The organism is Gemmatimonadaceae bacterium (genome assembly GCA_016720905.1).
In the GTDB taxonomy this organism is placed as follows: Bacteria; Gemmatimonadota; Gemmatimonadetes; order Gemmatimonadales; family Gemmatimonadaceae; genus Gemmatimonas.
In genome coordinates, this window is sequence record JADKJT010000014.1 from 115,344 (window position 1) to 173,014 (window position 57,671).

45 protein-coding genes and 8 pseudogenes (2 of these 53 cut by a window edge) are annotated in these 57,671 nt (G+C 61.5%); 22 read left to right on the forward strand and 31 right to left on the reverse strand.

The annotated features are described in order from the left end of the window. The 7 genes from IPP90_12960 to IPP90_12990 all read right to left on the reverse strand — a co-directional run. On the reverse strand, positions 1-267 hold the beginning of the coding sequence (locus tag IPP90_12960) for an ABC transporter ATP-binding protein (protein MBL0171617.1). 1,245 nt of this gene lie to the left of the window's left edge; 267 of the gene's 1,512 nt are visible here — the first part of the coding sequence; its start codon is at positions 265-267; the stop codon falls past the left edge of the window. Positions 268-297: 30 nt separating this feature from the next. Further along, entirely contained in the window at positions 298-1,107 is an 810-nt protein-coding gene (locus tag IPP90_12965) for a Nif3-like dinuclear metal center hexameric protein (GenBank protein ID MBL0171618.1), read from the reverse strand. Next, on the reverse strand, positions 1,104-2,099 hold the full coding sequence (locus IPP90_12970; GenBank protein MBL0171619.1) for a BMP family protein: 996 nt from the start codon (positions 2,097-2,099) through the stop codon (positions 1,104-1,106). Before IPP90_12970 ends, IPP90_12965 begins: the two co-directional genes overlap by 4 nt. A gap of 86 nt (positions 2,100-2,185) precedes the next feature. Further along, positions 2,186-3,148 carry a ParB/RepB/Spo0J family partition protein gene (locus IPP90_12975; GenBank protein MBL0171620.1) on the reverse strand — a complete coding sequence of 321 codons (963 nt, stop codon included), beginning with the start codon at positions 3,146-3,148 and terminating at the stop codon, positions 2,186-2,188. Beyond that, positions 3,135-3,980 carry a ParA family protein gene (locus IPP90_12980; protein ID MBL0171621.1) on the reverse strand — a complete coding sequence of 282 codons (846 nt, stop codon included), beginning with the start codon at positions 3,978-3,980 and terminating at the stop codon, positions 3,135-3,137. Before IPP90_12980 ends, IPP90_12975 begins: the two co-directional genes overlap by 14 nt. 365 nt (positions 3,981-4,345) lie before the next feature. Continuing rightward, positions 4,346-5,230 carry an SIMPL domain-containing protein gene (locus IPP90_12985; GenBank protein MBL0171622.1) on the reverse strand — a complete coding sequence of 295 codons (885 nt, stop codon included), beginning with the start codon at positions 5,228-5,230 and terminating at the stop codon, positions 4,346-4,348. Between the two features lie 459 nt (positions 5,231-5,689). Continuing rightward, positions 5,690-6,325 (reverse strand): hypothetical protein, encoded by a 636-nt coding sequence (locus IPP90_12990; GenBank protein MBL0171623.1) that lies wholly within the window; start codon positions 6,323-6,325, stop codon positions 5,690-5,692. Between the two features lie 409 nt (positions 6,326-6,734). Here IPP90_12990 and IPP90_12995 point away from each other — a divergent pair, with 409 nt between their 5' ends. Further along, entirely contained in the window at positions 6,735-7,202 is a 468-nt protein-coding gene (locus IPP90_12995; protein MBL0171624.1) for a DegT/DnrJ/EryC1/StrS family aminotransferase, read from the forward strand. A 9-nt stretch (positions 7,203-7,211) separates the two neighbouring features. On the opposite strand, the pseudogene IPP90_13000 reads toward IPP90_12995, so the two are convergent. After that, positions 7,212-8,275: pseudogene (locus IPP90_13000) on the reverse strand (IS3 family transposase). Between the two features lie 830 nt (positions 8,276-9,105). On the opposite strand from IPP90_13000, the gene IPP90_13005 reads away from it, so the two are divergent. The 10 genes and pseudogenes from IPP90_13005 (at position 9,106) to IPP90_13050 (ending at position 17,646) form a co-directional block, all read left to right on the forward strand. Further along, positions 9,106-10,059, forward strand: coding sequence for a hypothetical protein (locus IPP90_13005; protein ID MBL0171625.1), 954 nt, complete (start codon positions 9,106-9,108; stop codon positions 10,057-10,059). A gap of 547 nt (positions 10,060-10,606) precedes the next feature. Continuing rightward, a pseudogene (locus tag IPP90_13010) lies at positions 10,607-10,999 on the forward strand (transposase zinc-binding domain-containing protein). A gap of 119 nt (positions 11,000-11,118) precedes the next feature. Beyond that, on the forward strand, positions 11,119-11,580 hold the full coding sequence (locus IPP90_13015) for a transposase (GenBank protein MBL0171626.1): 462 nt from the start codon (positions 11,119-11,121) through the stop codon (positions 11,578-11,580). Positions 11,581-11,586: 6 nt separating this feature from the next. After that, positions 11,587-11,961, forward strand: coding sequence for a hypothetical protein (locus tag IPP90_13020; protein MBL0171627.1), 375 nt, complete (start codon positions 11,587-11,589; stop codon positions 11,959-11,961). Positions 11,962-12,490: 529 nt separating this feature from the next. Beyond that, a pseudogene (locus tag IPP90_13025) lies at positions 12,491-13,665 on the forward strand (aminotransferase class I/II-fold pyridoxal phosphate-dependent enzyme). Between the two features lie 114 nt (positions 13,666-13,779). Next, positions 13,780-14,688, forward strand: a complete 909-nt coding sequence (locus IPP90_13030; GenBank protein ID MBL0171628.1) for a glycosyltransferase — start codon at positions 13,780-13,782, stop codon at positions 14,686-14,688. Between the two features lie 12 nt (positions 14,689-14,700). Beyond that, positions 14,701-15,759, forward strand: a complete 1,059-nt coding sequence (locus IPP90_13035) for a hypothetical protein (GenBank protein MBL0171629.1) — start codon at positions 14,701-14,703, stop codon at positions 15,757-15,759. A 106-nt stretch (positions 15,760-15,865) separates the two neighbouring features. Continuing rightward, complete coding sequence (locus IPP90_13040) at positions 15,866-16,327, forward strand: class I SAM-dependent methyltransferase (GenBank protein ID MBL0171630.1); 462 nt, start codon at positions 15,866-15,868, stop codon at positions 16,325-16,327. Further along, entirely contained in the window at positions 16,317-16,586 is a 270-nt protein-coding gene (locus IPP90_13045; GenBank protein MBL0171631.1) for a hypothetical protein, read from the forward strand. The genes IPP90_13040 and IPP90_13045 overlap by 11 nt, the downstream gene beginning before the upstream one ends. 262 nt (positions 16,587-16,848) lie before the next feature. Next, positions 16,849-17,646 carry a hypothetical protein gene (locus tag IPP90_13050; GenBank protein MBL0171632.1) on the forward strand — a complete coding sequence of 266 codons (798 nt, stop codon included), beginning with the start codon at positions 16,849-16,851 and terminating at the stop codon, positions 17,644-17,646. A gap of 9 nt (positions 17,647-17,655) precedes the next feature. Here IPP90_13050 and IPP90_13055 read toward each other — a convergent pair whose 3' ends face one another. Beyond that, positions 17,656-18,033: a transposase family protein gene (locus IPP90_13055; protein ID MBL0171633.1), complete on the reverse strand. Its 378-nt coding sequence runs from the start codon at positions 18,031-18,033 to the stop codon at positions 17,656-17,658. 311 nt (positions 18,034-18,344) lie between these two features. On the opposite strand from IPP90_13055, the pseudogene IPP90_13060 reads away from it, so the two are divergent. Both IPP90_13060 and IPP90_13065 read left to right on the forward strand, forming a co-directional pair. Further along, positions 18,345-19,921, forward strand: a pseudogene (locus IPP90_13060) (IS21 family transposase). A 127-nt stretch (positions 19,922-20,048) separates the two neighbouring features. Further along, positions 20,049-20,684 carry an ATP-binding protein gene (locus IPP90_13065; GenBank protein ID MBL0171634.1) on the forward strand — a complete coding sequence of 212 codons (636 nt, stop codon included), beginning with the start codon at positions 20,049-20,051 and terminating at the stop codon, positions 20,682-20,684. 398 nt (positions 20,685-21,082) lie between these two features. Here the strand turns inward: IPP90_13065 and IPP90_13070 are convergent, their stop codons facing one another. Beyond that, a complete protein-coding gene (locus tag IPP90_13070) occupies positions 21,083-21,850 on the reverse strand; it encodes an ATP-binding protein (GenBank protein ID MBL0171635.1) in 768 nt (255 codons plus the stop codon). After that, positions 21,847-23,298: an IS21 family transposase gene (locus IPP90_13075; protein ID MBL0171636.1), complete on the reverse strand. Its 1,452-nt coding sequence runs from the start codon at positions 23,296-23,298 to the stop codon at positions 21,847-21,849. The genes IPP90_13070 and IPP90_13075 overlap by 4 nt, the downstream gene beginning before the upstream one ends. 345 nt (positions 23,299-23,643) lie before the next feature. Here IPP90_13075 and IPP90_13080 point away from each other — a divergent pair, with 345 nt between their 5' ends. The 3 genes and pseudogenes from IPP90_13080 (at position 23,644) to IPP90_13090 (ending at position 26,681) form a co-directional block, all read left to right on the forward strand. Beyond that, entirely contained in the window at positions 23,644-24,507 is an 864-nt protein-coding gene (locus IPP90_13080) for a DegT/DnrJ/EryC1/StrS aminotransferase family protein (GenBank protein ID MBL0171637.1), read from the forward strand. Then, positions 24,504-25,655 carry a hypothetical protein gene (locus tag IPP90_13085; protein ID MBL0171638.1) on the forward strand — a complete coding sequence of 384 codons (1,152 nt, stop codon included), beginning with the start codon at positions 24,504-24,506 and terminating at the stop codon, positions 25,653-25,655. The genes IPP90_13080 and IPP90_13085 overlap by 4 nt, the downstream gene beginning before the upstream one ends. A gap of 366 nt (positions 25,656-26,021) precedes the next feature. Continuing rightward, positions 26,022-26,681 (forward strand): annotated as a pseudogene (locus tag IPP90_13090) (WbqC family protein). A gap of 1,206 nt (positions 26,682-27,887) precedes the next feature. On the opposite strand, the gene IPP90_13095 reads toward IPP90_13090, so the two are convergent. The 11 genes and pseudogenes from IPP90_13095 to IPP90_13145 form a co-directional block, all read right to left on the reverse strand. Then, positions 27,888-29,051 (reverse strand): hypothetical protein, encoded by a 1,164-nt coding sequence (locus IPP90_13095; GenBank protein MBL0171639.1) that lies wholly within the window; start codon positions 29,049-29,051, stop codon positions 27,888-27,890. Between the two features lie 188 nt (positions 29,052-29,239). Then, positions 29,240-30,280: a glycosyltransferase family 39 protein gene (locus IPP90_13100; protein MBL0171640.1), complete on the reverse strand. Its 1,041-nt coding sequence runs from the start codon at positions 30,278-30,280 to the stop codon at positions 29,240-29,242. Positions 30,281-30,864: 584 nt separating this feature from the next. Then, positions 30,865-31,770 (reverse strand): annotated as a pseudogene (locus tag IPP90_13105) (AMP-binding protein). A 1-nt stretch (position 31,771) separates the two neighbouring features. Continuing rightward, complete coding sequence (locus tag IPP90_13110) at positions 31,772-32,140, reverse strand: AMP-binding protein (GenBank protein ID MBL0171641.1); 369 nt, start codon at positions 32,138-32,140, stop codon at positions 31,772-31,774. Then, positions 32,137-32,391 (reverse strand): acyl carrier protein, encoded by a 255-nt coding sequence (locus tag IPP90_13115; protein ID MBL0171642.1) that lies wholly within the window; start codon positions 32,389-32,391, stop codon positions 32,137-32,139. The genes IPP90_13110 and IPP90_13115 overlap by 4 nt, the downstream gene beginning before the upstream one ends. Before the next feature lie 55 nt (positions 32,392-32,446). After that, positions 32,447-32,980 (reverse strand): hypothetical protein, encoded by a 534-nt coding sequence (locus IPP90_13120; GenBank protein ID MBL0171643.1) that lies wholly within the window; start codon positions 32,978-32,980, stop codon positions 32,447-32,449. 44 nt (positions 32,981-33,024) lie between these two features. Beyond that, entirely contained in the window at positions 33,025-34,977 is a 1,953-nt protein-coding gene (locus IPP90_13125; GenBank protein MBL0171644.1) for a hypothetical protein, read from the reverse strand. Positions 34,978-35,013: 36 nt separating this feature from the next. Continuing rightward, a pseudogene (locus IPP90_13130) lies at positions 35,014-36,166 on the reverse strand (acyl-CoA dehydrogenase family protein). 672 nt (positions 36,167-36,838) lie between these two features. Then, positions 36,839-37,900, reverse strand: coding sequence for a carbohydrate binding domain-containing protein (locus IPP90_13135; protein MBL0171645.1), 1,062 nt, complete (start codon positions 37,898-37,900; stop codon positions 36,839-36,841). Between the two features lie 25 nt (positions 37,901-37,925). Further along, positions 37,926-38,549: a glycosyltransferase family 4 protein gene (locus IPP90_13140; GenBank protein MBL0171646.1), complete on the reverse strand. Its 624-nt coding sequence runs from the start codon at positions 38,547-38,549 to the stop codon at positions 37,926-37,928. Continuing rightward, the gene (locus IPP90_13145) at positions 38,522-40,117 is read right to left on the reverse strand and encodes a glycosyltransferase (protein ID MBL0171647.1); all 1,596 of its coding nucleotides are present in this window, start codon (positions 40,115-40,117) and stop codon (positions 38,522-38,524) included. Before IPP90_13145 ends, IPP90_13140 begins: the two co-directional genes overlap by 28 nt. A 760-nt stretch (positions 40,118-40,877) precedes the next feature. Between IPP90_13145 and IPP90_13150 the strand changes: the two genes are divergently transcribed. The 5 genes from IPP90_13150 to IPP90_13170 all read left to right on the forward strand — a co-directional run bounded on the left by IPP90_13150 (position 40,878) and on the right by IPP90_13170 (position 46,626). Further along, the gene (locus tag IPP90_13150) at positions 40,878-42,311 is read left to right on the forward strand and encodes a glycosyltransferase (protein MBL0171648.1); all 1,434 of its coding nucleotides are present in this window, start codon (positions 40,878-40,880) and stop codon (positions 42,309-42,311) included. Beyond that, the gene (locus IPP90_13155) at positions 42,308-42,748 is read left to right on the forward strand and encodes a glycosyltransferase family 2 protein (protein MBL0171649.1); all 441 of its coding nucleotides are present in this window, start codon (positions 42,308-42,310) and stop codon (positions 42,746-42,748) included. The genes IPP90_13150 and IPP90_13155 overlap by 4 nt, the downstream gene beginning before the upstream one ends. An 85-nt stretch (positions 42,749-42,833) precedes the next feature. Further along, entirely contained in the window at positions 42,834-43,658 is an 825-nt protein-coding gene (locus tag IPP90_13160; protein MBL0171650.1) for a hypothetical protein, read from the forward strand. Between the two features lie 98 nt (positions 43,659-43,756). Next, complete coding sequence (locus IPP90_13165) at positions 43,757-44,809, forward strand: glycosyltransferase (protein MBL0171651.1); 1,053 nt, start codon at positions 43,757-43,759, stop codon at positions 44,807-44,809. 281 nt (positions 44,810-45,090) lie between these two features. Next, positions 45,091-46,626 carry a glycosyltransferase family 39 protein gene (locus IPP90_13170; GenBank protein ID MBL0171652.1) on the forward strand — a complete coding sequence of 512 codons (1,536 nt, stop codon included), beginning with the start codon at positions 45,091-45,093 and terminating at the stop codon, positions 46,624-46,626. An 861-nt stretch (positions 46,627-47,487) separates the two neighbouring features. Here IPP90_13170 and IPP90_13175 read toward each other — a convergent pair. The 3 genes from IPP90_13175 to IPP90_13185 form a co-directional block, all read right to left on the reverse strand. Beyond that, positions 47,488-48,204, reverse strand: a complete 717-nt coding sequence (locus IPP90_13175) for a glycosyltransferase (GenBank protein MBL0171653.1) — start codon at positions 48,202-48,204, stop codon at positions 47,488-47,490. Between the two features lie 300 nt (positions 48,205-48,504). Continuing rightward, complete coding sequence (locus IPP90_13180) at positions 48,505-49,140, reverse strand: ABC transporter ATP-binding protein (protein ID MBL0171654.1); 636 nt, start codon at positions 49,138-49,140, stop codon at positions 48,505-48,507. A 157-nt stretch (positions 49,141-49,297) separates the two neighbouring features. Next, complete coding sequence (locus tag IPP90_13185; protein MBL0171655.1) at positions 49,298-49,891, reverse strand: ABC transporter permease; 594 nt, start codon at positions 49,889-49,891, stop codon at positions 49,298-49,300. A gap of 408 nt (positions 49,892-50,299) precedes the next feature. On the opposite strand from IPP90_13185, the gene IPP90_13190 reads away from it, so the two are divergent. Further along, on the forward strand, positions 50,300-51,196 hold the full coding sequence (locus tag IPP90_13190) for a glycosyltransferase (protein ID MBL0171656.1): 897 nt from the start codon (positions 50,300-50,302) through the stop codon (positions 51,194-51,196). A gap of 57 nt (positions 51,197-51,253) precedes the next feature. On the opposite strand, the gene IPP90_13195 is transcribed toward IPP90_13190, so the two are convergent. The 6 genes and pseudogenes from IPP90_13195 to IPP90_13220 all read right to left on the reverse strand — a co-directional run. Continuing rightward, positions 51,254-52,678, reverse strand: coding sequence for a carbohydrate binding domain-containing protein (locus tag IPP90_13195; protein ID MBL0171657.1), 1,425 nt, complete (start codon positions 52,676-52,678; stop codon positions 51,254-51,256). Between the two features lie 511 nt (positions 52,679-53,189). Next, a complete protein-coding gene (locus IPP90_13200; GenBank protein MBL0171658.1) occupies positions 53,190-53,789 on the reverse strand; it encodes an ATP-binding protein in 600 nt (199 codons plus the stop codon). Positions 53,790-54,092: 303 nt separating this feature from the next. Beyond that, positions 54,093-54,835: pseudogene (locus IPP90_13205) on the reverse strand (methyltransferase domain-containing protein). Further along, the gene (locus IPP90_13210) at positions 54,795-55,811 is read right to left on the reverse strand and encodes a glycosyltransferase (GenBank protein ID MBL0171659.1); all 1,017 of its coding nucleotides are present in this window, start codon (positions 55,809-55,811) and stop codon (positions 54,795-54,797) included. The pseudogene IPP90_13205 and the gene IPP90_13210 overlap by 41 nt, the downstream one beginning before the upstream one ends. Beyond that, positions 55,795-57,414, reverse strand: coding sequence for a glycosyltransferase family 39 protein (locus tag IPP90_13215; protein MBL0171660.1), 1,620 nt, complete (start codon positions 57,412-57,414; stop codon positions 55,795-55,797). The genes IPP90_13210 and IPP90_13215 overlap by 17 nt, the downstream gene beginning before the upstream one ends. 30 nt (positions 57,415-57,444) lie before the next feature. Continuing rightward, positions 57,445-57,671, reverse strand: the 3' end of a protein-coding gene (locus IPP90_13220) for a UbiA prenyltransferase family protein (protein MBL0171661.1). The gene runs 757 nt beyond the window's last position; the window shows 227 of its 984 coding nt (coding positions 758-984); its start codon lies off the right edge, out of view; its stop codon occupies positions 57,445-57,447.

Sequence of the window (57,671 nt, forward strand, 5' to 3'; positions counted from 1 at the left end):
GGAGAATGCGGCTGCCGGTGATGTGATGTGGCGCGGTGTCCCGCGCACGCGCACCGTGCCCACATCGGGCGCCAGCAGTCCGAAGGCCACGCGCATCAATGTCGTCTTGCCGGCGCCATTTTCGCCAAGCAAGGCGTGCACCGTACCGGCGCGCACGGCAAACGTCGCATTGTCCAGAGCCACCACATCGCCGAAGCGGCGCGTGATCCCTTCCAGCGAGAGCAGTGACGCTCCCGGAATTGACGCCGCCGGATGCTCGGTCCTCACCTCGCGGTGCGCCTCAGTCGCCTTGGCGCATCACGAACCGGTGGGCAGGTGCAGAAAACTCCACGGCAATCCGAACCGTGTCTCCAGCCACGCGCCGAGGGCCTGCACACCCAGCGTTTCGGTGGCGTAATGTCCGGCGTAAATGATGAGGAGATCATTTTCCTGCGCATCGACCGTGGTGTGGTGCGGTCCTTCGCCGACAATCAGCGTGTCGATGCCGCGCTCGTGCGCTTCGCGCAGCGTATCGGTTGATGCGCCGCCGCCGGTGACGATCGCCCAGTGACGCGTGCGTCGACCGTCCACCGGAATCGACGTGCGGACCGTGCCGCCGTAGCGTGCGCTGAATGCCTGCACGCGATCAACCAGCGTGCCGGACAGTTCGTCGCACTCCCCTGCGACGGCAATGTTGATGGTCTTGTACCGTCCGAAGCCACTGGACGGTGTCAGCCCCAGCGCGGCGGCCAGGCGCACGTTGTTGCCCAGTGTGGGGTGCGCGTCCAGCGGCAGGTGGGTGCTGTACACCGCAATGTTGTTGTTCAGCAGGGCGCGGTACTTGTGATAGCGCGTGCCGACAAGCGGCTGCACGCCGTTCCAGAACAGGCCATGGTGCACAATCAACAAGTCGGCCTTGAGGATGGACGCTTCGGCGATTGCGGCCATGGATGCATCGACCGCGACGGCCACCCGCGAGACGTGCCCGTCGTTGGCGATCTGCAGCCCGTTCATGGCGCCGGAAAACTCCGGGATGTCCGCTGTGCGCAGTTCGGCATCCAGCGCGGTAACGATGTCGTGAAGTGATGCGGTGACGACGACCTGATCAGACGCGTGGGTGGGTGTCACGGTTTGATGGGTTTCGCGGTATCGGCGCCCTGCAGCACGTCGTCGAGCGCGTGAAAGGTTCCGGCCTTGAGCAGCGCACCAACCGAATCCGATTTCGCGATGGCCGTGGCCGGAATGCGCGAGACGAGCGGCGGATTGAGAATGAGACGGATCACGTCATCCTTCACGCCAAGATTGATGACTCGGCCCTTGAAGGTGCCGGACTGTACTTCACGGCCAATTTGCAGAAACGCCTTTGGCAGATCGATCACCACGCTCCCCAGAATCACATCGGGGGCGACCGCGTTCTGATTGGCATTGGCACCGAACGCCAACACGTGCTTTTCGCGCACGGCCTGAAAGACGCCAAGCCCCGCCGCGTCGGCGTTTTGAAAGATGATGTCAGCCCCGCGCGCGATCTGCGCCAGCGCCTGTTCCTTCCCGGCGCTGACATCATCCCAGTTGCCGATGTAGGACGTGATGACTTTCACTTTCGGGTTGATGGACTGCGCACCCCGCGCGAAGGCGGTGAAGCTGGCTTTCACCGGTGGAAGCTCGGTGCCACCAATGAGACCGATCGTGTTGGTCTTGGTCGTCGCACCCGCGATCATGCCGGCCTGATACGACGCCTCTTCAAACGCGAAGCTGATGCCGGCAACGTTGGGGGCGGTTACGCGGCCCGATGTCACGACATAGATGGTCTTCGGATACGACGGTGCGACCCGAACGGCGGCGTCCTGAAATTCGAAGCCGTGACCGAACACAATCGTGTACCCCTGCGCGCCGTACTGCCGGAAGTTCTCCTCGAATTCGGCGGGCGTCTTTGTCTGGATATGCGAGATCTCTGCTCCCAGCGAGTCGCGCATGGCGACCAGTCCGTCGTACGCACCGCCGTTCCAGGCCTGATCGGAGATGGGGCCCGGCGTGAGGAGGGCGACACGCAATTTTCTGGACGGACGTGGTCGAATCGCCGACCGCGGCAGAACCAGTCTTGTCTCCCCCACACGCGACAATCAGGACGAGGGCAGAATACAGGGCGTGAACACGGAAAAGACCTTTAGTGCGTCTATAGATGCTCATTGATGCTCCTTTAGTGTCGCTATGAATCGATCTTGACGCCAAGAACCTCAAGCACCCTCTCGAGGTCGTCGTTGGAGAAGAACGCAATCCTGACTTCTCCGCGGTCTTTCGCTGACAAGTGAATATTCACGCCTGTCTGGAGCTTTTTGCGGAGGAGCTCTTCGATTCGCCGCACTTCCGCACTTGAGGCGCCAACGGGCGCCGTCGGGCTCGGCCCGGCTTTTCGTCCAGATGTCGCTGGCTTTGGGCGACCTGCTTGTACTCGGCGTTCGACTTCCCGAACCGAGAATCCCTGGGCGACGATTTCCCGAGCGAGGTCGATGATCGCGCGCTCGGTCACCAAGGGTAGCAGTGCGCGAGCGTGCCCGGCGGACAGTTGTTTTTCCTGCAGCAGGCGCCGAACTGCGGCCGGCAGCTGACGCAGTCGGAGCGCGTTTGCCACGGTCGAGCGGTCCTTGCCCACGACATCGGCCACCTCCTGCTGCGACAGCTGAAATTCATCCATCAGGCGATGGTAGCCGTCAGCTTCCTCAATCGGATCGAGGTCGGCGCGCTGGAGGTTTTCGACCATGGCCAGCGTAAGCAGCGTGCGATCGTCTGTCTCTCGGACGATGGCCGGGATTTCCGTCCAGCCAAGTCTGGTGGCGGCACGAAAGCGGCGCTCGCCGGCAATCAGCTCGTAGCCATTGCCACCAGGTGCCGGTCGCACCGTGATCGGTTGCAGCAGGCCGTTCGTACGAAGACTCGACTCGAGGTCGGCGAGATCCTCAGGACGGAATTCCTGACGCGGCTGAAACGGGTTGGCGCGGATCTGAGAAATCGCCAGGGACTGCAGGGCGCTTTTCGGCGTTTCTTCGGTGGAACCTTTTGTGTCTTGGTCGCGTCCGGCGGATGTGGAGGACGCGTCTCGAGAGGGCTCCCGGCGAGCAAGTAACGCGTCGAGGCCGCGGCCGAGTCGGCGTGGCGGTTCAGGAGGGTTCATGCGACGTTACCGAAGAGTCTGTTACAGGAGTCGCCGCCAATCCGGACGACGCTTCGGTGCCAATAGCCCGATCGCGCTCCAGAAGTTCTCGTGCCACGGCCATGTAGGCCTGAGCCCCGACCGACGCGACATCGTACACCACGATCGGCTTGCCGAAACTTGGCGCTTCGGCCAGTCGGATGTTGCGCGGAATGACCGTCTTGAACACGCGATCGCCAAAATGCTCGCGGGCATCGGCGGCGACTTGTCGGGAGAGATTCAAGCGCGCATCGAACATGGTGAGCAGCACGCTGTCGACATGCAGCTGTGGGTTGAGCGATTCCTGGACGCGCTGCACGGTGGCCATGAGCTGCGAAATGCCTTCGAGGGCGAAGTATTCGCACTGCAACGGAATGAGGACCGCGTCGGCCGCCACCAGCATGTTGAGCGTGATCAACGTGAGCGACGGGGGACAATCAATGAGGATGTAGTCGTAGCGGTCTCGTACCGGAGCCAGGACTCGGCGCATTCGCATCACGCGTTCGGGATCGTCCACGAGCTCCACTTCTGCGCCGGCCAGATCTGGTGTGGCGGGCATGATGTCGAGGTGCCGGAACTGCACGCCACGCACGAGGGCGTCGTCGAAGTTGGCGTCGCCGATAAGGACATCATACGTGGTCGCTGCAAAACCATCCCGTGCGAGGCCGCAGCCGCTGGTGGCGTTGCCCTGCGGATCGGCATCGATGAGGAGGACACGCTCTTCAGCGACAGCGAGTGACGCCGCGAGATTCACGGCGGTGGTGGTTTTTCCGACTCCACCTTTCTGATTGGCAATAGCGAGAATGCGTCCCACGGGCGGTGGCGATTCGGTGAGAGACAACGGCGACGCGACGGACTCAGGGAGGCGAAGTATACGGGTCGCGTCGCGCCCTCACCATGGCGGGGAGGCCGCATCTGCTGTTTCACGTGGAACAGTGTTGGAAATCCACATTCGTGAGGGTCCCGAATGGCGGAAACGCCGTGTTCGATGGTCGGATCACGGCGTTGCACGTGGAACGGGGCGGGGGCGATTGGGCGGCTGCAAACAGCGAACAACAGATTTTAGACGGGAGACGGGAGAGGTCAGACGACCGAGAGGTTGGATCCAGCCCTGCCGGCCCGATCGGTCTGACTTCTCCAGTCTTCAGTCTGCAGTCTCCCGTCTGTAGTTCCGCCGACTTAAGGCTTGAACCTCCACCTCGTGCTCACCGCGACGCTCACCGTGGCGGTGCCCTCGCTGATCGGTGTCGGCGTCGCGCCGCCAGCGTCCATCTTGGCCATCGACATCATGGGCCTCGGCTCCGGGCGCTCGTACTCGTTCACGTTGATCTCCAGCAGCTCGCTCAGGGTCCCGCCAGCTGCCTTGGCGGCCACCTCGGCCTGACGGCGCGCCGACTGTACCGCCTGAGCCAGGGCAGCATCGCGCGCGCTGGACGGGTCCTTGACCATGAAATCGAGCCCCGCCACCCGGTTGGCGCCATTGGCGAGGGCGGCATCGATGATCGGACCGGCCTGCTCCAGCTTGTCGCTGACCACCTGGACGATGTTGCTGACCTGATAGCCGTCGATCACGACCCGCCGATCCTTGTCGTCGTATCGCTGGACCGGCGACACGCTGAAGTTGAGCGTGGTGATCTGTGCGGCGGGAATGCCGAGGGCTTTGATGGCTGCCAGGATCGCCGTCTGCTTCCTGTTGTTTTCAGCGGACGCTGCGGCAGCGGTCTTGGCCTGGGTCTCGACCCCGACCTGGACACGGGCGCGATCGGGGGCAATCTGGATTTCGCCGCGGGCGGAGACGGAGATTTGGGGGGTTGGCGTGGGGGGCGCCGTCTGGGCACCAGCGTATCGGGCTGAGGTGACCAACAGTACTGCGCCGGCAGTCATGACGGCGCCAATCCTGCTTAGACGGGCGCCCACGGCACAAAATTGGTTCGACAGCGAACGAATCATGAGACTCCTGAGTGTGATGGCTCTATGATTAACGTGCATCGCCTGCTGAATCGCACAACACTGCCATCCGGCGCTGCCCTCAATGACACTTCGGCGCCTCAGAAGTTCGGCCATGCAGTAGCCGGGGCGTTGCGGTGTCAAGAAGAGGAGGGACGAAACGGTTACGCTGGACAGAAACTAACACCATTGGCGTACCATTCTTCGAACAGTATGGCGACATTAGCCGCAACCCTCTCTCAATCTCTCAACCGAGAGAATTGCAGACTAGTGCTGCGCTCAGTATCCGTTAAGGAAAGGCGACTCTTCCGTCTGCGTTCTCGCAAACCGAGCTTCGGGATCTATCTCGCACTCCGCAGGCAGTCTCTCAAGCCAGAAGATCACCCGTACATTGTCGTACCGAAGAAGCTTCGCGATGCCTAGCAGTGATCGTCGCTGGAGGCTTCTGATCGATAAAAGCCGAAGTGAAAGAGCTCCACTTTGTGCCATCTCCTGTGCGCCCACGGTCCGTGAGGCGCCAGACATTACCGGGATCTGCCGATAGGTACTCGATGGGCGAGTACGGCCACTCGCGAACTAGAGAAATCTCTGCTTCAGCTGCTCGTAGAGACAGGATTCAGGGAAACGCTGATCGAGATCGACATTGTTGTGTCGCCACATCTGGTGAAAGAGATGAACAGCAAACACTTCGCTTCCAAACGGTGCGGGTGGCACAACGTCGACAAACGACGCCCAATCGTAGTGGGCAACAGGCGAGAAAAACGTGTGAGGACGCAGCTGCGTATGCAGGCCTAGCGCATCCACCCCCTGCTGGAGCAAGCGTGGACCAACATCGCCCCAGGCGAGCGTCTCCACATTGGCCTTGTGACACACGCTCCAGGCCCATTTGACCAAGGCGCTGCCAATCGGCTGCTTGATCACAGCGGAAGACACGATCAATCTGTCGAGCATTGGATCCACTCGTTCGGTCCCAAGGACACACTCGTCCGGGAATTCGAAATGACGCAGGCACACGACGTCGGTATCGACCCACCATCCGCCCCGATCGTGGAGCAGTCGATATCGGAAGAAATTCGAGAAACCCGAAACGCTCCCCTGTCCGAAGCCTGATCGAATGTGAAAATACTTGCCTTGGGCAGGATTTCGTTTCCATCCCGCACTACGGTCCCGCGCGGAATCCCCTCTACCGGTGCGTATGTATAGAGATGGAATTCATGGCCACACCTCAGGAATGATGAGATGGAGAGCTGTTCCATCGCCGTGAGGCGATCACCCACCAGAGACTCTGAACAACGTAATTCGACATGCGAAGGGCTCCCAACTCAAGCGCAAGCTCCGGATCAGTTGATCCATCCTTGTCTGGTGACGTGTACCGCAACAGGCGCAAGTGGCCACGGGCAGCATCATCGCGCAAGGAAGCGAACCAAGGACAAGATGCCCTCACGAGGGCCATTCGAAAGATCGGCCGCTGTGCGGCACTCATGGTGTCGACTAATCCGTCAATAGCGCGCAGTCGGGAGCACCCTGTGTACGTCAGATTCCGAGAGGGCGTCGGTCGGCAGGACCTATGCCGTGCAAATACGCTCACGGAGAACGGCCGGAAAACGGGCACGATGACGATATGAGTGACGAGAACCCTGCCTGCCCCAACAGCGAGCCCGGGTTTGCATCGGCGCTCCACGTCGGCAGTCCTAACATTGGGGACCGGGTTGAGTTCATGCGTCGTGTAGCGGGTGTGCTGGATCGACGCTGGCTGACCAACGACGGAATGCTCGTGGCCGAGCTCGAGTCGCGCCTCGCGCACTTTCTCGGCGTCCGTCACTGTATTCCTACCGGAAGCGGCACGGTGGCTTTGGAGCTTGCCATTCGTGGCCTAGATCTGACCGGCGAAGTGATCATGCCATCTTTTACGTTCGTCGCAGCGGCGCACGCCCTGCAGTGGCAGAATATCACACCGGTCTTCTGCGACATTGAACCCGTGCACCACTTGATCGATCCCAGCTGCATCGAGAAGCTGATCACGCCGCGTACGACGGGAAGCCTCGCGGTACATCTGTGGGCGAGCCATGCAATGTCGATGCGTTCGTAAGCTTCCCCGTCAAGCACACCGTTTGAAGTGAGACTCGTCGGGGCTGGTGGATCTCGGCAGGAAGGTCAGGGGCGGTAGCTCGTCGAGGCTATCATGCGACCGCTCCGTGTTGTACCGCACGCGCCACGCCTCACTGAGCTCACGGACCTCGGCGAGCGTCGTGAACACCCAGGCGCTGAGGATCTCGTTCCGGTAACGGCGATTGAATCGTTCGATGTAGGCGTTTTGATTCGGTTTGCCCGGTTGAATGAACAGCAGTTCGATGCCGTGCTGCGCGCACCACGTCCGCAGCAGCTCGGCCACGAACTCGGGACCGTTGTCACCGCGGAGACGTCGCGGTGCCCCATGCATCGCCACCAACTGATCCAGCACGGCGACGACGCGCTCACTCGGCAGCGCGATGTCGACCTCGATCGCCAAGGCTGCGCGATTGCCCTCATCCAAGACGTTGAAAATGCGATAGCGCCGCGCGTTGTCGAGCGTGTCGCCCATGAAGTCCATCGCCCACGTGAAGTTCAAGTGCGGGACCGCGGCCAGCGGCACGCGGACCCTGGCGGGCACGCGCTTCTTCGTGCGACGCACCTGATTGCGCCGCAGGGCGCAATACACGCGATACACGCGCTGGTGATTCCCGGGATGCCCCAAGGCGCGCAGACGACTGCGACACTTCCAGAAGCCCCACCGGCCTTCCTGCGCAATCAGGGCCGTGAGGGCGGCAATGATCGGCGCATCGGCGTCGTCCACCGCGAGCGGTGGGCGATAGTACGCGGTCCGCGAGCGTCCTGCGATCCCACAGGCCGAGCGCACGCTCCGCGCGTGCTCCTCGACCAAGATCGCGACGACCGCCCGACGCACGGACCGCGTTACCGTTCTTGGCTGAGCACATCCTTGATCGCCAGATTCTCCAAGGCCATGTCCGCGTACATCCGCTTCAACTTCGCGTTCTCCTGCTCAAGCGCCTTCAACCGCTGGAGCTCCGGCACGCCGGCGCCACCATACTTCGATCGCCACAGGTAGAACGTGGGCCGACTGATGCCGTGCTTGCGGAGCACCTCCACGATCGGCACGCCCGCTGCTCTCCGTGCTCGCCTCGAGCAGAATGCGGGCCGGCGGCCGCCCGCCGAACACGGCCGTGAACCGCTCCCGGCTGGTCGCGATCCGGCGGTCGGTGATGGACCCGTCGGCCGCCTTGATGGACAACTGACTCTCGCGCTTGTGCAGATCCAGGCCTATGATCTCCATGGCGGTTGGCCTCCCGGTATGCGCCCCGTCGGCAGACGGTGAGCGCGTGGATAGTGGTGGAGCAGAGGGTATCTCCACGTTACTGTGGAGGGCCAGCCGCCGCTTCAAACCAACTATCCCCGCTATCTGGAGGTGTTCAATCTGCTGGAATCGCGCAAACCAGAGCGGCTGGTCGCACCACGTCACCTCGAGTGACCGTCAGCTCCGCGTAGTGTCGACGCCAGAGAAGTTTGTTGGTCGCCTACCGACGGTGGGTATTCGATGGTCATACTAAGGTCGCTGCCTCAGGCGGCTCGGCGCTTCGAGAAGCCCTGAGCAGGACGAGGCACAGGTCTCCGATCATTGTGTTAATCTGGTGCGAACGCTGACTGCGATCATGTCGAGCGTGTGTGAGTCCTGTGAACGGCAGTGCGGCACCTGAAGGCATAAAGGCCACTTTCCTGACGCGCGGCGAGACACCAGATCAACCAGCTTCTGAGACGCGGAGCGCGCCGACCAGCAAGATCTGGCGCCCGTGTGTCGCGGGGGCTAACTCCTAGCCGAATCCGCGCAGCGATCCGCCACGTTGTCGGACGTTCCCGAACCCCGCGACATGAACGATAATGCTTGGCAGCGCCAAGTGGCTCCGCTTGTCGGCGCATCAGCGCGAGACGCGCAAGCAGTGAGCGACGTGTCCGCGCAACTCGGATCGGCCGTATCACGGCGAACGGCGCTCCGCTGGGCACTCGCGGCGGCGGCGTTTGGATTCGTGATTGCGTTTCTGTCCATGAGTCGAGCGGATCGTCCCGGAGACTTCTTGTATTGGTATACGGCGGCGCAAGCGCTGCTGCGCGGAGAAAGTCCGTACGATGTCATTCCCGCGATCGATCCTGCGCGCTTCGAGACCAACTTCTTCTATCCGCTCCCGGCCGCATTGGTGACGGTGCCTTTCGTCGCCTTGCCATACGCAATTGCCGGTGGGCTCTTCGTCGCGCTATCGTCGGGGCTTCTCGCATATGGACTGGCACGACAGGGCGTCTACAAGCTTCTCGTTTTCGCGAGCGCGCCCTACCTCATCTCCGCCGTTATCGGCACGTGGACGCCGGTGATCGCCGCGGCCGCTGTGCTTCCATGGTTGGGCTTTCTCGCTGTCGTGAAGCCAAACGTCGGGCTGGCCACGTTCTTGTTTCGACCTACGAAGTGGCTCGTTCTCGGTTCTTGCCTGTTGCTGGCCTTCTCCCTGCTGATTCGCCCGGGCTGGCCGGCTGAATGGTTTCATGACTTGATGGAGGTACCGGGTCGCGTGATTCCATTGCTGACGCCCACCGGACCACTGCTGCTTCTTCTCGCAACCCGGTGGCGGCGTCCAGAGGCTCGACTCCTCTTAGGCTACGCGTGTGTACCGCAGGCTCCATGGTTCTACGACCAATTGATACTCTGGCTCATCCCGGCCACTGCACGGCAATCGATCAACTATGTCTACATCAGCTTGCTCGGACTGCTCCTCTGGATGTACCAGGGAGGAGTCGAATGGCGATATGGCACCTGGTTCCTGTCCGCCATTCTCTACCTGCCGCCGCTTTTCATGATCATGCGTCGTCCGAACGAAGAAAAGCGTGCGGCGCCGGCCGATTAATCGCCAGATTCCGCCGGCCGCCGTGCGAAGTCGACCGTATATGGCCAGACGCACTCAAGGTTTGAACGGCAGCCGTCGACGCACTTGGCTAGCGCGGTCTCTCGGACGCGCGAGCGCGGATCCGGATCGGCCGTCCTGTTCCATGCGACCGCCGGCGCGCTGTAGCTTCGGCGGCACCTGTAGCGTCTCCCATACAGACGGCTACCATGCTCGGCTTTGAAGGCACAGTTCGGGACGAAAACCGTTGGTGGTGGCTGAGCCTGACGATCGCGCTGACGTCCCTGCTGGCAATCACCATGACCGCGTGGGAGTTCGGACTGGTCTCCGCAGGCCCTATCGCGGATGCTGATCTGCGGGTACGGCTCTGGCTTCGCGCGGCCTCGACCAACGCCATTGTCGTAGCGTTCGCCACTACCAGCATCGCGCACATTCGAAAGTCGACTCGGGACGGCGCCGAGGCACGACGCACTCAGGCGCAACTCGATATCGCGCCCATCACCCTGGTTCGATTTGATCGACACGGCAGGATCACTGCCGTCAACGAAGCGTGGCGGCAGTTTGGACGCGAGAATGGCGCCGACGCCGCAACGATCCGGGGCGTCGGACTCACATATCTTACCGCTCCCAGTCGGGGCAAGCACGCTGTATCGCCATCGGATCTGGACAGACGGTCTACGACGACTGCTTCGCCCGCGAGTATGGCCCATGGCGTCCCATCGTGACGCAGGTCGCCGACAAGTTCCTCGCGTGTGGTGTCCTCGCACACGGCCTCGCGCGCAGCCGCTGCGACGCGTGCGCACACGAGTATCTGTTGGCGTTCTTCTGCAAGTGCCGCTACTTCTGCCCGAGTTGCCACGCCAAGCGCCTCGCCATCTGGACGCAGTGGCTGGACACCACGCTCCTCGCGCCCGTGCCGCATCGGCAGGTCGTGCTCACCATCCCGAAGCGGCTTCGTGCCTATTGTTTGTATCGGCGACGTCTGCTCGGTGAGATCGCCCGCGCCGCCGCGCGCACCGTCACGGCGGCGATCCGCGCGCTGACCAAGGAGCGCGGCTCACGGTGGGCATCGTGGCGTGTCTGCAGACGCATGGGTCGCGGGCCAACTGGCATCCGCACCTCCACCTGCTCGTCACGGACGGCGGCTTCCGGCCCGATGGCACCTTTGTCTCGTGGCCGGTCCATGACACGGCGGTTGACAGATGCGTTCCGTCGCGCCGTACTCCGGTTGTTCGTGCGCCCGAGCTCTTCGATGCGGAGCAGGCCGCGGGCATGCTCACGTGGTCCCACTCGGGGTTCCACGTGCATACGGCCGTCTGGGTACCGGAAGATGACCGCGCTTTTGCCACCCGACTGGCACGGTATTGCGCGCGGAATCCCGTGGCCCTGGAGCGGCTGACCTACGATCGGACGGCGAAGGCCGTGACCTACCGCTCCGACAAGTCGGAGGGTCCCACCGCCGGGACCGAGACCACGGAACCGCTCGAGTTCCTCGTGCGGGTGCTGGTCCACATCCCGGACTAGGGCCACGTGACGACGCGGTATTATGGCTGGTATGCCAACCGGCCGCGCGGCATGCGCCGCCACGCCGAGGCGGCCGCAGCGGAGCGGCCACCGGTGATCGTGCCCGCGCCACGGCTGGCCCCCACGGAGGCGTCGCGCTGGTGGGCGGCGCTCCTGCACCAGATCTTCGAGGTCGACCCGCTCCGGTGCCCGGGGTGCCACGGCACGATGCGCGTGCTGGCGTGCGTCACGAAGCCGTCCGTGATCGACCAGATCCTGACCCACCTCCGCACCCGCGCCACGCGCGAGTCGAACGCCGGCGCGCGGAGTCCCCCATCGACCCGGGCCGCGTCGGCACCGGGCGCCACGCGACAACCCGCGGCAGCCCACCGCGCCCCCTGAGCACGGCCCCGACGCCCCGACGACGGGCGGGACGTTCGGCGTGCGCGGTGGTCCCACCGGCGCGTCGCCTCGGTCCTCACCAGGCCCGCGAACCCGCCTCGGCCGGGTACCGGACGGCCCGCGAGGCGCACCGCCGCCCGCCCGCCGATCCTCGCGCGGCGGAGGCACCCGCCGTAGACTCGGCCGACCCCGATGATACTCGACCGACCCCGATTGAGCTTCCTATCCCCCGCACATAGTTGGTGTCTGTCCTGAAAGTGGTGAATGCGCCGTCCGTGCGGCTGATTGAACAACAGACGGGAGACGGAAGACGAGCGACTCGAGGCCAAGACCAGCAGCGTCTGGAGTCTGCAGTCTCCAGTCATCCGTCTCTCGTCTTGTGGTTCCACCATCGCGAAAGAGGCGTTTCAGGATGGACACTAGTTAGTTTTCTGCAGAGGCCTCGCATTCCCAACAACTTCCAGGCCCAACTGCCACCAGCCTAGACTTCTGTTCGTTTCACCCACCTTCAGCGATGAGCGATTGACACATGCCCGCAAAGCAGCTCGTGCGCTCCCGCGATAAGCCGCGCTTTGCATCGCCTCTCCACGTGGGCGGGCCGAATATTGGGGACCGCGCGGCATTCCTGCGCCGCATCGAAGGAATGCTGGATCGCCGCTGGCTGACCAACAATGGGCAGCTCGTCTCGCAACCGAACGGCGGCTTGTGCAATTCCTTGGTGTCCGCCACTGCATTCCCACGGGCAATGGCACGGTGGCCTTAGAACTTGCCATTCGCGCACTCGAACTGACCGGCGAAGTAATCATGCCGTCATTCACGTTCGTCGCAGCGGCACACGCCTTGCAATGGCAGCAAATCAAACCAGTGTTTTGCGACATCGACTCGCGTACCCACTGTCTTGACCCGAACAGTGTCGAAGCCATGATCACCCCGCGAACGAGCGCCATCCTCGGCGTGCATTTGTGGGGAGAGCCCTGTGCGATCGAATCACTGACGGATCTCGCCAAGCGACGCGGACTGCATTTGTTGTTCGACGCCGCACACGCGTTTGGCTGCGCGTATGGGGATCGCATGATAGGTAATTTCGGCGAGGCCGAAGTGTTCAGTTTTCATGCGACGAAAGTCTTCAACACCCTGGAGGGCGGTGCCATTGCCACCAACAATGATGAGCTGGCAGAAAGTTGCGTGCCATGATACGCTTTGGATTTACCGACTACGACTGCGGAGCACATCGGCACCAACGGCAAAATGAATGAAGCCGAAGCAGCGATGGGACTGACGAATTTGGAAAGCCTGGACGAATTCATTGAGACAAACCGCCGAAACTACTTAGCGTACCGCGAAGGATTGTCCGGCATTCCCGGCATCCGATTGAGAGAGTATGACCAGAGGCACAGGCGAAACGCTCAATACGTCGTCGTGGAGGTTGAAGAGTCGTCCTCTGGCTTGAGTCGGGATGCAGTCATGCGAACCCTGCACGCAGAGAATGTCCTCGCGCGCCGATATTTCTGGCCTGGATGTCATCGTATGGAGCCGTATCGCACGCTCTTCCCGCACGTGGGCCTGCTCTTGCCCCAAACTGAGCGCATCGCGAGCCGTGTGCTCTGCCTCCCGACAGGGTCTGCCGTCTCGACAGATGCAATCGGCGCCATTTGTGAGATCATGCAGTTGGCGATTGGGCACGCGGAAAGAATCTCAGGATAGCGCACCTGTTATCACAATGATCCCCGGACCTCAGGCAAGCCTACGCATGATGCAAACGTGCTTCGGAAGCGTGTAGAGCAAGTGTTCGATTGTGCCTTGCCAACCTCCCCTTTGGTGAGCGTCTTGATCGTTACCTACAACCACGAATGTTTTATTGCTCAGGCCCTTGACGGAGTCCTGATGCAAGAAACGACATTCCGCTATGAGGTAGTCATCGGGGAGGACGGCTCTGTTGACCGCACGCGTGAGATTGTGTTGAGTTATCAGGAGCGATTCCCCGACCGGATCAGGTTGATGCTCCAACCATATAATACGGGCGGGCGGCAGAATCTCGTAAGTATCCTGGGGGTATGTCGTGGAGAATACGTGGCAATCCTCGAGGGAGACGACTATTGGACTGACAAACTACAGTTGCAGCTCCAGGTCGAACTACTTCAAGCCAATCCGAAGGCGTTCATCTGTGGAGCACGTGCGCAGATCTGGAAACAGGGAGAAAACGCACCGTCTGAAATCACGCCGAGCGAGAACAGTGTGATTCTTTCGAAGTTTGGTGCGCGTGAGCTTTTTGAAGGTCTTTGGTGGTTTCGGACGTGTACGAAGATGTTCCCGCGACATGTCCTGCTAGCCGCGCCCATACATTTTCTTGAAGCGGATTGGGCAGGCACAATGTGGTGCATTGCGCACACCAACTTCGGTCAGGTGTGTTTCCTCGACCGGGTTGTAGGCGTGTATCGCGAACACGCTGGTGGCAGTTGGTCGAGCCAGCCATACTATCAGAAGGTTTCCAAGGATGTGCGAACTCTCTTCGATCTGATCCCGGTGTTTACAGGTAGCGATCGTGCGTTTCTCAAAACGCTGATGTTACACCGCATGAGCGAGTTGATATGCTTGAAGGAGACAACTCCAGGTATCATATTGAAGTGTGCGCACCTCGTCGCGATCCGAAATCCTCCGGCATGGCGTCTCGTCGCTGAAAGCGTTGGCGTGGGCTTGCGTCGAATGCTTGGCATCGGTGCCACTTGAGTCACCCGCACGATGAACGCTGAAAATTCCACTACAGAGAAGGGGGCGCAGGCAATTGTTGGAGGTATGTTTGGTTTGCCTGAGCTCCAATGGATCAACGGTCGTGTTCCGGGGTTTCTTGACGACGCCTCTCTAATGCTTGCGAACGCTTCTTGTGGGCTCTGGCTTTTGGCAAGGGAGCTCAATCCGGGACGTATTTGGATGCCGTCATATCTCTGTGAGTCAATGGTGACTGCCATCCATGCGGCGGGTCGTGAAATCCAGTTTTATGAAGTCGGGTATGACCTCCACATTCCCAATGGCGATTGGCTCGAACGCATCCGACCCGAGATCTCGTGGTGCTTGTCGATTATTTCGGATTCCCCATGGACCAAACGGTGGCAGCCCGGGCAAGAGCCAATGGTGCTTGTATCGTCACAGACGCGCCAAGCGTTGCTGTCCGACAACGCCGCTAGGGATTCGGATTTTTTGCTTTTCAGTCCGAGAAAATTCCTTGGAGTTCCGGACGGTGGGCTGCTCCGCTGCAATTCGAAGGTGATCTCTCGCGTTCGGTTGAACCAGGCACCGGTAGCATGGACAATGAAGGTTTTGGAGGCATCCGTTCTCCGACGGGAGTTCGACCGCCACGGAGGGAGTCGGCGTTGGTTTGACCTGCGCCGGCAGGCAGACTCTGAGCAACCGATTGGAGCCTATGCGATGAGTCAGCTGACGGAGAACCTTCTGAGGTTTGGCTTTGACTACGAAGAGATTTCACGGAAACGAATTGAGAACTACGGCCGGCTGCTCGAGGACTTGCGGGAATTTGCATTGTTTTCCAGCATGCCTGCGGGGGTTGTCCCGCTCGGCTTTCCGATTCGGGTCGCGCACCGGGACAGGGTTCGTCAGGAACTCTTCGACCACGCGATTTATCCTCCGATTCACTGGCCGATCGACAACATTGTGCCGCCGCAATTCAGCGAGAGCCACCGGCTCGCTGCAGAGATTCTTACGCTGCCGTGTGATCAACGATACTCCAGGGCTGACATGGCACGAATTGCTTCAATCACCCGGCACGCGGGTACTGGGTCCTGACGAACTCGTGGCAAGAAATCGAGTTGTCGATCTCTTTCCATTGGGTTGCGCGGCGTGTGAAACCAGCGTAGAGTCTCCCAGCACGGCCTATCCCCAGAGGAGCGACATGTACACTCGAGACGCGGAAATCTACGACACGATGTACAGCTTCAAGGACTATCCGAGTGAAGTCCGAAGACTCCGCGAACTCATCGCAAAGTACCACGCCGGTGCGGACAGCATACTCGATGTCGCGTGTGGTACCGGCAAGCATTTGGCGCTCCTTCGAAACGACTTTAGTGTCGAGGGGGTTGACCTCAGTGCAGAGATGCTTTCCATCGCGCGCGAACGCTGTCCGGGTATACCATTGCACCAGTCAAACATGGTCGATTTCGAATTGTCACGGCGCTTCGACGTCGTCATGTGCCTGTTCGGTTCTATTTGTCTTGTGAAGACGGTGAAGTGCTTCTTCGATACAGTCCGGACACTGAGCAAGCACCTTAATCCCGGAGGTATTCTGATAATTGAGCCTTCTTCACCCGGACGATTTCAGAATCGGGCAATTGGCCGCGCATTTCGTGGACCGTAGCGACCTCAAGCTCGCATGGATGTATGTTGGTGAAAAACTTGATCAGACAGCTCGTTTTCATGTCCAGTACATGGTTGGAACGCCGGACGGGGTCAGTCAATTCAGCGAGATGTACGAAGTCGGACTATTTACGCGCGCACAGTATGTTGAGGCGTTCCAACGCGCGGGTCTGAAAGGGACCCACATTGAGGATGGGCTGTGGAAGCACGGGGCGTACATTGGCGTGGACGCTTCCATTCACTCCGTCGGGGTCGCGTGATTCAGGGCGGCCGAATGCGGCACCAGACATCACCGCACGGACAGAAAAAGCATCGGGCTCAAATAACAGTGTCAACGCACCGGTTGATTCCCCTTGATGACCGCGCCTCATGGGAGGCTGCGCTGACCGGAATCCGGCACGCCTTGCGCACACCTGGGGTTGCTGCGACGCCATCGCGCGTACCACTGGATACCCGACGTACCTTTATAGTTTCGTTGACCGGGGACGACGAGTCGTGTGCCCAATCTCGGAACGAAGCTTCATGGGATACGTGGATGTTGTTACGCCGTTTGGGTTCAGCGGGTTTGTCGGAAATGGAGCATGCGATGATTTTGAAGAAAACTGGAGGGACTTCGCCAGTCAGCGCTCTTATGTTTGCGGTTACTTCGCGTTACATCCGGCACTTGATAACCATGTCTATCGAAGCCAGGCTTACCCTTCCAATACGGTGTATGCATTCGACCTCTCCTTGAGTTACGCTCAACTTTGGGCGAACCTTCACCGGACTCGACGACAGGAGCTACGCAATTGGGAAACTGTGAAAGCCAGCTTGCTGCTGGAGCGGAGCCCGCTCGAACGTTTTGTCCTGAATAATTATCACGAATTTCTTGACCGTGTCGGCGCGGCGCCAGGCTATTACCTAACCCAAGCCACGCTATCACGCCTTGTTCAACTTCCGAACGTGATGCTCGTCGGGATTGGCACCCCTGACGCAGTCGAAGAGGTCGAAGAGGTCGCAGTGATCGCATTCACTCAAGCCGTGGCGGACGGACTGTTCAACGTCTCAGTGCGAAAAGGCAAACGGCACACGTCGCGCTTGATCTGGTACGGCGTCGAAACGATGAAATCGTTGGGTGTTGCCCGATTCAATCTAGGTGGAACGGTTCATCCCGGTGACAGGCTCACAAAGGCGAAGGCCTCATTTGGTCTTCGTGAGACTCCATTCTATTGTTTGAAGCACGTTTACAGGCCCGACGTGTACGTCGATCTCTGTCGCCGAGTATCCATCGATCCCGACGGTTATTCTGGTTATTTCCCGGCATACAGAACCCCGTCGTAAGCTTCCCCGTCAAGCACACCGTTTGAAGTGAGACTCGTCGGGGCTGGTGGATGTCGGCAAGAAGGTCAGAGGCGGTAGCGCGCCGAGGCTATCATGCGACCGCTCCGTGTTGGACCGCACGCGCCACGCCTCACTGAGCTCACGGACCTCGGCGAGCGTCGTGAACACCCAGTCGTTGAGGATCTCGTTCCGGTAACGGCGATTGAATCGTTCGATGTAGGCGTTTTGATTCGGTTTGCCCGGTTGAATGAACAGCAGTTCGATGCCGTGCTGCGCGCACCACGTCCGCAGCAGCTCGACCACGAACTCGGGACCGTTGTCACCGCGGAGACGTCGCGGTGCCCCATGCATCGCCACCAACTGATCCAGCACGGCGACGACGCGCACTCGGCAGCGCGATGTCGACCTGGATCGCCAAGGGCTGCGCGATTGCCCTCATCCAAGACGTTGAAAATGCGATAGCGCCGCACGGTTTCCGAGCGTGTCGCCCATGAAGTCCATCGCCCACGTGTCGTTCAAGGGGGGGCGGGCAGCCGCCCGGGCGCGCCCCCCGCGAGCACGCGCTTCTTCGTGCGACGCACCTGATTGCCTCGGTGGACACCCAAAACCGGCCACCAGTGGACACCTGAAAACCGGCCACCACGGCGCGTGAGCTGAGACGTTGACGACGGCGAGCCCTCGACGGGTGCTTAGCCGTCATGAGCAACGTGTTGCACGACTCCAAACAGCAGCAGGTCCTCGCCTTAGGGCGACTGGGCTGGTCGCTCCGCCGCATCGAGGCCGCCACCGGTGTCCGCCGCGAGACGGTGGGCACGTACCTGAAGGCGGCCGGGATCGCGGTGCGCCGTCGCGGGGGTCGGACGAGTGCGTGGCCACCGGCAAATCCGGCCACCACGGCGGTGGTGTTCACCGACTCCGCCACCAGGGACGCCGCATCGGCTGAGCCGGCGACGGCCGATCCCCCACCCGGTCGCGCGCCGACGGCGAGTGCCTGCGAGCCTACCGCGAGCTGATCTGGGCGGGGTCCGCCGGGGCCGGAATGCGATGGCGATCTGGCAGGACCTGGTGGACGACTACGGCTTCGCGGGGCGCTACGCCAGTGTGCGTCGCTTCGTGCGCACGCACCGCGGCGGCGCCGCGCCGGATCCGTGCGGCATCATCATCACCGCGCCCGGCGAAGAAGGCGCAGGTCGATTACGGCGAAGGGCCGATGGTGCGCGATCCGGTGAGCGGGAAGTATCGGCGCACGCGCCTCTTCGTGCTGACGCTCGGCTACTCGCGCAAATCGGTGCGGCTGCTCACGTGGCGGTCCAGCAGTCAGATCTGGGCGGAGCTTCACGAGACGGCGCTTCGGCGACTCGGCGGCACGGTGCGCGTGATCGTCTTGGACAACCTGCGCGAGGGCGTGCTGCAGCCCGACGTGTATGATCCCGCCATCAATCCGCTCTATCGCGATGTGCTCGCGCACTACGGCGTCGTCGCGCTGCCGTGTCGCGTGCGCGATCCCGATCGCAAGGGCAAAGTCGAATCGGGCATCGGGCACACGCAGAAGACGCCGCTCAAGGGGCTGCGCTTCGAGACGCTCGAGGCCGCGCAAGCGTACCTCGATCAGTGGGAAGCCCGCTGGGCCGACACGCGCATCCATGGCACGACGAAGCGGCAGGTCGCCGCGATGTTTGCCGAGGAGCGGCCACACTGCAGCCGCTGCCGCTCGAGCCCTTTCGTTACTACCGCCACGGCACGCGCACCGTGCACCTCGATGGCTGCGTCGAAGTCGAGGCCGCGTACTACAGCGCGCCACCGGGCTGGATCGGTCAGCGCGTCGCGGTGCAGTGGGAGCGACCTCCACGTGCGCATCCTCGATCCACCGACCGGCCAGCTGCTGCGCGAGCATCTGCGGACGCGGCGCGGCCATCATCGCGTCGAGGACGCGGATCGCCCCACGCGCACGCCGACCAAGACGCTCGCGCTCTTGGCCGTCGCGCGGAAGGCCGGGGCATCCATCGGCGCCGTGTGCGACCACATCCACCGCATGGAGGGCGTGCTCGCGCCGCGTCGCATCCTCGGCGTGTTAGCGCTCGCGCGGAAGCATGGGCCTGCGCTCACCGAAGACGCCGCGCACTTCGCCCTCGAGGCGGGCGCGCCCAACTACCGCTTCCTCCGGCGCTACCTCGAACGCGTCAGCCGCGGGCACTGCGCTCAGCAGGTCGATCCCCTCATTCGTCAACTCACCCTCTACCGCGATCTCATCGATCGCCGGGCCGCTGCCTCATGAACCCTACTGGAAATCGATCACGCGCTGCGCAAGCTGCGCCTCTCCGGCATGGCCGACGTCATGGAGGCGCGGCTACGCCAGGCGCAGAGCCGAACGCCTCGCGCCGCTCGACCTGATCGCGATGCTCGTGACCGACGAACTGCAACGCCGACAGGATCGCCTCCTCGAACGCCGCCGCGCCCACGCGCGCTTCCGCGATCCCAGCCGCTCGCTCGACGCATTTGACTTCAGCTTCAACAAGAAGATGAATCGCGCGCTGCTCTTCGAGCTCGCGACCGGGCGCTTCATCACGCAACGCGAGGACATTTTGCTCGTCGGGCCACCGGGGACCGGCAAGAGCCACTTAGCGCAGGCGCTCGGCCAGGCCGCGCTGCAGCAGGGCCATCGCGTGCTCTATCGCGAAGCGCACCTGCTGCTCGAAGAGCTCACCGACGCCACCCTCGATGGCACCCGCAAAGAGGTCTTCGCGGCGCTCAGCACCGTGCCGCTGCTGATCATCGATGATCTCGGCATGCGCAAGCTGCCGCCCACCGCCGCCGAAGATCTGCTCGAGCTGATCATGCGGCGCTACGAGCGCGCCTCCACGATGCTGACCTCCAATCGCCCGGTCGACGACTGGGGAAAGCTACTCGGCGACACGGCCGCCGTCACCGCGCTCCTCGACCGGCTGCTCCACCACGCGCACGTCCTCACTTGCGGTCCCCGCAGCTGGCGCACGAAACTTCAAACGGCCACCGACTCCCCGGTCGCCGCATCCCGCTAACCCAGTCTCAGCTCGCCGGCGTGGTGGCCGGTTTTGAAGTGTCGATCAATGGCCGGATTTGAAGTGTCCACTGAGGGATTGAGCCGCAGGGCGCAATACACGCGCTCGTGATTCCAGGGATGCCCCAAGGCGCACAGACGATTGCGGCACTTCCAGAAACCCCACCGTCCTTCCTGCGCAATCAGCGCCTTGAGGGCGGCAATGATCGGCGGCGTCCACCGCGAGCGGTGGGCGATAGTACGCGGTCCACGAGCGTCCCGCGATCCCACAGGCCGTGCGCACGCTCCGCGCGTGCTCCTCGACCAAGATTGCGACGACCGCCCCGGTGGCCACCCCAAATTCCCCCAGCTGTGGCCGGGTCAAACTCCCCCAGCTGACGTGCGCGGGACCGGCTCAGGCTACGTACTCTTGGACTGCTTCGCAATACGGGCCGCCGCTTCTTTGAGGCGCCAGCTCTTGCCGTCGAATTTGAGCAGGTGGCCGTGGTGCAGCAGGCGATCGAGCAGCGGCGTGACGACGACGGTGTCGCCGAGGAGGCGGGCCCAGTCCTCAAAGGGGCGATTGGACGTCACGAGGGTCGACGCCTTTTCGTAGCGACTCATCAGCACATCGGCGAGTTCGTCGCCGGCCTGCGCTGGCAGTTTCCGGAGAAAGAGATCATCGATCAGCAGGAGATCGACCGTCTTGAGCTGTTTCCGATAGGCGCGCAGTTGCCCGAGCTCGCGCGCTTCGGCGAGGTCTTCGATCAGTTGATGCGCTTCGCGGTACAGCACCTTGTAGCCGCGTTGCACCGCGAGCAGCGCGAGCGCTTTCGCGACGTGACTTTTCCCCGTCCCCGGTGGGCCGATCAAGAGCAAATCCTCTTTCGCGTCGAGAAATTGCAGCGTGCCCAGGGCGAGCACGTCGCGTTTCGGCAGCCTCGCGTTGTAGGTCCAGTCGAAGTCTTTCAGGTCTTTGCGCTCGCGGAGCCCGGAGAGGGTGAAGCGCCGGTCGAGGAGTCGCGAGCGACGCCGATCCAGTTCGTCTTGCACGAGCCACGAAAACGCTTCGAGGAAGTCCATCTCGTGCGCGGCGACTTGCAGCGCGCGGGCCTGCATGGTCGCGCTCATCCCGGACAAGCGGAGCGCGCGCAGGGCCTGTTCGAGTTCGGTGATGGACATGGTCATGCGGACGCTCCCGCTTCGAGGGCCGACGCGTCATCCGTCGCATGTTGCTCCCAAAACGTTTGATACTCCGTGAGCGCGCGGATGCCCGGTCCCGCCTGCGTCAGCGGGGCCGCGACGACCGCCGCCTGCGTGGCCTCGGCGCGTCGCACCAGCGCGGCCTTGATGGCGGCGTACGACACGCAGTCGGCCGCGAGCAGGCGCGTGCACACCGCTTCGATGTCGGCGCAGGCATAGGTCCGCGGCAGACTCGCCAGGCCATAGAGCGCCCGCTGGCCGGGTCGCCCCAGCCGCGCGAAGAGCACCTGGGCCAGCGCGGCCGTCTGCGGGCCGATCTGTGCGGCGCGGGCCAAGATGCGCGCGGTGTGCCGCGACGGATTGAAGAGGCGATCGGATTCCGCCATCACGAAGGCCCCTTTGCGCAGCGCCTTCGCGTGCCGGCGCAGCACCGCCCCCGTGCGATCCAGAATCTCGATCGTGTGTGCGTACACGCGGACCGTCACCACGCTCGCCAGCGCCGCTTCCCTGGCCGCGTAGTACGCGCCCTCAATCTGCACGAGCCCCGCATCATCCACCGTGCGCACGCCCTGCGTGAAATACCGAAAGCCCTCAAGCGGCAGCGGCAGTAGGTGCGGGCGTTCTTCCGCGAAGAGTTCGGCCACTTGGCGCTTCTTCCGGCCGTGAATGCGCCGCGACGCCCAGCGGTCTTCCCAGTCCGCCAGCCACGTGTTCTGGGCGTCGAGGAGTTCGAAGGTGCGCCCCTTCAAGGCGGTGCCCTGCGTGTGTTGGATCGACGACTCGACGGTCCCTTTCCGATTCGGATCGCGCACGCGACACGGATCGGCCACGACGCCATAGTGCGCGAGCAGCGCCGCATACACCGGATTGAGTCCCGGCTCGTACCAGTCCGGCTGGATCACGCCCTCGCGCAGATTGTCGAGCACCACGTACCGGCAGCACCCGCCCAAGGCGCGAAACGCCTCTTCATGCAGCTGCGCCCATACGACCTGCGAGGTTTTCCAGACCACCTTCCGAAAGCTCTTCCCCGAATACTTGAGCGTCATGACAAACAGGATCGGGCGCTGGTACTTGCCGGACGCCGTGCGGGTCGGCGCGCCCTGCCCATAGTCGACCTGGGCTTCTTCCCCGGGCAGAAACTCCAGCACATCGAAACGCTCCGGCGCCCGCGCTTTCAGCGTCGCGACGAAACGTTTCACCGAGTTGTACTGGTGCGTGAAGCCGTGTTGATCCACCAGGTCCTGATAGACACTCACCGCGTTGCGGCCGAGGGCCACCTGCGCTTCGATCCACGCCCGGTGCGGTTCGCAGGCCGACGTCGCCGTCCCGCGCACCACGCGGTGCGGCACCAGCGCCGACGCCATGATGCCGTCCGATCCCGGTGGCCAGGGTGGGGGCGTTTCCCCGCTGATCGCCTCCGAGCCGGTGGCCACCCTGGGAGCATTTGCCGCCCTGGCGTAGCGCCGAATCGGCCGGTCCGCTGCGCGATCTCGTGCTGCGACGCGCCCCGCGCCAGCAGCGTGGTGATGGTAATCCGTAAATGGGCCTTCAAGACGTTCACTCCTTCCTCCCTCACCACGGTGAGAGAGGTAGCGTAACGTCCCGCTGACCGTGACGGCTTCGCGCCGAAAATCGTTGGTGGAATGTTCGGCCTGCAGGACGCGCTGCTGTCTGGCAATCGGCCACCGACTTTTCTTCGCGCACCTACGCTACTGCTAGCTAATGCTTCGTGCGGCCTCTGGCTGGTCACCAAATTGCTCAGACCCGGTTGCGTTTGGATGCCCTCATATCTCTGCGAATCCATGCTCGGCGCGGTTTCGGAGGCCGACGGAGATGTTCAGTATTATGAAGTCGGGTATGACCTCGACATACCCGATGGGAACTGGGTTGACGGGATTCAACCGGGGGATCTTGTTGTTCTCATCGACTACTTTGGATTTGCCACAAGCTCAGCAATCGCGGCGCGAGTGAAGGCGCGCGGCGCATGGATTCTCGCTGACGCCTGCCAGTCGTTACTGTCGCAGAACGAACACGTTGATTCGGATTTCATCCTATTCAGTCCGCGCAAATTTGTCGGCGTTCCGGACGGTGGGATTCTCCGCTGCAATACGCACAGCATACTCGACGTCGCCTTAGAACAGTCTCCTGTGAGATGGTGGAAGAAGGCCCTCGAAGCATCGATTCAACGGCGTGAGTTCGACCGACACGGTGGAAGCCGACGCTGGTTTGACATTCGTCGAGAGGCCGATTCCGAGCATCCCGTTGGACCATACGCCATGAGCCAGTTGTCAGAGCGTCTGCTTCGGTTTGGATTCGATTACTGCCGCATCGCGAGCAGGCGAGTCGAGAATTACGGGAGTCTGCTCACGTCGCTCGCGGATCTCGCTCTGTTTCCGAACTTGCCCTCCGGGGCAGTTCCTCTTGGCTTCCCGATCCGGGTGGCGCGCCGAGACGAAATTCGGCAGGTTCTATTCGAGCACTCGATCTACCCGCCCGTTCACTGGCCGATCGGAGACATCATTCCGAACAGGTTTGCTGATAGCCATCGACTCGCCTCAGAAATCCTCATGTTGCCGTGCGATCAGAGATACACACCTCGGCACATGACATATATTGCTGAGGTCGTACTTGGCGCCGTGTGAGCCTGGTCATCGATGTTTCGGGAACGGAAACTCCAACAGGAATATCCTCCAATCCAACAGCCATGACTTCGCCGGTCCTGGTTTACAGTGAGTTCCAGCCCCTAGAGGAAGTTATCGTCGGTCGAGCTTATCCACCGGACGCTTATGATCTCGTGGATGACACGCAGTTACGTGACATGCTCCGGCGAGTTGCACGTGAGACTGAGGAGGACTTTGAGCGTCTCGTGAAAATCTTTACCGACGCGGGCGTGACGGTACGCCGACCGCAGATCTTGCACGACCTTTATGAGATTCACGCGAATGTTTGTGAGCCAAAGATGGTCGACATTGGTCCGTGGCGGTCTGGATATCCGAATCCTCCGATCTTTCCAAGAGACCTCACACTTACCATTGGCACGAAGATCATCAACGTCTATTCGCGTGTCCCAAGCCGTTGGCTTGAGAATCAGGCATGCCACGACATCTTCGTTGAGTATTACATCAAGGGTGCAGACTGGATTTCAATGCCACCCCCACTGCTAGACGCCTCATCAGGGTCCTACTTGGACTACGAAGGAAAGGCCGTCCTCTTCCATGCTGCGGCGCTGATGCGGTGTGGACGCGATGTCTTTCACACGAGGCCGGCTAGCGCACTTTCGTCGTTTGCCAAAGGCACGGATCTCGGCCTTCGATGGATCAAAGAGGCCGCCGGGCCAGAGTTCCGCTTTCATCCTGCCAATGCGTTCGGTCACCTCGACAGCAAGATAGCCCTCCTACGACCGAGCCTTCTGCTTAGCTGGTTGCCACGCGAGGCTCTACCAGAGCCGTTGCAGAGCTGGGATCTCATTCCGGTGGAAAGCAAGACGCCATTGCCCGACGAATTCATTCGCCTTCGCAGACGCCGCTTCTACAAGGAATTCGTTTCCAAGTGGTTGCAGGAATGGATCGGGTATGTCGACGAAACTCACTTCGACATCAACGCTTTCAGTCTTGGCCCTGACCGCGTGCTGATGAATGGTTTCAATTCGGAGCTCTTTGCGCGAATCAGAAAATATGGTATTGAGCCAATCCCGTTTGACTTTCGACACCGCTTCTTCTGGGATGGCGGTTTGCATTGTGTGACTTTGGATGTTCGCCGCACGGGGGGGTGCGTTGACTACTTCTCTTGACGACAATGTGACGTGCCTCGAAAGTGGAAGCTGGCGTGAACCGACGCCGCTGCCACCTGCGGCACCGCACAATGAGTGGATGGCACTTCAGGCCGCCCGCGCAAGCGGTAATGAGCTCCAGTTCGATGCTCGGCGCGCGGCAACCCACGCTCTACAAGCTGATGATCTGGCTGGTGCGTTTGATGCGGCGCTGAAAGGGCCTGAAGATGCCGGTTCCCGGCGGCGGGCCATTGAAGAGGCATTCATTCGAGACTCCGGAGAGGCCGACGACTCGACGGTCGTTAGGTACCGGGCTTCCCAAAGGGCGTCGATTCTCGCGCATTCGTTCCGGTTCCTTCGGTTGCCCCCCATCATGAAGCTGGCGCGATGCAGCCGTATTTCTTTCCCTACTTGGGATACTTCGACCTGATCAACAGCGTTGAGCGCTGGATTGTCGCAGACACGGTGCAGTACATCCGGCACGGTTGGATCAACCGCAATCGCATTGTGAACGAGGCCGGAGGATGGCAGTACATCGTGACGCCCATCAAGAAGCATCCGGTCCAAACGCCAATCTGCGACGTCGAGATTTCCGATTCGATCGATTGGCGTGGTCGAATTCTCAAACAAATGGACCAGTACCGGAAACGGGCGCCGTTTTACATTCCCACCCGCGAGTTGATCGAGGATTGTCTGTCCATCAGGGAATCGTCGATCACAAGGCTCAACGTGCAGCTGCTACGAAAGGTTTGCGCCAGACTCAGCATCCGGTTCGAGCCATTGATACTGTCCGAGCAGGGTATCGATGTGAGCTGTACTCAGGGGGCGGAGGAATTGGCCGTTCGACTGTCGTTGGCGGTCGGTGCGACGGAGTACGTCAACCCTCCGGGCGGTGCCGACTTGTACCATGCCAACCGGTTCAAACAGCACGGAATCAGACTGGTGATCAAGCCCATGGTCGAGTTCGAATATCCCTGTGGGCCGTACGCCATCCCGCACCTCTCGATTCTCGATGTGCTGATGTGGAATGCGCCGGACCAGATTAAGGCGTATCTTGACCGGCTGCGGGGGGCAGGGGGCCGGGGGGGGGGGGGGGCCGGGGGGGCGCGGGGGGGGGCGGGGGGCGCGGGGGGGGGGGGGGGGGGGGTCGGGGAGGGGGGGGGGGGGGGGGGGGGGGGGGGGGCCGCGCCGGGGGGGCGGGCCCCCCGGGGGGGGGGCGGGCGGGGGGGGGGGGCGGGGCCCCCCGCGGGGCCGCGGGGCGGGGGCCGGCGGGGGGCGGGGGCGGGGGCGGCCCGGGCGCCCCGGGGGCGGGGGGGGGGGGGCGGGGGGGGGCCCCGCGGCCCGCCGGCGGGCGCCCGGCCGGGCCCCGCGCGGCGCGGGGGGGGGGCCCGGCGCGGGGGGCCCCCGCGCCCCTCCCCGCCGCCCCCCGGCGGGGGCCCCGGCGGGGGGGGGCCGGGGGGGGGCGCCGGGGGCCGCGGCCGGGCGCGCCCCCCCGCCGGGGCCGCGCGCGCGCCCGGCGGCGGCCCCGGGGCGGGGCCCGGCGCGGCCGGCCCCCCCGGGCGCGGCGGGGGGGCCGGGGGGGGCGGGCCGCCCGGCCGCCCGCGCCCGCCCCCGGCGCCGCCGCCCCCCCGGGGGGGCCCCCGCGGCGCCGCCCGGCCCGGGCCGGGCCGCCGGGCCCCCGGGGCCGCCCGGGGGGGGGGCGGGGCGGGGGGCGGGGGGGGGCGCCGGCGGCCCGGCGCGGCCGCCGCCGCCCCCCGGCCGGGCGGGGGGGGGGGGGGGGCCGCGGCGGCGGGGGGGGGGGGGGCGGGGGGGCGCGCGGGCGGGGGGGGGGCCGGGGGCCGCGCCGGCGCGGGGGGCCCCCGGGGGGCGGGCGGGCGGGGGGGGGCCGGCGCCCCGCCCGGGGCGGGCCGGCGCGCCCGCGGCGGCGCGGGGCGCGCCGGCGCCCCCCCCCGGCGGGGGGGGGGGGGCCCGGGGGGGGGGCCGGGGGGGGGGGCCCTCACTAGGTCTTCGACCGGTTAGAGAATGGATGCAAGTATCCAAACTACCGACGCGCGTCCTTTCTGGTGAATTGCCAATCGCTGTCGTCTTCCGGCGATTCGCACGGCGCGTCCACGCGAGTCTGTCGTTGCGTAAGCTACGAGGCCAGTCACATCGTCGCCCACATTTCTGGGACGCGCGCAGAGCTGGACAATTATCGAGTCGAGTCGCCCGCCCGACTCGTGAAATCGCGGAATCCTGTCGCGCCGGCGTCTGTCAATCGCTCGAGTTCTGAGCGCCCAGCTCCAGAAGTAGCACTCCAATCAAGGCGGATACGACTAACCACCAGACATATCGAAAGTCCGATCCCGTCGTGACAAAAGTGTACGGCGCGACGTAGAGCAGACCGCTGGAAGACACGGCCACCGCACTCCAACGCTTCCGATGTACGCCGACAGTCAGCACAAGAATCGCGATAATGGCAAACACCCAGCTGCGAAAGAAGATACCGCGGGTTGCGTACAACCACGATGTGGCACGATCGTACATCGGACCGCGGACGAACTTGAGCCCGAGATCGTTTGCATCGATACCGGTGTGAAATGGGTAGTATACGCTGTCGATCTGGAGAATCGTGGCCACAGCATCAAGTCGCCGTCGTACATAGGCCCTGGGGTGCGCGGCGATCGCCCCTTGCCAAACATGCACCAGCTCGCGGAATTCAGCGCGGCCCGTCGTCAGGAAATCCTCTGAATGCCAACGTGGGTTGTAGATCAGCCGGGCGACGTCGGCCGGATCATAAGAGGCTCTGACGAGAGAGAGATCGATGTTCGGGATCGACCGGTACACATGTGGCGGTAGGCGTAGATCGCCGGTAAGGACGGCAATGCCCGCGAGGTCGTGAAACAAGCTGAACTGGAGGGCTCTCGTGATCCCGCCGGAGTCCCGGACTGCGATCATTCGGCTCAAGACGATTGATGTCGTGAGCATACCGAGGAGCAGGAGAATCGAAACCGACACAAGAGTGCGGGGCCGTGCCGCGCGTTGTTTGGCGACGCGAATCCACAGCGCAACCAGCCACACAACGAGCGGGATGATTGCTGGCAACGCGTTCAAGCGTATGGACATCGCACTGAACAAGGGCAAGATCGAGGCGACCAAGATAGTGCGTGATCGGCGCTTCGCTCCTGTGAGCGCTAACCCCACAAAAAGGGTGAGCGCCGCGCCGAGCAGCACATCGCTCCAAAGTGTACCGAGCAGCGCGAACACCGAAGGCCAGCAGCCAATGGCAAGTAGCGCCAGCGCCGCGCCGATCGGCCGAAATCCGCACCGGCCGACGAGAAGAGCCAGTCCTCCCCAAAAGATGACATTCTGAAACAGAAGTAGTGCGACTGGACTCGGCCACAATCTCAGAATCCACATCCAGATGAACGCAGTCATTGGGGGTTTCCCGGCTTCGATGACCCCGGTAATCGCTTGGCGATACATGTAAAGCGAGTCCCCAGACATGACCGCGGGTGCGAAAATACTGCAACTGAGGCTGATTCCTGCTACAGCCGCCAAGCTGACCGCATACGACCGAGAGCGTTCGCGGCTCGTTGCCTCGCCCCGCTCCAACTGCACGGGAATCAATTCTTTCTCCGCTGGAAGATGAAATTCGTCGGGATCAGGGCTTCCTTCCCGTCCGGATTTGCCACCCACCGCATTGGCGGCCCGTTGGGAAGATGCCGCGAGTAGCGGAGCTCACTACCGAAGTAGCCCGTAAGACTCGGGCCAACGCGAAGACCGTAACTCACAGTGAATGGTATCATGGTGACGCAAACCATCGCTCCCAGTCCGAAGCGTTTTCGGCGGTCAAGGCTGTCGAACAAATGCCCTGAGGCCAGAATGCAAACGAACACTGGGTAGAATGCCCTCCATGTGTTTAGCTCGCCGCCCTGCACAAGAACAAACGCCGGGGTCGAAGCAAGAAGAATCAGGAGAGTGCCCTTCCTTGCATCGGTACGTACCACTTCGACGGTTCGTGATCGAACCGGTCTTCGAGCCAACAACAAGATCGCAAACACGAGCGGAAAGAGCGGTCCCGCCCAGTTGAGAGTGAATCCGATCGCTTGCCTCTGCAATTCCGCGAGTGGAATCGCAGAGAGTCCCTGAACCATCGCAAACGGCGTCCTAGGGAAGCCCGGGACGCCATACGGCGCCCCCGCAGGCGGCGAGTACGCCCACCTGAAGGAATCCAAGGAAAGAATGCAGAAACTCGCGAGAGTCGCGAAAAGACAGAAAGTGACGCCTGAGAGCAGCGGGGCTCTAAGAGAGTTCTCAACAGACCTAACATGGAGGAACAGAACAACCGCCAACGGGAACGGGATCAACACAATGGCGGACCACTTGCAGGCGAGCGCGAGCCCCGCGCACAGGCCGGAGAGCGTAGCCACCTCAGGCCTTGAGCTTCGACGCGCTACCACTTCGGGCCACATTGCGAAAAGGAATGACAGCGCCATGAAGAGTGTCATGGCAACATCCAGATACTCACTTCGAGACCAGTTGACCTGGATTGGGCTGAGCGCGAGGAGCAGAGCGACCCACTCGGCTGTAGAGTCGCTGAACAGGACGCGAGCAAGCAGGTAGCCGATGCCCACCAAGAAGACCCCGCAGAGGGCGGGGAACAAGCGTGAAAGGAAGTTGTCACGCCCGTAATCGCGACGCGGAAGAATTGGCGCGAGAACTACGAGCGCGACACGACCAGTAACGAAGTTCATAAGTGGGGCCAACATCCCGTGTGGGGCACTCCCATACGCATGACGGACGCTGTGGTCCCGAAACGTTCCATTCTCAATCATCACCGGCGCGCGTGCCATTTCATATCGATAGTGCATTTCATCGAGAGAAGGCACACGATTCCCAAGTCCGAACAGGCGGAACGCCGCCGCAACGCCCAGAATCAGCAGGATGCGAAGGCGACTCATTGGAGCGAGCTCGGAGATGCGAGCGCCTGGTAGTCGATCTTTCCGGTCGATGTCGTCGGCATCGCGTCGAGATACACGAAGTGATCGGGGATCATATAGTGCGGAAGGTGCTTGGCGCAGAATGATCTCAAATCGATCAGCGAAGGCTTGGCCAACAAGGCGCATGAAAAGAAAGCCGCGATCGTCACCGTAGAATCAGCGTTTGAATGCGACACAACTGCAATCGACGTCAGCGACGGGTGCGCGGACAGCCTGCACTCGATCTCGGCAAGTTCGATGCGGTATCCACGGCGCTTCACCATCCGATCGCGACGACCGTGGAACACCAGATTGCCATTTGGCGCCTCGCTCACAAAGTCACCGGTTCGATACCAGCGAATCTCGTCGTCATCAACGAAGAACACTCGGGCGTCCACAACGGGGAGATTCCAATAGCCGGACATGAGTCCGTCGCCACTGACCACGAGTTCCCCAATTTCACCGACACGCACAGGCTGGTCGCCGTTCAGTACCCTGACGCGCGCATGTGCACACGCGCGACCGACTGGCAAGGTCGTCCTCCCCGCGGAGGCGAAGTCCACAGGCACTTGATACCACGTGCACACGTTGGTTTCCGTAGGTCCGTATAGATTGAAATACTCGGCCGACGGCCACGCCGCCATGAGCTGCCGCAAATACGGAACCGGGAAAATCTCCCCCGCGAAAAGCACGAGTCGCAAGGACCCGCAAGCATGACGCTCGAGTTTCCCATAGTTCAGAAGCATTGTCAGCGCCGTGGGAGTCGAGTAGCAGATCGTAATGCCACGATCGTCCATCAGCTCCGCAAGCCGACGTGGGTTCTTGGAGGTAGGCTCGTCGATCAGCACCACGGCGGCGCCAGCACGCTGCGACAAACAGATCGAAAAGCGATAGATCGAAGTGGAACGGTGCGAGCGATGCAAAACGGTCGGCGGGGACCGGATGGAACTCGGCGGTCGCCCACTCGACAAATGCCATCGCAGCGCGGTGCGAGATGGCGACACCTTCGGCTTTCCAGTGGAACCGGATGTATAGAGAATGCACGCCGGTGAATCGGGCGCGACAAGATCGCAGTCATTTGCTTGATTGTCGATCCAAAGAGACTCTCGTCGGACCAGGAGCCAGCACCGCGGCCTTACCCGATTGTCGGCAGCATGTGTATGTCGGCTATCGATCTCAGCAGCTCAGTTCGCGACGGAGGGGAACACCGATCGCAGAAGTGGTCAGGATGAGGCGGGCTGAGCAGTCGGCAAGGATCAGTGCCGCGCGCGCGGCCGGTGCCAAGGGATCTACGGGAACGTAGACGCCGCCGGCTTGCAGCACCCCGCAGACGATGGCAACAGTATCCACTGACTTCGGCAGTACTATGCCTACCCGGTCGCCGTTTCGCAGCCCCAAATGGCGCAGCATGGCCGCAACGCGGCTGGCCAATGACGAGAGCATGCCGAACGAGAATCGAGTGTCGTCCGTTTCCACGATGGCCACGCCATCTGGCGTGTCGCGAGCTGCCTCGAGAAGAACAAGCTGCAACGTCGTCGGCGTCATGGTTGTTGGCGAAGCTTCCTCGCAACGAGATGTGCGATATCGCTCAAAGTATCGAGATGCGCCTGATCTGCCTCGTGGGCCTCAAGCTCTAGGTGAAAGCGCCTTTCAAGAAACGATACCAACTCAAGAACGTTTAACGAATCAAGAACCCCGCCCGAGATGAGCGGCGAAGATTCAGTCAGGAGAGCCGCATCCTCACCCTGAAGATACTGCTCAAGGATGTGCTGCTTAACCACGTCGATGATGGAGATGTCTGTCACGAAGGGGGGCTGGGTATAGTGTGTCGACCGATTTCAGCGTGCAAGCCTATGGTGCATCGGCACGCCAGGCGGGAAGCAGAGTGGGATGCGCTCGAAGCCGCTTCAATGCACAGCCCGCGATGAGTTGGTGGCCAACGGCGTTCGGATGAGCGTCGGTTGGGCTAACCCATAGCGTGGCATCATGGAAATCCATAAACGCATCGGAGCAGTCCAACACAGGAATGCCTGCGGCGTGCATACTGCGCCGAATGGGTGTGAAGCTGCTGCTACCAGCTTCCCCGGGCAATCGAAGAAGAAGCGCAGCCACTCTTGCATTCATCTTTAGCGCCGTCTCGGCTGCCCAAACGGCCACACGCCCCTGCCACTGCTCCTCATAGAGCCGCAACCTGCGAGCGATCTCAGAGGAACTCGTGCTCTCGGTAACCATCGCTCGTTTGAGCAATTGCGACAATTCCGCATCTGGAACGGATACACTGCGCCCGAGAGCGCCTTCCAGATTCTGCGACAGGATATCCAATTCCCCCGTATGTACGGTGAGCAGAACAAGATCGGGCGAGAATCGTGCGCTAAGCACGGACATCGCATACACCTCCTGTGCAAGACTCCATCCAGGCACGCTGAAGTTCAGAACTCAACGTGCTGTCGCGTGGCAACTGCGATGCTATCGAGCGCCTTCTCCATCAATTCGTCGAAGGTTTCAAAGTCGCTCACACCCCATCCCATCGCCACCGAGGGACCGATTAGCGCGATGCGCAGAGTTCCAGGTGGTTTCGCCAGATCAAACTCTCGGTCGCGCATTCCCCAGCGATTGACGCTCACAGTTCTTCCGTTTGAGGCCCTGGCAGTCCGCGGGATAAGACTGCGGAGAAGAAAACTAGCCTCCTCCTTGTAGAGAAAATCTTCCCCAGGCCATCTGTGGATCGTGTCTTGGGCACGCCACGCGCGCGCGAGTACCTGAGGTGGCGAAAGTTCGATTCGCTCATAGTACCCGACGATACGATCGGGCATCTCTTCCTCGGGAATCCCGCGTCCCTGTAGATGAAGAAGGATCCGCGAAAAATCCGACGGTAGACTGGCACTAGCGTTTGGAATAGTGCAGAGACAGGCGGCGAGCACGGCAGCGACGCGCATCGTCGCGCCATGGATGCGCTGGCGAAGCGGTCCGGGAGCCACTGGTGGCGTGACGAGCTGCGGTAACCCCCAGGCAAAGCCGGTGAATGCGAGTCCGAGTGTCGCGAGTGTCGTAATCAGTACCCAGTCGCTCGGCGACGCGTACCTAACCTGTGTCCACATGTAGAACCAGGTCATGGAGACTTCCTTGCTCCAGTACGACCAGAGAACAGCAGTTGTAAGAAACGTCCCGACTGTGGCCAGAGCGCGACCGGTTTCCCACTTGCGACGGCGTCGCTTCGACCGAGCGGTACGTCGCGTTTCCCAAAGTGTCGCACACACCACAAGCGCGGCGAAGCAAGCCCAGAACAATCCATCACGCCACGATATCAGTGGGACGCCCTGGATCCAGAACTGCTGGTACGAGTGCAGAGCCCAAGTGGCGGCAAAGACCACAATCGTCGATGCGACAAGCGCTTGCTTCTGCCCATAGCGACGCAGGCGAAAGAAGCTGGGATAGAATACCAGCTTCACCATGAAATCCTTCCAGTAGATGTTAATTCGGCGCCAAAAGTCAGTGAAGCTTGAAGACAGATAGTAGAGATGGTGAGTCTCTGGAAGCCGGAAGCCGAATAGGTGCAGCATACCGACGATTAGGTGGAACTGCCCGGACACCCGGACGTAGAGCAGAAAAGTCGATAGCACGTGTTGCACAACGTCTCCCAGATCATTCGCGTATCTCTCACCGATGACAAGTTCGCTGTGTACCAGTCGATAGATGAGCAACTGCAGCAGGCCGCGAAAGATCCAGCGCATGCCCTGTTCGTAAATCCCGAACTCCTCTGTATCGAACCGCGTCCGGACAAACACCTGATAATCAACGACGGGAAACAGTGGAAAACAGGCGTTCGGCAGCATGAAGAAGTATGACAGTGCATGCGCCGGACTGAATCCTGAGTCCCCGTGCCGCACCGCGTGGAGATATAGCGCCAGCCGGAACATGAACATCGACGCAAGCACAGGCAGTGCCGCAGCTGGCAGGCCTGCCATACCGGAACGTGCCCTGAGAATAGCGAGACCTGCTGCGGTGAGGACAATCAGGACCACGCGCCAGCGCAAGTCGAGCGGCAAATGGCACATGACGATCAGGAGCGCTCCGACAGCGAGCACGACACTGCCAGCGTCGAATCCAACCGCAATCACAACGGACGCAACGGAGAGGGCGCCGAACAAGGGAAGGCGCAATCGCCGTGGCAGTGCAACGCTGAACAAAAACCCACCGCACGCCAGCAACAGGATGTAGAAGAATGTGCGCGTCTCAATTTCGAAAGCGTACACAAGTAGCAGCGCGCCACCAAGTTGCGCCGCGATGAGCGCGACCCGGATCAGGTACTCAGCGTTCCTGTAACGCAAGCTGCGGTCGTCAGTCGCCAGCACTGGAAGCGGCGCCGCCACTGTCGTCTTCATCGGAAAGTGTTTCGAACGCTTCGGATGTATCGCCGATCACTCAATTCGCAAGCCCAGGCCCCGGGCAATTACCAACCGCTGGATATCGGACGTGCCAGAGTAGATGGAACTGCCCAGCGCGTCTCTGACATCCCGCTCGACCTCGTGCTCTGCCAGGTAGCCATATCCACCGCGAATCTCCGGCGTCAATGGCTGTTGCTTGGTACGCATCGCTGACCACAAGCTTTGCGATCGCGGCCGTGGTAGAGGCGTCGGTGTCGTGCACCTTCGCCCATGCGGCTCGATAGACGGCGAGACGCGCGCTCTCAAAACGTACCTTCATGTCTACGAGCCGCATTGCAATTGAGGCGAAAGAGGCGATGGGGCGACCGAACTGTTGCCGCTCCCTCGCATAGCGGATCGAATCAGTAAGCAGCCGCTCCATTCCACCCACGGCGCCCGCCAGAATGCACGACCGCTCCCACTCGATGGAATCCCGGAAGATCTCCGCGCCTCTGCCCTCGCGGCCGAGGCGGTTCGTCTCGGGCACCACGCAGTTCTCGAATTCGAGGGCGGCCATGGGCGATGTACGAAGGCCCAGCTTCTCCAGTGTGTTCCCAATTATCAGTCCTGGAGTTCCGCGCTCGACGAGGAATGCCGAGATACCAAGCGGTCCGGTGCCTTGGCCAACACGAGCAAATACAACGAAAACATCGGCGACGGGCGCCTGACTGACAAAGGTCTTGGATCCATCAAGCCGATACCCACCTGACACGCGCTCCGCCGACGTCTGGATGCTGTAGGCGTCCGACCCTGCCGTCCGTTCGGACAAAGCGTGCGCACCTACCCAATCACCGCTGCAGAGTCGCGACAGGTACTTGCGTTTGTGGTCATCGGTACCGAATCGAGCGATCGGCATCTGCACGCTCCAGAGCTGTGCGCCCAGTGCGAAGACAAGGCCGTTATCCCGGCAGCCGAAGCCCAACGCCTCCATGGCAATCACCGCCGAGAGAACGTCGTGTCCACCGCCGCCATACTCCTCCGGAAAAGGAAGTCCCTGCACGCCGAAGGTACCGCAGAGAGTCCACAGGTCCCGTGCGAATACCCCACCCCGGTCACGAAAGACAACATCATCGCGTAACCGCTCTGATGCGAACGCGATCACACGCTTCCGCAGCGCGGTTTGCTCGGATGTCCATCCGAAATCCATGCTCATCCTCCAGTTGGCGCTGTAGTCGTGTTCGCGGCAACAATAATAAGGCAGATCGCAGCGGCACGCCTTCTCACGGCGTAACCAGGTGGCGGCGCGCCTGTAAGAACGCAGCGAGAGTGTCCGCGGCCAATGCGTGAGCGAGGTCGTTCGGGTGCAGTTGAAGGTCGGCATCGACGACGAGGCTCGCAGGGGAATGTCGAGCGAGCAGCGCTGGACCTGCGTCGAGCAAGGGAATGCTCAGCGATCTGGCCGTGCCGTTGAGGCCATTCATGGACTCGGACCACCCGCCGTTCTCTGAGGTTCGCAAGGCCACGAGAACCAGCTCTGCCGGCTGTACTGCGCTCTGCAGTGTCGTCAACTCCGCTGCATTCGACATCAGCATTCGGCCCCCCGTACGCGGTCTCTTGGACGTCACCCACGCGCCATGCACCAGATTCCAGGAAAGCAGCAACCGATCGAGCGCTCCGGGAAGCTCTGGGTCGGCAGGTGAAGGGGATGGGCGCCAGCGAATTCCCTCATCGACACCAACGGTGAAGAGTACAAGGGCAGGCGAGTATGCCGCTGCCAGTTGCTTGACCGATGTCATCCACGCCGTTACGTCCGAGCCGGTCAGGCCGCAGTTGACGACCTCTACGGCCATTGATGGCTTGGAACTGTCGGCCGGATGATTCAGCGATCCTGAAGCTGTGATGCGAAGGTGTCTTCCTCGTGGACTCCCACGCCACGCGAAGACGCGCCACCCACAACAAGAATACGATAGACACCGGGGCGCGGCGTCCTGTGCACGCTGGCACCTCGACAGCCCATTTGGTTGTATCGATAGCGGACGGCGTGGCGGTGACGAGCGACCGGCACCACGCGCTCGCCCGTAGCGCTGCGACGCAGTGTGATGCGCGACAGCTCGACCGTGTCCTGCATAAGGCCAATGTCGAAGTAAAGTTTTGCCGATGGATCACTGGCTGTTGGCGTGAACTCGAGTTGAACATGGCGCCACAGCGAATCCACAGTCACCTGCTCATACAAACCGATGGCAGTCCAAGGTGGATGACCCATACCTGCCGCGACATACAGGGTACCGGGAACGGCTGCACGTGCTCGGAAAGAGAGCGAGTAACGCTCCCCCTGTCGAAGAGAAACCCCAGTCTGGGCGACCTGGACAAACCACGGCTCTCGAAGGCCACCGCGCCTCACAATGGCGCGAAGCGCTTCTGCGCGAGTTGCCGGAAACTCAAGCGTCGAGCCGGCTGCTATTTCATTGACATCGACGCGCCAACTCGCGCGCCAAGTCTCGGGGTCCTCGAAGTAGCCACGGGGATCTTCCGGATAGTCGCTCACGATTGTGCCAGAAGCGGGTGTAGAGCCATCCTCCGCAGGCGGGCTAGACGCCGCAACCAGCGCGACACCACCGGCCCAAAGGAACTTCCCTTGGCGCGGGCTCAGTGCCAGCTCGATGACCAGCAGCCCAAGTACACAAGCCAGCGCGAGTGCGAAGGCCCGTCTCTCAGGAAGAATACGAAGGACGCTGGCCAAGCCTGCCGAGCAGGCGCCCGTGTATCCGAAGATCACGGTCGCCTGCGCCATGCGATGCTCGATGGGCAATCCGCCGCCAGCGGCGAACGCAACGTAGTTCGAAATGCAAAGGGTGGCGAGTATCCAGATGGCCGCTTTACGTTTGCTTCCGAAGAGCCACGGTTGCCACCACTCTGCCAGCGTGATGCCGAGGAGGCACACAACGCTTGTACGTCTTCATTGGGCATCACGGCGAACCCAACAACAGGCGACGAATTCGCTTTCCAACCGCTGGCAGCCAACTCCATCCTCGAGCTACCCCCCAGTGATATGCGGGTGACAGCCAACGATTGAGGAGCGCGTGCGTCGAAAAGCCAAAGCTTCGAGTGTGCGCTTCGTTCCGGACCTGCCCGCGAGGTTGCATTCTGCGCATGGCTTCCACGGCCTCGCCGACGCACGCTTGGGCAATCCACGGAGACGGGCGTGGTTGTGGGTGTGTCCGGTGAAGACCGGTTGCCTGATCAAGTAATTCTGTCATGCGGTTACCCATCTTATCGAGTCGAAAGCCGGATTCCACTCGCTCCCTACCGGCGCGACCCATCGCCTGCCGCTGATCGGGATGCGAAAGAAGGTTGGCGAGAATGTCGGAGTACTGAGCGGCTTCTGAACCAGGGTCACATGGCGCAATCAGCAGCCCGCATTCCTCCGTGACGAGCTCGCGCTGGCCTCCAACGTCTGCACTGACCACCGGCAGCCCCGCCGACATGGCCTCAAAGAGCACCTGCGCGATGCCTTCGTATTTCGACGGAAGAAAGAAGATGTCTGTCGCCGCCATCAGTCGTGCTATTTCTGTCGGCGGAACGGATCCCAAGAGGCGAACCGTGTCCCGAATCCGATAGAACCGAGTGCTGAGCGAAGGTGATCGAGGTCCGGGCCGTCGCCGGCCACCCAGACCTCAAACTCTAGCGAGCGCCGCCGAAGGCGCGCTACAGTGTCTGCGAGTACGAATGGCTGTTTCTGTTGGCAGACGCGCCCTGCAAACAGGATGATCGGCGTGTCTATAGCCACGGCGTGTTCGCGTCGGACTTCCGCGCGGATCGCCGCGTCCGGTCGAATCACATGGGTGTTGACGTTGATGTGGCAAATCTCGACGCGTAAAGGGTCAGCACCTTGCTCCACCATCCAGCGCTTGACCTGCTCAGACGCGGCAATGCTCAGATCGAGCTGCTCTGCGTATCTAACCGCGAAGCGAGGGAATCCGCCATCGTTCCAGGCAGGCTCAACAACATGCAACGAGTCGACAAACGTGACTTCCGGGAACTGACTCCGCAGGTACGGCAGGAGTCGATAACCGAGCTCGCTGTGTACGATCATGACTGTGTCGACTCTGCGAGATCGGATAAGATAGGACAGGAAGCGAGGATAGTCCGCTGGCCGGAGAAAGCGATGCAATGCGAACACGTCGGGCGTATGCGCTGCGAAGAGCGGCATCCACTCATCCGCGTGTTCGCGCGTCGTTGCAACAGTGATCTCCCAGCCTCGCCCTGTGAGTTCACCGAGTAAGTCGATGGTGAACTTTTCGGTGCCCCCCATCGCCAACCAAGGTACCACAAGCAGCAGCCTCGGCTTGCGTTTGTGCAACACATTCGCAGACGGCCAAGGTTCCGGGGTGTCTTCGGGGACTTCGTTGGAGATCCGGGGTGATCTCGGGAAGCGCCCTTCAAGGAGTGCCGAGAACCCCCGGCGCAGGCGCAGGGGGAATCGACGTCTGCGCGCTTCATAGTCATCGCTCTCTTGCGGTTCCGCGTGACCGGCAGGGTATCTGAACCAACTCAGATACTCGCGTACCGTGCCTCCCAGATATCCCGCGTTGGTGCAGCGCCGCAAGAAACTCCAGTTCGCCAAATCCTCTGGGGGTATCTCGTCAAATCCGCCAACCGACGCATGCATCTTCCGACGAAACATGGTCGTGGCCTCGAATTCATTCGGCGGCTTGAACGCCCGCCCCATCTGGAAGCTGCGATTCCACAGGTGCTGCCGCGCTCCGAAGACGACCGTGTATGCCGTCACGAAAGAATGCTCGGGGTGTGCCGCGAGATACCAGTACCACTTCTCCACCGCTGTCGGCTCGAGCAGGATGTTGTCGTCCAGCTGAAGCACGAGGTCGGCGCGGGTGTGATGAACCCCAGTATTACGAGCCGCACTGAGCCCGCGATTCACGGGATGATCGACCACGCGAATCCGCGGATCGCCGTCGCGGTATGCAGCGAGAACTGCAGTCGATTCGAGTATATCCGAGCCATCATTTACGATGATCCATTCCCACGGCTGGAAGGACTGCCCGATCACCGAAGCGGCGGTAGCAGCAAACTCCGGTCCGTTGTTGAAGAATGGAGTGACGATCGAAACGTGCGGCGTGCGGGGTGCGCGGGCGCGCACTCAAAGCGCGGCCGACGGACAGACACCGGAGTGTTCGAGAAATCTGGAAACGACGGATCGATCATGGCATTAGTGGGAGCCAGTGGGTTCCAGAGACCGCGATTGCGGCGCTCGACACGTTAGTGGGACTGTTTCGGCCGACCGGCGGCTACTTTCGAGGACAGGACATCTCTCACGGCGGAACGGCAGCTGATGGAGGGGAAAAGAGACGTCTGCATCCAGATACACGGCGGTCAAGCAGACACGACAGTTGGATAGCTCGATCTGTCAACGAGGCTCCCGATCATCAGGCGGCAGAGTCCGCCATTGCGAGCAGGGGCTGCGATGTGCGCCGGCCGCGGTAGACGGCCCAGAGTTCTGAAGACTGGCGGGTCTTCGTGTCATCGTCCGAAGTGTGACGAGTGGATATTACTGAGGGTTTCACGTTTCATTGTCGAGGTTCGGCTCGCTTTGTTCAACCACCCAGCATACGGGCTTAGGAGGCACAACTTGTTGAGTGAGGGATTTTCTCCACCCTTTTCGAGGTATCGCCATCGGTCCCACTGCACGAGGGGTCAGGTGGTCAAAGGAGCGGCACCGGAAGTCTCTTTTCAGGCGCCAAAGCGTCACTCGAGCGGGAAGCCGGCACACCGCACCGCCTGGGATTTGGTGTTTCAACAGTCCGCAATCGTGTCTTGAAGACCATCGGGCCGCCCGTTGAGCCTTCGTCGGGGACTTCGGGCTTTCTCCACACGGCCCCGGGCCGGATTCGTGGTCGATCATGAAGATTCTGATGGTGAATCTGAGTTTCCTCCCCGACAGTGTAGGTGGGACGGAGGTATACACCTACCACCTGTCGAGAGCACTCATAGCTGCCGGTCACTCCGTGACCGTGTTCACAGCCGTCGAGGACATGACCGCGACACGATACGAGATCCGGCGCTCGATGTTGGATGGTATCTCGCTGATCAAGGTCGTGAACTCGCCAGCACAGGCGCGGAAATTCACCGACTATTTCAAGGACGTTCACACGGAGCGGGTCTTCCGGGAGGTTATCCGTGAGGAGTGCCCGGATGTCGTCCACTTTCAGCATCTTGCGTATCTCTCAGGTGCAATGCCGGAAATCGCATTTCAGGAAGGCTTCCCGAGTATCCTCACCCTGCACGACTACTGGTACATATGTCGTCGAAGTCATCTGATTAGGCCAAGTGTTGGCATCTGCGAAGGTCCGATGTCCGGCACGAATTGTGCGACGTGTCTCGACAAGCCGCTACCCAATACCCGTGCGCGTGATTCGGCAACTGCGCCTGAAATGGAGACGAATAGCGGATGGATCGGCCGGGCCTTGCGATGGCTTGACTCAGCGCGTAGGTACCCCAGCATCGGCCTAGCGAGTGAATTTCCCGACAGCATGGGCGTCGACCACGTCGCTCTAGCCGAGAACCGATTCCGTCACGAGTTCTTCAGTCGACAGTTGCGCTACCCGGCAGTTCTGCTGAGTCCGTCGCGATATTTGAAGGCACGATACGAAGCGGAGGGCTTCCCTCCCATATCGGTTCTGCCTCTGGGCTTTTCCCGTGTCGATCCGGTGCCTCCGGTTCCTTATCGCGGCACCTTGAGAATCGCCTTCATCGGGAACCTGCTACGCACGAAGGGCGCGCACGTGATCCTGGGCGAGCTCGAGGAACTCGGGAGAAGGGGAAGTGAAGTCGAAGTACACATTCACGGGTGGGGAGCGGACAAACTGTACCTGGCGGAACTCCAATCCGCCGTCCGCAGGTATCCTACTGGAGCGGCATGGCTCCATGGACCGTATCAAGGCGACGCCGACCTTGGGAGCATTCTTTCAAGCGTCCACCTGACGGTCTTTCCGTCGCTCTGGGAGGAGAACTACCCGCTCGTCGTGCGCGAAGCGTTGCAGCGCGGAGTTCCGGTCGTGGGCTCGAAGTACGGCGGGGTGCCCGAGGCAATCGTCCATGGCGTCAACGGCTGCCTGTTCGATCCGCACCTGCAAGGAGATCTCCGTCACACGATCTCCGAGATTATTCGGCAACCGGATCGGCTCGAGGCGTTGCGCGCAGGCGCTCGCCGCACCGACGTAGAGACTCAAGATGCACACGTGCGCAAGCTGATGGACATCTACGAGTCTGTCACGCGCAACGTCGTCGATGTCGATCTGATGGGCGCCCGGCTGCGCGGGCTTGAACCCCAATGATCGATCCGAACGAGCCCGACTTCGCGAATACGCCGGCGTCGGAACAACGGCCGCGTTATGCCTATGAACCAGTTGACCCGTCCAGACCGCCGTTGGTCACGATCATCACACCGTTTTACAACACCGGCCCCGTCTTCCGTGAAACGGCCGAATCCGTCCGACGTCAGTCGCTTCAGCAATGGGAATGGATCATCATCAACGATGGGTCCACGGACACGGAGGCACTCGCGCTACTGGACGAATATGCCCTCGCAGACCGTCGAATCCGCATCATCCACCATCAGCAGAACCTGGGTCTGAGCACGGCGCGCAATACGGGATTCGCTGCGGCGGCCACGGACTATGTCGTGCAGTTGGACAGTGACGACTCATTGAGCCCACCGCCGTGGAGAAGTGGTGGTGGTTTCTTAGAACCCGTCCGAACGCCGCGTTCGTGAAGGGCTTCTCAGTCGCGTTCGGAGCATTCGAATATGTCTGGAGGAAGGGCTTCACAACGGCAGGTCCTTTCTCGAGGAAAACCTCGTGAACGCGACGAGCATGATTCGCAGGTCCGCGCATCGCAAGGTTGGCGGATACGACGAGTCGATGAAGCTCGGACTAGAGGACTGGGATTTCTGGCTGAAGAGCGCGAGCGCCGGTAACTGGGGCACCTGTATTCCTGAATTTCTCGACTGGTACCGGCGACGAACCGATCATACTGATCGATGGGAAGCCCTGAACGAGACGCGTATTGCCGATTTCCTGACGCGCTGTCGGGTGCGCTACCCGGAGCTCTGGAACGGCCGCTTCCCCCGGCCGATTCTGAGGGACGACGACTCGGTCGAGCAGTCGGATGTGCGTGAAACATCTGACGAGAACTTGCTGCGCAAGCAAGGGACTCGGCTCCTCGTACTTGTGCCGTGTGCGCGTGGCGAAGAAGACGAGAGATTCAGCCTGGAATTCGTGCGACAACTGGTGGCGCAGGGGCTGGAGGTGTCCGTTGTCATGTTGCAGTCCGATCTGCATCTTACCTCGGCATATTGCCAAGCCACCCCGGATGTGTTTGCCTTGCCGCATTTTCTCGCGGTAGGCAACTACCCGCGATTCCTCCAATATCTGGTGTCGTCGCGGCAAATTGACGGCGTCGTCGTGACAGACTCCGATTGGGGATGGCCGAGCGCATGCTATCTCCGCGCTGTCGTGCCTGCACTCACATGCGTCCATATGGGCGATGCTCGCGTCGCGCGATCGGTCGATTCCGGTGAGGCGTTGCCGATCGCGCTCGATCGCTGCCTGGATCTGTGCATGGTTCCTTCCCAGCTCGCGAAGCGGCAGATGATTGAGGCGGAGCTGACGCTGGGCGCGTGACGGTGAGTCGAGCGCTTGCCTGCATTGAGGTGTCAGACTTCTGCGAGCAAGATCGTGTATCAGCAAGAGCTGCATTGGAGTTGCCGCGGTCCGTTCCAGTGATTGCGTACGCTGATCGCATCGATGCGGAAGGACAGCCATTCATTCTCGCTCGCACCATGCGGCAACTGCGCGAGCGCAGCAACGGCTGGATCGCGCTGATCGCTGGCAATGGTCCAGATCTCGATTGGCTCCACGGCTTCGTGGCGCGAAACAATCTAACTGACAATGTTCGAATCCTCGCCGGAAGTGCCGACGATGACATGCGCCATCTGATGTTGGCGGCGAACGTATACTTCTGTCCGTCGCAAAGTGAAACCATAAACGCCGAAGTGTTGCGGGCGATGGCGTGCGGGCTTCCAGTGGTCGGGGAGGAGGGCAGCGGTCTGGCGGAAGTGGTCACAGATCGCTGTGGCGTCTTGATTCCGCATGCAGACGAGGAATTGCAGGCGACGGCGTATGCCGCAGTGCTCCTGGACCTACTGAATTCGCCGGAACGGGCGCGGGCGTTGGGTGAGATATCCCGCGACGTCGTTCGTCGACTGTTCTCGGCGCAGGCCCTTGGTGAAGAGTTCAAGTCCTTGCTTGGCGTAGCGATGACTGCTCGATCCAGGAGTGACGGCGGAGAAGTGGATCCTGACCGCACCCGCCTTTGTTCGAACAAGATGATCGAGTCCGCTCGTCGCTTACGAGAGATTGACGCGAACACGCACCGTCGGTTGGATCGGCAGCGCGCGCTTGTCGAGGAACAACAGCGGAGGATTGCGGAGCAAGATCAACGCATCGCCCACGAGCACGCACTTGTCGTGCAGCAAGAACGGCGGCTCGCCGAGCAGGACCAACACATCGCACGCGTGCATGCGGACGTCGTGGTGGCCACGGCGCGAGTCTTACAACTAGACGGACAGCTTCTCGATGAGAAGGGTCGAGTAGTCATACTGGAGCGTCGAATCGCGTCGGCCATTCTGGTCAAAGAGCAGTTGAGAGGGGCGCTCGAAGTGCTCGGCGCGGCCAGTTGGGTGCGACTCGGTAGGCGGCTTGGCATGCTGCGCACGCCTGACCTTCCTCATGAAGAATGTCGGGACGTGACCACCAGCAGACAAGCGTCGTGACGGTCATGGAAATGGACGAATTGCCCAACGCCATGTGCACCATAACTCGGTTCCGCGACCGCGAGCACCGAGCGCTTCCGCGCGCTTGAGTTCAAGTATGAATCCAATCAGCTGGAGCCCGCGATTGGCATGTCCGACATGCAGGTGATGTGGCACTTGCTGAGCAAGCCTCGCCAAGAGGATGCGTCGTCGTGACGGTCAACGCACACCCGCGTCCACCCGCTTCGTTTGCCACCGTGCCAGACAACGGGCCAACCCAAATGCTCCGTGCTTGGATGCCGTTGGCGTTTGTGGTGCTCACAGCTCTTGCGTTGGTCTCCATTGATATCTGGTGGTTGCGGGAATTTCGCGCGGGATATCCGTTGACCGTGGATGAAGCCGGATACCTGACGATCGCCTTCGATTACTCAGCCGAGTTCAAGAGCGGTGGGTTCCCCGGATTGTGGGACGCATTTCTGCGCCAAGGGGGGATACAGGCGCCACTGCTCCCGCTCGTGACGGTGCCGATCCTCCTGAGTTCCGGTCAGGAGGTAATGTCCAGTTTCCTCGCCGTTGAGGCGTTCTTCGTCTTGCTGATAGTTGCCAGCTACGGGATCGGCAGTCGGCTTGCGAATCGCTCGTATGGGTGCCTCACGGCGGTTGTGGTTGCGTCTATCCCGGCAGTGACGGAGTTCACGCGGCAGTATCACTTCGCCGTGCCCAGCGCGGCTCTCTATATCGCCGCAACCTACGCACTGCTCCGTTCGGACGGATTGAGCCATCGGCGCTGGGCGCTGGCTTGGGGACTAGCGCTTGGACTGACGACCCTCGCGCGCACCGTAACCTTGGCGCTCGTACCCGGACTTCTTGCGGCCGCGGCGCTCCAGATCGCGATCCTGCCTCGCGGGAGAGCAGAGCGCATGCTCAACTTCCTTCTGGGGGTGGCGCTCGCTGCAGCCACCGCCCTGCTTTGGTACGGACCAAACTACCCGAGCGTCTTCGAGTATCTGACGTCGTATGGTTACGGCGAGGCCAGCCACTATTTCGGGACTGGAAGGTCGATCATCACGTTCGACTTCTGGACAGTGCGGCTGGTAGAAGCAGTCAATCGTGGTGTACACGTTCCGCTTGCTGCAATACTGCTGGTTACGTTGATCGGGGGCGGATTCCGAGCGACCGGGCACTTGAAACGTCGCGGCGCCGTTCGCAAGATGGTGATTTCTGGACTCCAAGACGACCGAGGAATCGTGGTGCTCGTCGTGGCAGCGGGATACTTTGCCCTGACATCATCGAGAAATGAAGGCACCGGGTTCTTTCTCCCTTTGCTGCCGCTGGTGGTGGTTCTTGCGCTTGCCTCTCTTGCCGCGCAGCCATCGCGTCCGCTGCGAGCACTGGCAACTGGCACATTCGTCATCATCGCCATTCTGAACGTCGGGATGAACGCCAGTGTGGTCCCGGCTTTGTCCAATCCGCTCTTGACCGACCTGATGGGGTTTCGTGTGAGCTTGGGCATCCGCACATACATGCAGGACGCTGGCTACGATGTGGGCCCGTCAACCGCTCGTTTCCCCGATGTCCACCGCGGATGGCAGGTGTTGGACCGTGAGGTGGCCGCCTTCATCATCGAACTTGCCGCCGGGAGAGGGCGAAGGCCGTACGTGGCCTTCGCCCTCGCAGGACCGTCTATTCAACACCAACTCCGTAGGGCTCATGGGGCGCGTGAGCCTCGACTATCGGATCGCGTTTGGGCAGCTTCGATCGATCACCAACGGCGACAACATTGCAGCCTATCGCAACTACTTGGCCTCAACCGAGCAGAACATCCTGGTGACAGGTGATGCGAGTCCGGGAGATTTTCGGCCGTACGTCACTCAGGCCATGCCGAGCGCGCGGCGCAGTCTCTGGGTTTCCAATTCGTCAAGACGTTCCACATGCCGGACGGTCGGGAGGCGCGCGTCTGGTGGATAGATCGCGGGCCGCGCCTCCCGGAAAAGTGAGCGCGAGCTGGCTCGGCGAACACGGAGGGGACGTGACGCACGTCAACCGCCGCCCGTGTCAGGTATCCAGCTGAGTGCGTGACGGGGCAGTCTATTGGTTCACCGAGAGGCCGTGCCCGCTGCTCCGACCAGGTAGCGACGAGAAGCGCGTACTGCTTCAGACCAATCCCCACCGATGACCACACCACCAAGGCGGTCGATGACTGCGTCGAGCAATCGGTCGATTCCACGACACCATTGAAAACTGGTAACACGATAGCGCCGAGCTGGTGACCACGAAACCGAATAGAAACGCATACATCGTCAACGTCAGTGTGTACCGCCACAGGCTGGCCAATTGTCTCGAGCTCAAGAGCCAGGCGCGCAATGCCGCCCGTGCCACGACGTCGAGTTGTACCCGGTGCTGCCGACCCTCGACGCAGCAGTGTGTCGGGAGCCGGGGATGAGATACGCGCCGCGATGTCTTCGGCATCTTTGCGCGCACCTGCGTAGCGCTCCGCGCCGCCGCGCATTCCCCGAAGTTCGGCGAGCGTCAAGCGGCGAAGACTCGGGGAGCACAATGCGCGCCTTGCGTGAAAGAGCAATACGAGCCGCGCACGCAGCAAACGGTAGGGCACCGACTCCTCAGGGAACAACAGACCAGCACGTTCGATGGCGCATGAGAATCCGCTTCCCCAGCTCTCGATCTGCTTCTCCAGTTCATCAGGTTCGCGTCGATGCTCGTCGGACGATAGCGCGTGGTTCATAGGCCAACAGCGCTCCGACCTTCAGGGCCCGGAAGATCATTTCAAGGTCGTCGCCACCACCGGTACGTGTGCCAACACCGAGCGCAGCATCGAACGGCCCCATTCGCTCGACAAAGCGTCGTCTTATCGCGAGATTCGCGCCAGTTCCGTACGACCCTACGTTGCCCACAGCGGTTGCCACCCGTGCTCGGCGCGGCGCGTGAATCCACCGTCTCACATAGCCGCGCGCGAAGCCGCCGTAGCTCTCAAACAGCACTTGCGCAGGCGTTGCCAGCTCGAGTGGCTCGACGAGTCCGGTGGCCACGTCGACGTCAGGATTCCGGTCGAATAGTCTCCGGTATGCATCAATCCAAGATGCGTCTGGCACACAGTCATCATCGGTGAAGAGCAGGACGTCCGATCGACCTTCAATGAGCGCGCGATTTCTGGCCCAGTCGAGCCCCGGTCGTGGCTCCAAGACGAAGCGTGCGAAGGGGAAGCGCTCGCGAAAATACGAATGAACGTCTTCGGCTTGCGCGTTCAAGACAACAAGACAATCGTCGGTCGCGCGCAGCGCGGGAGCAATTGCGCGGAGTGCGCGCTCGAGCTGCCGGGGCCTGTCGCGCGAGCAGATGACCACCGAAATGCTCGGCGCACGCTCTGAGTGACTGGCGAGGTAGTTCTGAGTCGCCATCAGGCGTGCGAGTTCGAACGCATGCTCAACTCGGAATGGTATTCCGTTCGGCGACTGTACAATCCACGTTGAGACGGCACTGCGCAGGGCGTGGTCGACGTGCTCCGTGGTGAGCGTATGAGCCAAGGCCTGCTCAAATGGAACAGTGGTTGCACCAGGAATGTCGACCCGACATATGGGCACGCCGCCAACACGCACGAGCACGCATGTCGGTCGACCCGGAGTCCTCTACGCATTCGCTGGAGCGGACGGAGCAGGTCGACGTCCTTGATGCAAACGAGGGGATCGACGCTCACGATATCAAGACTCGAGTGTCGCAGTCGGCGCCAAGCCGCCCACTGCCGCCAACATCGCCGCCTCGTAGGCAGTGGTAACGGCGTCGGCAGTTCCAGTCGCACGTACTCGACCATTCTCCAGCCATACTGCGTGGCGGCACAAATCCCTCACGGCGTTCATATCGTGGGACGCGAGCACCAGGGTTCCGCCATTTGCCTGAAACGAGCGCACGCGATGGTAGCACTGGTAGCGAAACTCGCCATCACCGACTGCGAGTATCTCGTCCAGCAGCAGTATGTCTGGTTGCGCGGAGGTGGCGATCGCAAATGCGAGACGCGACTTCATGCCGGTCGAGTAGTATTTCATGGGAACATCACGAAACTCTTCGATACCGGCGAAGTTGAGAATACTCCAGCGTTCCTCTGTCTCTTGGCGCGTGAACCCGAGTGCTGCGGCGTACAATCTCACATTCTCGACTCCGGTGAGCGTCAGCTGGAACGTCGATCCCAACTCAATGATCGCGACCATTCGACCCCGGCGAAGGACCTCTCCTTCGGTTGGCGGATAGATACCCGCCATCATTCTCAGCAATGTGCTTTTACCCGATCCGTTGTGACCGATGAGTGCCAAGGAGTCGCCGGGATCGACGCGAAGGCTCACTCCGGACAAGTGATACTTGGAAGCGCGAACGTGAATCGACTGCCTGGTCATCGTGCGAGTGAAGAACTCCTGCAGCGTCGTGGTGCGATGTTCATAGTGATAGAACCGCTTCACAACATGGCGCAATTCGATGGCGGGGAGCACCGGGGGCGTCATGTCAGACGACTTCTGCGAAGCTTGCCCGTTTCCAGCGAAACAGCATCAATCCCACGCTGAATACCCCGATTGCCACGAACGCTAGCATGGTCACCTCGGCGATCGTCGGCAGTCTGCCGTCGTAGAGCGTCACATGATAGAGATTCATGAGCCCAGCAAATGGGTTCAGCGACAACACGAGCTGCCAAGATTCGGGGACGTACGACATTGGGTAGTAAACGGGCGTCAACAGAGTGAGCAGGGTGAGCGCGACCGGCACGGCGTGCTGCACGTCTTCAAAGAACACGCCCAAGGCAGCGATCGGGAATACCACTCCGGCTATGAGCAAACCGTGCAAGATCATCACCAACGGGAGCGCGACAAGCCCAACCGTAAGACCCTCATGCCGCGCGCTTGCCAGCACAACGACGACGAGGAGCATTTCGATCGAGAACTCCACGAAACGCGAAACGACAGTGCTCAATACGAGCACCTCCGGCGGAAAGGCCACATTCCTCGTCATGTAGGAGTGGCTACTCACTAGCGCCGCGCCAATGCCAAGGGTATTGAGGGTGAAGACCCAGGCGAAGTGCCGCTGACCAGGAAGGCCCAGTATTGCGGCGTCTGGACCGGAGGATGACGCTAAAAACGCCTACGAGCACCACGCCGGTCAATAGCGGGTTGAGGAGCGTCCAGACGGCACCGAGAAGGGAGCGTTGATACCTCATCTTGAGGTTTCGCTCCACGAGGGCGAGAAGCAGTTCACGGAACTCCCAGAGATCCCGAATCAGACTGCCCGTCTGTTCTCCTGAAAAACGGGACCGACTATGGCCTACAGTCTGCGTCACGGCCCCCCCCTAGTAGCGTGGTTGCAAAGAAAGTAGGCTTCTGCTGGTCGAAGGAAGATAGTTTGTTGTGGTGTTCAGTGGTCCGCCCGGGTGATGGTGCTGGCCGGATCCGCGCGGATCTCCAGATCCCGCAGGTCGCCGTTTGACGGCGGTATTCGAAACGGGGGTACGTCGGCATTCGTTTCTCAATCATAATCCCGACCTTCCAGCGTACGCAGAGACTGCGCGACTGTCTTGCGGGGCTGGCGCGCATCGACTATCCCCGTTCGGAATTCGAGATCATCGTCGTGGATGACGGTAGCCCGGATCCGCCGACTGACGTCGTGCACTCGTTTGAGCACCTTCTGGTGGTTCGTCTCGTGGTTGTGAAGCCCAACGCCGGTCCAGCGAAGGCGCGCAACGCCGGGGCGGCACAGGCCGTTGCGGAGTATCTGGCGCTGCTCGATGACGACTGCATACCAGACGCTGATTGGCTTCATTGCATGGACGATCGGCTTCGCCAGTTCCCGAGGGCGCTTGTTGGCGGCGCGATGCGCAATGGGGCACGGCATAATATTTGTGCCGAAGCGAGCCAACAGCTCGTGGACTTCCTGTACCGTTATTACAACTCCGATATCGACGACGCGCGCTGGTTCATGTCGGCTAACATTGTGTGCCCGCGAGAGGAATTCCTCTCGATCGGGGGATTCGGAACTGCGTTTCCGCTCGCTGCCGCCGAAGACCGCGACTTCTGCGATCGATGGCGAGAAGCTGGCTATCGACTCATCATGGCCCCGGATGCAGTAGTCTCGCACGTACGTCCGATGAGCCTTGTGACCTTCTGGCGGCAGCATCGTACCTACGGTCGCGGTGCGCATCATTTGCACCAAGCTCGAGAAGTCCGAAACGTCGCGCTCCCGTCCATGGAGCCGATCAGCTTCTACATCCGGTTGGTCTTCTCGCCGTTCACCACCAGGAGACGTTGGCAAGCACCGCTGTTGCTGGCATTGCTCATCGTTTCGCAAGTTGGCTACGCATTCGGCTACTATCCCGAGCGACGACGCGCATCGTCTCCCGGTGACGGGCGGCTCTAACTGACCTTCTGGACGTCGCACATGCACGCTTGGTTAGAGTGCCTGCCGTTCGAAATTCTATTCGCGCGCTCCGGATGTGTCTACGACCACAGTGCCCGCGCCGTGTGCTTCACCCAAAAGGCCCTGATCGGAGAGGAACTTCCGCAGTGCCTCGGCCGATATCCGATGCGCCAGTTCATTCGGATGCCGGTCGAGAACCGAATGTACGAAGAGTTTCTGCTCCCCGAAGGACAACAGCACCGGCCCGAGATTCAGCATGGGGATGTTCGATCCGCGCAATCCCTTCGTTAGCGCGCTGTCGAGACTCTTCCAGTCGGGTCCCAGTCTTTGCTGAAAGAGAACTACTGCTACCCGGGCACCGCGGGCGCGAGCATCGGCATCGACTTGCTTGATGTTGTCGACAGTCGTCGCGAAATCAGGCACCAACGGCTTGGGTCGGCCAAGCGAGCGCGCAAGGCCCCAGACTCGGAAGAGGCGTTCCAGATTGGTGATCGATGGTCCCGCTGACTGCCGCACGCCTTCCGTGGCGATTGAATCGTGATCCGGACCCACGGCAAACAAGACTAGATTGGGTGAATAGTGGGGCCACAATGAGATGAGGAGGAGTCGCTGCTGTTCGGCTGAAATCCCCGGGGTGCCGCAGTTGATCACGTCGTAGTGACCCTCCGGGCCGCGGCTCGTGCCCGCTTCGTTGAGCAGAGCCTCAAGTCGAGACGCGTAGGTATCGAGCTGGTGTACTCCAACACCAAACGTGCCTCCGCCTCCGAGCGAGAGAATGCGCCAGCTGCCCGAGTCGGTGCGCATAGGGTATTCCGGACCACGGCATCCCAAACTGTTAATCTGATAGCTTACCGAAAGCTCTCGGCGTGCCTCAGCCTGCACGACGCTGCTGGTGGAAATCGCAAGCATGGTGATGCCCGACAGCTCAACAGCAGGGTGATCTGCTCCAAGCTCAAAGTAGATCTGCGCGGCTCGATCGCTTTCGGTGGCCCGGAAGGTTTGGGTGAAATCCCGCCACGAAGAGTCGACTCTTATCTCGCGGCTCAGGCCAAGGCTTTTCCCGGGCGGATGCGCCTGAGAGATGGCCACGTAGAGCGTCCGGACGGAATCGGAGCGAGCGCGGAAGCGAAGCTGATATCGTTCGCCAGCAAGTACCCGAATTGGTGCTTGCCTCAGCGAAACATGCCACCCGATCTTGCTGGGACTGTCAGCAATGTTGATACGAAGCACGCCGGGTTTCTCAGAGGGGAACTCGAGTTGCGCCCTGCTCCCTTCATGCGTCTGCAACACCCATCGCCTTTGCAGGGCATCCGGTTCGTCGAAATATCCGCGCGGGTTATTGGGATAAAACGTCCTGACGACCGTGTTTGGAGCGAATCGCACACCGAGCGCAGAATCCTGCATGGTCGTTCCCACCCACTCCACGTTGCCGGTGGTTTGTGAGAAGTCGTCCGGACCTTTCAAGGCGCCTTCGGTGACCAAGAGTACCATCGACACGGACCCCCACCCGTACAACGCCCCTCTTAAGGCCACCACGCCGGTCAGACTCGTGAGAAGGGCCAGCAACGTGGTGACGTAGAGAACCAGTATCGCGACCTGCCACATCCGGAATGGAAAGTCCGGCGCAGTCGCCATGAGATGGAGCACGAAATTCGCACCAATAATCACCGCGATTGCGCTGAGAAATGTCGTCTGCCGTCCGGGCGAATCACGCAGCAGTCGCGCGGCCAGCAGGGTGATCAATGCGAGGGCAATGCCGACAAGCCGTGATGCTGGTGATGCGAGCGGTAGCAGAAAGAAGATCGCTTGGAATACGGCGAGCCCTTGGAGCACCTGAACTGGAAAAGTCACTGAGCGCGGCGGATAGAGGGGGCGCTGAACGGTCCCGCGCGCGGGCGTACCTGCGCGGGATGGTGTACCACCGACCGTCGTCGTGTTGCGGGCCGTCACTTGGATGCTCGATTCGGCGAAGAGTCCAGCGGAAAGCTTCCCATCATTCCCTGGGGGCCTGAGAAACTATATGGATGAAGCACACGATACCCATGGGACGCCGTTGAACGGCGAGTCGGAAAGAGACGATCGATCTCGAACTGCTCAGTGCGCGGACACCTAGGTTACCCATACGCTGCCAGAATAGCCGGACGGTGTCAATGCGTGGTGAGAGTTCCCTATAAGCTGTCGCACATTTTCTCGAGATTCTGTCGCAGCCTGAGCCGTGACGGGTACTACGCGTCGGCGCGGTCGCCGCCGCGGGCCTCCTGGAGATGGCGGGTGCGATAGGAGCGGCCCGCATTTCGAAATGCGCGCCGCGTTCGAGCAGCCGGTCGATGATCGCTTCGGCCAAGGCGCCATCATGCAGCACGTGGCCCCAGGTCGACAGCGGTTTTTGGGTGGTCACGAGGATCGGCAGCTGCCGGAGGTACCGTTCGTTGACGACGCGATAGAGGACGTTTGCAGCATCGGCCGCATGCACGAGGTAGCCGATCTCGTCCAGTACCAGGACGTGCGGCTGGAGAAAGGGGGCGAGCGCGGCGTCGAGGGTGCCAAGGCTCGCGGCATGCGACAGTTCGCCGATCAGTACATCGGCCGACACGACGCGCGCTTCGTAGCCGTGTTGCAGTGCGCTTGGCGAGCGCGATGACCAGATGGGTTTTTCCCGTCCCGCTCGGGCCGCTGAAGATCGCGTTACGCCCGTCGGCGACCAGCTCGACTCCGAGATAGCTGCCGAGCATCTGCCGTCGCAGTGCCGATTGAAAGGTGAAGTTGAAATCGTCACGGCAATGACAGTCGTCCAGGGGCCGCGCCGCGAACGCCGCGAAACCGAAGCGAATCCCAGTCATTGTAGACCGGGATGAGCACGATTGGATTGGTGGTGTTGATGCCGACGGGTACGACGTCACGCCGGATTCACGTAGACCGCGATCACTGACCGGCCGAACGCCCGCGCCACGAGCGGATCGACCACCCGCGATACCGGAATCACGAACCGATCCCACGTCAGGATCTGCGCCCGCGTCGGTAGCGACTGCCGGAGCATGAGACGATTGCCCAGCGACAGCAGCATTCCGAGCGCATCGGCGTAGCACACGCGTTCCTGGCGGAGCGACGCCGGAAAGGCCGCGCGTAGGGTGCCGGCGGTGTAGCGGCGCACGTGGCCGATGGCCCGGTCGAATTCGCTGTAGAGCGACGGAAACGCCGGCGACAGCACGATGAGCGCACCGCCCGGGGCCAGCCGCCGCGCGGCGCGCTCCAGCTCGCCGACATCGTCGGGGATATGCTCGAGGACGTCGATGTACGTGATCGCGTCGAACCGGCGCTCGGCGGGCACCGCGGTGACATCACCGATGATGATCTCGGCGCCATGCAAGCCGCCGCGCCGAGCGACCCGGCCGAGAGCCGCTGCGCCAGCCGCGCGTCTGGCGCGAGGCACACCCAATGCCGGACCGCCGGGTTCCAGAGGGCCTGCGCCGTCGTGCCGATGCCGGCGCCGACTTCGAGCACCCGCCCGCGCACGTACGGCCGCAGCAGTCGCGAGAAGTAGCGTTTCCAATTCGCGGCGAGGGCGAAGACATCCAGCTCGCCGCCGACGTATTCGTAGTCAGCCGTCACGCGAGTACACGCAGGTGAGCGACTCGACATAGGCGTCGAAGTCCCGGATGGGCAGGCGCGTCATGCTGGCGCGGGCGAACTGGATCATGAACACGAAAACGAGAGAGAGCAACGCCGCCTGCGAGAGCAGGATGAAGAGTACGCCGGTCGCCACGGTCGCCCAGCCCGGAATCGCGAGTGACGTGAAGAACTTCACGCCGACGGTCGCACCGATGCCCGCCAGCAGCAGCAGCATCAGGAACCCCGTTGCCGCAAGCAGGCGGACACCGATGCGGTCGGCGAATACCGACATGGCGCTCAGCCCATGCGACACGAGGGCAAGGAAATCCATGTGCGAGCGCCCCGCGAGACGCGTGCCGCGTGCCGTCGGGACCAACACGCGCGGCAGTCGCGCACGCACCACGGCGGCCGCGTAGTGATTCCACAGTTCCGACACGACCACCAGTCGCTTCAGGATCGGGAAGGGGATCGCGCTGAAGTTGCCGACCTCGACCGGGAACCCGACCAGCAGCCGATGGACGATGCGAAACTGGTAATAGAACAGGCTGAACACCATCCCTTCCGAGCGCCGCATGCGCTTCGCGAAGGCAATGTGGCCGTGCTCCGTGCTGGCGTGCACCAGCGGGAGTACGTCCGAGGCGCGATCCTCGCCGTCGCCGTCCATCACGACGACGGTGCGCTCGAGGTCGAGCGTGGCGAGATGGCAGAGGCCGATCGACAGCGCCCGTTGATGGCCGAGGTTGCGCCAGAGGGTCAGGATCTCGATGCGGCCGATGGCGTGCGGCACGAAGTCGAGCCACGTGGTCGGCACCGAGGTCGACCCGTCGTTGACCACGAGGACGTCGGCGCTAGCGCCATGCCCGGTCAGCTCGCTGTCGAGTTGACGAAGCAGGAGTCGCAACGAGTTCCAGTCGTTGTAGACCGGAATAAGCACGATGGGGCTGTGGCCGCCGGTGCCGACGGACGACTCGGCGGGACGGGTCCCTGTGTTATCGGAGTATTGCACCGTGTGATATCTGCGCAGGTGACACTCGTTGGAGCAGGAACATTCGGGCAGCAACGCGACGCACCGAAAAGGCCGGGAACATCATTTGGGGAAGCCAGGCGGGGTCCCAAGACTCCTCCAGCACGTAGATGAGATCACGCTGTTGTAGTTGCTGGACGGACGTCATTCGGGGAAATCCATAGATCTCTGAGTGCACACGCGCGACGTCGCGCTCCAACGTGAGAAACTTGATGGTCTGGCGATCGGCCGGTGTACCTTCCGTCAGACTCCTCACGAGAGCCTCGTCGAAATCCAACATGGTGCAAATATTCCGGCTAAGCGGGCGCCCTCCACCGGCAATGGTCCCCAGCTGATACGCACGGTGCCGGGATCGGCACACGACGGTCGCGTCGGAGCCAAGCGAAAGGATGGTCGCTGCGTCGACATTCAATTCGCTGATGGCACGTTGAGCATCTCTTACCTGAACGCGAACGAGAACCATCGCCAGAGCCGCGTAACCCACCAACATCATCGCTCGAATAAGCCCTCTGACATCCTCTATGACGAATGCCACGAGCGGAGGCCACAGTAGCAGCGACGGAATTGCGTAGCGACTGATCATTGATGGCTGTACAGCCACCGAGAATGCCAATAGCACTACCGGAAGCGCCGCGAGTGCGAGTAGCGCCAAGATCTCAGGTCGCCTGAGGAACGATGCCGACGGGTTGGGAATGGCTTGCAGTCCTCCGCGAAACAGGATGCGAAAGAATACCCATCCACACAGCGGTATCAGAAGGCCTGGCCACAAATAGAAAGTGGCCGCGAAGTTACGAAGCTGCTCGGCGTTTATGGGATCGACCCAGGTTGATACCGAAAGCGCCTGCCGTTGGCCGAAATAGAATGGCGTACAGAGTACCAACAAGAGCGGCCCACTCAGCGCCGGTGCGAACTTTCTCCATGTTGCCTGCGGTCCACACTTGGGCCCTCGGTCGGCGACGATCGCGGATAGTACGATCACGACCCAAACAAATATGCCAAAGTAGTGAATAGTGCATTCAAGGGCCGAGGAGAGCGCGAGGGCGATGTTACGTCTCTTGGATGTAACCATCGATGCATCCAGGCCTACCGACCACGTCATTAGTGCCGTGAACAGCAGCCACGGGCCGTAGAATCTCGCATCGAAGGCGTGCGTGATTACCAGCGGGTGCGCCCACAAGGCGAATGAGCCCACGAATGCCGCAGGGCGCGAGACATGCCGGCGAAGCGTTGCATAAGCGACCGTCAGGGCAAGCCATACACTGGCGAGGGAGACCACGCGCATCGTAAATGGTGTCAGGCCTCCGAGTATCTTGGCGACTACTCGATAGATGAGATGCAGCGTGGGGGGGTTAAAGTCCGCTCCCTGCGCGAGACTCACCAGACTTTTCAAAACACTCTGTTGATCCGCCAATAGCCATGTATGGTACTCGTCCAACCAGAGCGGCTTGGACATCAGGAGGAATCCACCGGACGCCGCCAGCGTTCCCAGCATCAGCAGAAGCAGAAACCCCGAGGCAAGTGCGACCTCAGAATCGTGAATTTGCCCCTTCTGCGCAGGTCGTTGATTGGTAAAAAACCGCGTCATGCTTCCAGTGGGAAAATGAACAAACGTGCCTCAAGGCGGGATTTGATCGACTTCGCCGCGTTCCTGTACCGGTGCGGTGGGCGTGACGAATCGATACATCACCGGCAGGTCGATTCGCAGCAACACCAACATGACAACGGCTGCCGTCAGCACCGCCATCATCAGCCCTCGCTCGCGATAGAGCCGCTCGGGCTGCTGCGCGGCGCTGTCGGACTTGAGTGCCACCTGCAGATACATGGCCATCACCAGCGCAACGA

What these genes read in the sequence shown, in the direction of transcription:
- IPP90_12975 (MBL0171620.1), bottom strand. Translation starts at nt 3,148, where the DNA reads ATGAACCCTCCTGAACCGCCACGCCGACTCGGCCGCGGCCTCGACGCG.
- IPP90_12985 (MBL0171622.1), bottom strand. Translation starts at nt 5,230, where the DNA reads ATGGCCGAACTTCTGAGGCGCCGAAGTGTCATTGAGGGCAGCGCCGGA.
- IPP90_12995 (MBL0171624.1), top strand. Translation starts at nt 6,735, where the DNA reads ATGAGTGACGAGAACCCTGCCTGCCCCAACAGCGAGCCCGGGTTTGCA.
- IPP90_13035 (MBL0171629.1), top strand. Translation starts at nt 14,701, where the DNA reads ATGAACGCTGAAAATTCCACTACAGAGAAGGGGGCGCAGGCAATTGTT.
- IPP90_13040 (MBL0171630.1), top strand. Translation starts at nt 15,866, where the DNA reads ATGTACACTCGAGACGCGGAAATCTACGACACGATGTACAGCTTCAAG.
- IPP90_13050 (MBL0171632.1), top strand. Translation starts at nt 16,849, where the DNA reads ATGGGATACGTGGATGTTGTTACGCCGTTTGGGTTCAGCGGGTTTGTC.
- IPP90_13070 (MBL0171635.1), bottom strand. Translation starts at nt 21,850, where the DNA reads ATGACCATGTCCATCACCGAACTCGAACAGGCCCTGCGCGCGCTCCGC.
- IPP90_13080 (MBL0171637.1), top strand. Translation starts at nt 23,644, where the DNA reads ATGCCCTCATATCTCTGCGAATCCATGCTCGGCGCGGTTTCGGAGGCC.
- IPP90_13095 (MBL0171639.1), bottom strand. Translation starts at nt 29,051, where the DNA reads ATGACTGCGTTCATCTGGATGTGGATTCTGAGATTGTGGCCGAGTCCA.
- IPP90_13110 (MBL0171641.1), bottom strand. Translation starts at nt 32,140, where the DNA reads ATGACGCCGACGACGTTGCAGCTTGTTCTTCTCGAGGCAGCTCGCGAC.
- IPP90_13120 (MBL0171643.1), bottom strand. Translation starts at nt 32,980, where the DNA reads ATGTCCGTGCTTAGCGCACGATTCTCGCCCGATCTTGTTCTGCTCACC.
- IPP90_13125 (MBL0171644.1), bottom strand. Translation starts at nt 34,977, where the DNA reads ATGAAGACGACAGTGGCGGCGCCGCTTCCAGTGCTGGCGACTGACGAC.
- IPP90_13150 (MBL0171648.1), top strand. Translation starts at nt 40,878, where the DNA reads ATGAAGATTCTGATGGTGAATCTGAGTTTCCTCCCCGACAGTGTAGGT.
- IPP90_13155 (MBL0171649.1), top strand. Translation starts at nt 42,308, where the DNA reads ATGATCGATCCGAACGAGCCCGACTTCGCGAATACGCCGGCGTCGGAA.
- IPP90_13175 (MBL0171653.1), bottom strand. Translation starts at nt 48,204, where the DNA reads ATGGCGACTCAGAACTACCTCGCCAGTCACTCAGAGCGTGCGCCGAGC.
- IPP90_13215 (MBL0171660.1), bottom strand. Translation starts at nt 57,414, where the DNA reads ATGACGCGGTTTTTTACCAATCAACGACCTGCGCAGAAGGGGCAAATT.